General features: G+C 68.2%; 51 protein-coding genes, 1 tRNA gene and 4 pseudogenes (2 of these 56 only partly in view). 29 read left to right on the top strand and 27 right to left on the bottom strand.

Annotation, left to right across the window (positions count from 1 at the left end; translation table 11 throughout):
* Nucleotides 1-622, top strand: the 3' portion of a protein-coding gene (locus MBEBAB_RS00820) for a phytanoyl-CoA dioxygenase family protein (RefSeq protein WP_021696020.1). The gene continues 497 nt to the left of window position 1, outside the view; only the last 622 of its 1,119 coding nucleotides appear in the window; the start codon falls outside the window, past its left edge; it ends in the stop codon at nt 620-622.
* Here MBEBAB_RS00820 and metC read toward each other — a convergent pair.
* Nucleotides 603-1,784: a cystathionine beta-lyase gene (gene metC / locus MBEBAB_RS00825; RefSeq protein WP_021696021.1), complete on the bottom strand. Its 1,182-nt coding sequence runs from the start codon at nt 1,782-1,784 to the stop codon at nt 603-605. The two genes, MBEBAB_RS00820 and metC, sit on opposite strands and share 20 nt — an antisense overlap.
* Before the next feature lie 98 nt (nt 1,785-1,882).
* Here metC and MBEBAB_RS00830 point away from each other — a divergent pair, with 98 nt between their 5' ends.
* On the top strand, nt 1,883-2,902 hold the full coding sequence (locus tag MBEBAB_RS00830) for an amino acid ABC transporter substrate-binding protein (RefSeq protein ID WP_242397002.1): 1,020 nt from the start codon (nt 1,883-1,885) through the stop codon (nt 2,900-2,902).
* A gap of 89 nt (nt 2,903-2,991) precedes the next feature.
* Here the strand turns inward: MBEBAB_RS00830 and sseA are convergent, their stop codons facing one another.
* A complete protein-coding gene (gene sseA / locus MBEBAB_RS00835; protein ID WP_021696023.1) occupies nt 2,992-3,822 on the bottom strand; it encodes a 3-mercaptopyruvate sulfurtransferase in 831 nt (276 codons plus the stop codon).
* Nucleotides 3,823-3,836: 14 nt separating this feature from the next.
* Here sseA and MBEBAB_RS00840 point away from each other — a divergent pair, with 14 nt between their 5' ends.
* Nucleotides 3,837-5,393: a cryptochrome/photolyase family protein gene (locus tag MBEBAB_RS00840; RefSeq protein ID WP_021696024.1), complete on the top strand. Its 1,557-nt coding sequence runs from the start codon at nt 3,837-3,839 to the stop codon at nt 5,391-5,393.
* Between the two features lie 4 nt (nt 5,394-5,397).
* Here MBEBAB_RS00840 and MBEBAB_RS00845 read toward each other — a convergent pair whose 3' ends face one another.
* The 3 genes from MBEBAB_RS00845 to MBEBAB_RS00850 are packed head-to-tail and all read right to left on the bottom strand — an operon-like array spanning nt 5,398 to nt 8,081.
* The gene (locus MBEBAB_RS00845) at nt 5,398-6,615 is read right to left on the bottom strand and encodes an SAM-dependent methyltransferase (RefSeq protein WP_021696025.1); all 1,218 of its coding nucleotides are present in this window, start codon (nt 6,613-6,615) and stop codon (nt 5,398-5,400) included.
* A gap of 12 nt (nt 6,616-6,627) precedes the next feature.
* Complete coding sequence (locus tag MBEBAB_RS16990; protein WP_242397003.1) at nt 6,628-7,197, bottom strand: cryptochrome/photolyase family protein; 570 nt, start codon at nt 7,195-7,197, stop codon at nt 6,628-6,630.
* Complete coding sequence (locus MBEBAB_RS00850) at nt 7,110-8,081, bottom strand: deoxyribodipyrimidine photo-lyase (protein ID WP_242397004.1); 972 nt, start codon at nt 8,079-8,081, stop codon at nt 7,110-7,112. Before MBEBAB_RS00850 ends, MBEBAB_RS16990 begins: the two co-directional genes overlap by 88 nt.
* A 123-nt stretch (nt 8,082-8,204) precedes the next feature.
* Between MBEBAB_RS00850 and kdsA the strand changes: the two genes are divergently transcribed.
* Complete coding sequence (gene kdsA / locus MBEBAB_RS00855; RefSeq protein WP_021696027.1) at nt 8,205-9,068, top strand: 3-deoxy-8-phosphooctulonate synthase; 864 nt, start codon at nt 8,205-8,207, stop codon at nt 9,066-9,068.
* Nucleotides 9,069-9,074: 6 nt separating this feature from the next.
* A complete protein-coding gene (locus MBEBAB_RS00860) occupies nt 9,075-10,223 on the top strand; it encodes a DUF3089 domain-containing protein (RefSeq protein WP_052516695.1) in 1,149 nt (382 codons plus the stop codon).
* On the opposite strand, the gene recG is transcribed toward MBEBAB_RS00860, so the two are convergent.
* Nucleotides 10,169-12,232 carry an ATP-dependent DNA helicase RecG gene (recG, locus tag MBEBAB_RS00865; RefSeq protein ID WP_021696028.1) on the bottom strand — a complete coding sequence of 688 codons (2,064 nt, stop codon included), beginning with the start codon at nt 12,230-12,232 and terminating at the stop codon, nt 10,169-10,171. The two genes, MBEBAB_RS00860 and recG, sit on opposite strands and share 55 nt — an antisense overlap.
* Before the next feature lie 202 nt (nt 12,233-12,434).
* On the opposite strand from recG, the gene mfd reads away from it, so the two are divergent.
* Nucleotides 12,435-16,205: a transcription-repair coupling factor gene (gene mfd, locus MBEBAB_RS00870; RefSeq protein WP_242397005.1), complete on the top strand. Its 3,771-nt coding sequence runs from the start codon at nt 12,435-12,437 to the stop codon at nt 16,203-16,205.
* Nucleotides 16,206-16,208: 3 nt separating this feature from the next.
* Here the strand turns inward: mfd and MBEBAB_RS00875 are convergent, their stop codons facing one another.
* From MBEBAB_RS00875 to MBEBAB_RS00890, 4 genes are all read right to left on the bottom strand, one after another.
* Nucleotides 16,209-16,805 carry a hypothetical protein gene (locus MBEBAB_RS00875; RefSeq protein WP_148291386.1) on the bottom strand — a complete coding sequence of 199 codons (597 nt, stop codon included), beginning with the start codon at nt 16,803-16,805 and terminating at the stop codon, nt 16,209-16,211.
* Between the two features lie 178 nt (nt 16,806-16,983).
* Nucleotides 16,984-18,414, bottom strand: coding sequence for an alkaline phosphatase PhoX (locus tag MBEBAB_RS00880; protein ID WP_021696031.1), 1,431 nt, complete (start codon nt 18,412-18,414; stop codon nt 16,984-16,986).
* 36 nt (nt 18,415-18,450) lie between these two features.
* Nucleotides 18,451-19,056, bottom strand: a complete 606-nt coding sequence (locus MBEBAB_RS00885; protein WP_021696032.1) for a DUF998 domain-containing protein — start codon at nt 19,054-19,056, stop codon at nt 18,451-18,453.
* Nucleotides 19,053-20,282 carry an acyltransferase family protein gene (locus tag MBEBAB_RS00890; protein ID WP_021696033.1) on the bottom strand — a complete coding sequence of 410 codons (1,230 nt, stop codon included), beginning with the start codon at nt 20,280-20,282 and terminating at the stop codon, nt 19,053-19,055. Before MBEBAB_RS00890 ends, MBEBAB_RS00885 begins: the two co-directional genes overlap by 4 nt.
* A 130-nt stretch (nt 20,283-20,412) precedes the next feature.
* Between MBEBAB_RS00890 and MBEBAB_RS00895 the strand changes: the two genes are divergently transcribed.
* The 5 genes from MBEBAB_RS00895 to fabD all read left to right on the top strand — a co-directional run bounded on the left by MBEBAB_RS00895 (nt 20,413) and on the right by fabD (nt 24,156).
* On the top strand, nt 20,413-21,201 hold the full coding sequence (locus tag MBEBAB_RS00895; RefSeq protein WP_148291387.1) for a LytTR family DNA-binding domain-containing protein: 789 nt from the start codon (nt 20,413-20,415) through the stop codon (nt 21,199-21,201).
* A gap of 102 nt (nt 21,202-21,303) precedes the next feature.
* Nucleotides 21,304-21,768: a hypothetical protein gene (locus MBEBAB_RS00900; RefSeq protein WP_021696035.1), complete on the top strand. Its 465-nt coding sequence runs from the start codon at nt 21,304-21,306 to the stop codon at nt 21,766-21,768.
* Nucleotides 21,765-22,892, top strand: coding sequence for an FAD-containing oxidoreductase (locus MBEBAB_RS00905; protein ID WP_242397006.1), 1,128 nt, complete (start codon nt 21,765-21,767; stop codon nt 22,890-22,892). The genes MBEBAB_RS00900 and MBEBAB_RS00905 overlap by 4 nt, the downstream gene beginning before the upstream one ends.
* A gap of 44 nt (nt 22,893-22,936) precedes the next feature.
* A complete protein-coding gene (locus tag MBEBAB_RS16995) occupies nt 22,937-23,134 on the top strand; it encodes an oxidoreductase dimerization domain-containing protein (protein WP_242397007.1) in 198 nt (65 codons plus the stop codon).
* A gap of 65 nt (nt 23,135-23,199) precedes the next feature.
* Nucleotides 23,200-24,156 carry an ACP S-malonyltransferase gene (gene fabD / locus MBEBAB_RS00910; RefSeq protein WP_021696037.1) on the top strand — a complete coding sequence of 319 codons (957 nt, stop codon included), beginning with the start codon at nt 23,200-23,202 and terminating at the stop codon, nt 24,154-24,156.
* 6 nt (nt 24,157-24,162) lie between these two features.
* Here the strand turns inward: fabD and ligA are convergent, their stop codons facing one another.
* On the bottom strand, nt 24,163-26,481 hold the full coding sequence (gene ligA, locus MBEBAB_RS00915) for an NAD-dependent DNA ligase LigA (protein ID WP_021696038.1): 2,319 nt from the start codon (nt 26,479-26,481) through the stop codon (nt 24,163-24,165).
* Between the two features lie 139 nt (nt 26,482-26,620).
* On the opposite strand from ligA, the gene MBEBAB_RS00920 reads away from it, so the two are divergent.
* The 4 genes from MBEBAB_RS00920 (at nt 26,621) to MBEBAB_RS00935 (ending at nt 29,935) form a co-directional block, all read left to right on the top strand.
* Complete coding sequence (locus MBEBAB_RS00920) at nt 26,621-27,577, top strand: M28 family peptidase (protein ID WP_045318613.1); 957 nt, start codon at nt 26,621-26,623, stop codon at nt 27,575-27,577.
* Nucleotides 27,578-27,630: 53 nt separating this feature from the next.
* The gene (locus tag MBEBAB_RS00925; protein WP_148291388.1) at nt 27,631-28,218 is read left to right on the top strand and encodes a hypothetical protein; all 588 of its coding nucleotides are present in this window, start codon (nt 27,631-27,633) and stop codon (nt 28,216-28,218) included.
* A gap of 112 nt (nt 28,219-28,330) precedes the next feature.
* Nucleotides 28,331-28,900, top strand: a complete 570-nt coding sequence (locus MBEBAB_RS00930; RefSeq protein ID WP_021696041.1) for a LemA family protein — start codon at nt 28,331-28,333, stop codon at nt 28,898-28,900.
* A gap of 6 nt (nt 28,901-28,906) precedes the next feature.
* The gene (locus MBEBAB_RS00935) at nt 28,907-29,935 is read left to right on the top strand and encodes a M48 family metallopeptidase (protein WP_021696042.1); all 1,029 of its coding nucleotides are present in this window, start codon (nt 28,907-28,909) and stop codon (nt 29,933-29,935) included.
* On the opposite strand, the gene MBEBAB_RS00940 is transcribed toward MBEBAB_RS00935, so the two are convergent.
* Nucleotides 29,929-30,702, bottom strand: coding sequence for a pseudouridine synthase (locus tag MBEBAB_RS00940; protein WP_021696043.1), 774 nt, complete (start codon nt 30,700-30,702; stop codon nt 29,929-29,931). The two genes, MBEBAB_RS00935 and MBEBAB_RS00940, sit on opposite strands and share 7 nt — an antisense overlap.
* 333 nt (nt 30,703-31,035) lie before the next feature.
* Between MBEBAB_RS00940 and MBEBAB_RS00945 the strand changes: the two genes are divergently transcribed.
* Nucleotides 31,036-31,452 carry a hypothetical protein gene (locus tag MBEBAB_RS00945; RefSeq protein ID WP_045318627.1) on the top strand — a complete coding sequence of 139 codons (417 nt, stop codon included), beginning with the start codon at nt 31,036-31,038 and terminating at the stop codon, nt 31,450-31,452.
* A gap of 9 nt (nt 31,453-31,461) precedes the next feature.
* Here MBEBAB_RS00945 and MBEBAB_RS00950 read toward each other — a convergent pair whose 3' ends face one another.
* Complete coding sequence (locus MBEBAB_RS00950) at nt 31,462-32,082, bottom strand: DUF938 domain-containing protein (RefSeq protein ID WP_045318614.1); 621 nt, start codon at nt 32,080-32,082, stop codon at nt 31,462-31,464.
* Nucleotides 32,064-32,582: a hypothetical protein gene (locus MBEBAB_RS00955; protein WP_021696047.1), complete on the bottom strand. Its 519-nt coding sequence runs from the start codon at nt 32,580-32,582 to the stop codon at nt 32,064-32,066. Before MBEBAB_RS00955 ends, MBEBAB_RS00950 begins: the two co-directional genes overlap by 19 nt.
* A gap of 220 nt (nt 32,583-32,802) precedes the next feature.
* Between MBEBAB_RS00955 and MBEBAB_RS00960 the strand changes: the two genes are divergently transcribed.
* Together MBEBAB_RS00960 and MBEBAB_RS00965 are read left to right on the top strand one after the other, a co-directional pair.
* Nucleotides 32,803-34,650 carry a phosphoenolpyruvate carboxykinase (GTP) gene (locus MBEBAB_RS00960; protein WP_021696048.1) on the top strand — a complete coding sequence of 616 codons (1,848 nt, stop codon included), beginning with the start codon at nt 32,803-32,805 and terminating at the stop codon, nt 34,648-34,650.
* A gap of 35 nt (nt 34,651-34,685) precedes the next feature.
* A complete protein-coding gene (locus tag MBEBAB_RS00965; protein WP_021696049.1) occupies nt 34,686-35,693 on the top strand; it encodes an NAD(P)/FAD-dependent oxidoreductase in 1,008 nt (335 codons plus the stop codon).
* On the opposite strand, the gene MBEBAB_RS17000 is transcribed toward MBEBAB_RS00965, so the two are convergent.
* Together MBEBAB_RS17000 and MBEBAB_RS17005 are read right to left on the bottom strand one after the other, a co-directional pair.
* Entirely contained in the window at nt 35,690-35,983 is a 294-nt protein-coding gene (locus tag MBEBAB_RS17000; RefSeq protein WP_052516697.1) for an energy transducer TonB, read from the bottom strand. The two genes, MBEBAB_RS00965 and MBEBAB_RS17000, sit on opposite strands and share 4 nt — an antisense overlap.
* The gene (locus MBEBAB_RS17005) at nt 35,980-36,414 is read right to left on the bottom strand and encodes a hypothetical protein (protein WP_242397009.1); all 435 of its coding nucleotides are present in this window, start codon (nt 36,412-36,414) and stop codon (nt 35,980-35,982) included. The genes MBEBAB_RS17000 and MBEBAB_RS17005 overlap by 4 nt, the downstream gene beginning before the upstream one ends.
* A 199-nt stretch (nt 36,415-36,613) precedes the next feature.
* Between MBEBAB_RS17005 and MBEBAB_RS00975 the strand changes: the two genes are divergently transcribed.
* Together MBEBAB_RS00975 and spbR are read left to right on the top strand one after the other, a co-directional pair.
* The gene (locus MBEBAB_RS00975; RefSeq protein ID WP_021696051.1) at nt 36,614-37,417 is read left to right on the top strand and encodes a transglycosylase SLT domain-containing protein; all 804 of its coding nucleotides are present in this window, start codon (nt 36,614-36,616) and stop codon (nt 37,415-37,417) included.
* 95 nt (nt 37,418-37,512) lie between these two features.
* Nucleotides 37,513-38,652 carry a SpbR family protein gene (gene spbR / locus MBEBAB_RS00980; RefSeq protein ID WP_021696052.1) on the top strand — a complete coding sequence of 380 codons (1,140 nt, stop codon included), beginning with the start codon at nt 37,513-37,515 and terminating at the stop codon, nt 38,650-38,652.
* 3 nt (nt 38,653-38,655) lie between these two features.
* Here spbR and MBEBAB_RS00985 read toward each other — a convergent pair whose 3' ends face one another.
* Genes MBEBAB_RS00985 through MBEBAB_RS00995 form a run of 3 tightly spaced genes read right to left on the bottom strand, consistent with a single transcriptional unit; the run spans nt 38,656 to nt 41,125 of the window.
* Nucleotides 38,656-39,132 (bottom strand): Hpt domain-containing protein, encoded by a 477-nt coding sequence (locus tag MBEBAB_RS00985; protein WP_021696053.1) that lies wholly within the window; start codon nt 39,130-39,132, stop codon nt 38,656-38,658.
* Nucleotides 39,133-39,192: 60 nt separating this feature from the next.
* Nucleotides 39,193-39,966 carry an NAD kinase gene (locus MBEBAB_RS00990; RefSeq protein WP_370541138.1) on the bottom strand — a complete coding sequence of 258 codons (774 nt, stop codon included), beginning with the start codon at nt 39,964-39,966 and terminating at the stop codon, nt 39,193-39,195.
* 55 nt (nt 39,967-40,021) lie between these two features.
* Entirely contained in the window at nt 40,022-41,125 is a 1,104-nt protein-coding gene (locus MBEBAB_RS00995; protein ID WP_021696055.1) for a DUF2336 domain-containing protein, read from the bottom strand.
* A gap of 148 nt (nt 41,126-41,273) precedes the next feature.
* Between MBEBAB_RS00995 and MBEBAB_RS01000 the strand changes: the two genes are divergently transcribed.
* From MBEBAB_RS01000 to MBEBAB_RS01015, 4 genes are all read left to right on the top strand, one after another.
* Nucleotides 41,274-42,038: a class II aldolase/adducin family protein gene (locus MBEBAB_RS01000; RefSeq protein WP_021696056.1), complete on the top strand. Its 765-nt coding sequence runs from the start codon at nt 41,274-41,276 to the stop codon at nt 42,036-42,038.
* The gene (locus MBEBAB_RS01005; RefSeq protein WP_242397010.1) at nt 41,984-42,790 is read left to right on the top strand and encodes a hypothetical protein; all 807 of its coding nucleotides are present in this window, start codon (nt 41,984-41,986) and stop codon (nt 42,788-42,790) included. The genes MBEBAB_RS01000 and MBEBAB_RS01005 overlap by 55 nt, the downstream gene beginning before the upstream one ends.
* A gap of 119 nt (nt 42,791-42,909) precedes the next feature.
* Nucleotides 42,910-44,040, top strand: a complete 1,131-nt coding sequence (locus MBEBAB_RS01010) for an efflux RND transporter periplasmic adaptor subunit (RefSeq protein ID WP_021696058.1) — start codon at nt 42,910-42,912, stop codon at nt 44,038-44,040.
* Entirely contained in the window at nt 44,040-47,177 is a 3,138-nt protein-coding gene (locus MBEBAB_RS01015) for an efflux RND transporter permease subunit (protein ID WP_045318631.1), read from the top strand. The genes MBEBAB_RS01010 and MBEBAB_RS01015 overlap by 1 nt, the downstream gene beginning before the upstream one ends.
* Nucleotides 47,178-47,216: 39 nt before the next feature.
* Here MBEBAB_RS01015 and MBEBAB_RS18210 read toward each other — a convergent pair whose 3' ends face one another.
* From MBEBAB_RS18210 to MBEBAB_RS01045, 6 genes and pseudogenes are all read right to left on the bottom strand, one after another.
* The gene (locus MBEBAB_RS18210) at nt 47,217-47,447 is read right to left on the bottom strand and encodes a c-type cytochrome (RefSeq protein ID WP_306301970.1); all 231 of its coding nucleotides are present in this window, start codon (nt 47,445-47,447) and stop codon (nt 47,217-47,219) included.
* A 293-nt stretch (nt 47,448-47,740) separates the two neighbouring features.
* Nucleotides 47,741-47,816, bottom strand: a tRNA-Thr gene (locus tag MBEBAB_RS01025).
* A 51-nt stretch (nt 47,817-47,867) separates the two neighbouring features.
* A complete protein-coding gene (locus tag MBEBAB_RS01030) occupies nt 47,868-48,305 on the bottom strand; it encodes an HIT family protein (RefSeq protein ID WP_021696061.1) in 438 nt (145 codons plus the stop codon).
* A 32-nt stretch (nt 48,306-48,337) separates the two neighbouring features.
* Nucleotides 48,338-49,493: pseudogene (locus tag MBEBAB_RS01035) on the bottom strand (GNAT family N-acetyltransferase).
* A pseudogene (locus MBEBAB_RS01040) lies at nt 49,490-49,947 on the bottom strand (RidA family protein). The pseudogenes MBEBAB_RS01035 and MBEBAB_RS01040 overlap by 4 nt, the downstream one beginning before the upstream one ends.
* Nucleotides 49,944-51,239 carry a DNA polymerase IV gene (locus MBEBAB_RS01045; protein WP_021696063.1) on the bottom strand — a complete coding sequence of 432 codons (1,296 nt, stop codon included), beginning with the start codon at nt 51,237-51,239 and terminating at the stop codon, nt 49,944-49,946. The pseudogene MBEBAB_RS01040 and the gene MBEBAB_RS01045 overlap by 4 nt, the downstream one beginning before the upstream one ends.
* Nucleotides 51,240-51,369: 130 nt before the next feature.
* Here MBEBAB_RS01045 and MBEBAB_RS01050 point away from each other — a divergent pair, with 130 nt between their 5' ends.
* Nucleotides 51,370-51,735, top strand: a complete 366-nt coding sequence (locus MBEBAB_RS01050) for a response regulator (protein ID WP_045318632.1) — start codon at nt 51,370-51,372, stop codon at nt 51,733-51,735.
* A gap of 12 nt (nt 51,736-51,747) precedes the next feature.
* Nucleotides 51,748-53,109 carry a PleD family two-component system response regulator gene (locus MBEBAB_RS01055; RefSeq protein ID WP_021696065.1) on the top strand — a complete coding sequence of 454 codons (1,362 nt, stop codon included), beginning with the start codon at nt 51,748-51,750 and terminating at the stop codon, nt 53,107-53,109.
* Between the two features lie 4 nt (nt 53,110-53,113).
* On the opposite strand, the gene MBEBAB_RS01060 is transcribed toward MBEBAB_RS01055, so the two are convergent.
* Together MBEBAB_RS01060 and MBEBAB_RS01065 are read right to left on the bottom strand one after the other, a co-directional pair.
* Nucleotides 53,114-53,848, bottom strand: coding sequence for an arginyltransferase (locus MBEBAB_RS01060; RefSeq protein ID WP_045318615.1), 735 nt, complete (start codon nt 53,846-53,848; stop codon nt 53,114-53,116).
* A 106-nt stretch (nt 53,849-53,954) separates the two neighbouring features.
* Complete coding sequence (locus MBEBAB_RS01065; protein ID WP_021696067.1) at nt 53,955-54,854, bottom strand: flagellar motor protein MotB; 900 nt, start codon at nt 54,852-54,854, stop codon at nt 53,955-53,957.
* A 216-nt stretch (nt 54,855-55,070) separates the two neighbouring features.
* On the opposite strand from MBEBAB_RS01065, the pseudogene MBEBAB_RS17885 reads away from it, so the two are divergent.
* The 3 genes and pseudogenes from MBEBAB_RS17885 to MBEBAB_RS01075 all read left to right on the top strand — a co-directional run.
* Nucleotides 55,071-55,118: pseudogene (locus MBEBAB_RS17885) on the top strand (hypothetical protein); the annotation flags it as partial.
* 125 nt (nt 55,119-55,243) lie between these two features.
* Nucleotides 55,244-55,369: pseudogene (locus MBEBAB_RS17890) on the top strand (flavin reductase family protein); the annotation flags it as partial.
* A gap of 112 nt (nt 55,370-55,481) precedes the next feature.
* Nucleotides 55,482-55,932 carry the 5' portion of an NAD(P)-dependent oxidoreductase gene (locus MBEBAB_RS01075; protein WP_021696069.1) on the top strand. 419 nt of this gene lie beyond the right edge of the window, so 451 of the gene's 870 nt are visible here — the first part of the coding sequence; its start codon is at nt 55,482-55,484; its stop codon lies off the right edge, out of view.

Below are 55,932 nucleotides of genomic sequence, written 5' to 3' on the forward strand. Positions count from 1 at the left end.
GTCCAACTTCTCGTGGATCACCAGCTTCAGCGAGATGTACGAGGTGGCCGCCGATCCGCTGCTGCTGACCATCGTGCATCAGTACATGGGCGTGCCGCCGATCTTCGACGTGCCGGTGGCCTTCGTGAACTCCAACGTGCCGGTCAGCGCCAAGGACCTGTCGGACACGGCGCAGCTTTATCACCACGACATGTACCGGCTCGGGTTCGTGAAGCTGTTCATGTACCTGACCGACGTGGGCCCCAAGGACGGCCCCCACGCCATGATCCCGGGCACGCACCGCGAGCGTCCCGACGCCCTGTGGGCCGACGGCCGCCATACGGACGAGAAGGTGGCCCAGCATGGCCTGATGGATCAGGAAGCGCGCATCACCGGGCCGTCGGGAACGCTGTTCCTGGTGGACACCAGCGCGCTGCACAAAGGCGTCCATCCGGAAGAGAACTATCGCGTTCTGGCCCAGGTGCAGTACGCCAACTCCCTGTTCGGCCACCCGATCGCCGACGCGGAGCGTCCCTTCACCGCCGCGCGCAAATCCGAGAACCCGGATGTGCAGGCCGCCGGGGATCTGGTGAAGACCTACGCCGAAAAGGTCGGCGTGCGGTTCATGCAGGGTATGATCTAGAGCGCCACCCCGTCAGGGCCTGGTCCAGATCGGCCATCAGGTCGGCGGGGTCCTCCAGCCCGATGTGCAGGCGGATCAGCGGCCCCTTGAGCGCGGGCGCATGGCGGCGCAGGGTCATCTGGCTGGTTTCATGGGTCGCCAGACTTTCGAAACCGCCCCAGGAATAGCCGAGGCCGAACAGGGTGAGGGCGTCCAGAAGGGCTTCGGCATCCGCCTCGCTTCCGCCGTTGAAGACCACGCCCATCAGCCCCGCCGCGCCGGCATAGTCGCGCGCCCAGAGGTCGTGGCCGACCGAGCCGGGGAGGGGCGGGTAGAGCACGCGGGCGACCTCGGGGCGGTCCTGCAGCCACGCCGCCACCTGCAAGGCTGATCGTGCGTGTTCGTTCATGCGCAGCGGCAGGGTGCGCAGGCCGCGCAGGGCCAGCCAGGCCTCGTCGGGCGCGGTGTGCCAGCCCATGTCCTCGATGGTGTTGAAGATGGCCTTGCCGATGCGCGCGTCGGAGACGGCGACGGCGCCCATCAGCAGGTCGGAGTGGCCCGCCGCATATTTGCTGATCGCCTGGACGCTGACGTCCACGCCGTGCGCGAGGGGCCGGAAGGCGAGACCGGCGGCCCAGGTGTTGTCCATGACCGTCAGGACGCCCTTCTCACGCGCCGCGGCGGCGACGGCCGGGACGTCGATCATCTCGAAGGTCAGGGAGGCGGGGGATTCGATCAGCAGCAGCTTGGCCCCGTCCATGGCGCCGATGATCTGGTCCGTGGTGGCGTCGGCGGGATGATAGCGCGTGGTCACACCGCGGGCGGCCATGTGCCGGTCCAGAAAGCGGCGGCTGGGCCCGTAGGCGGCGTCGGTGGCGACCACCGTGTCGCCCGGGCGCGTCAGGGCCAGAAGGGGAATGGTGACGGCGGCCAGGCCCGTGGGCGTGAGCCAGGCGTCGATCGCGCCCTCCATCTCGGCGATCAGGGCGCGCAACTCATGCTGAACCGTCATGCCGTCGATGCCGTAGACCGGGCCCAGCGACGGATCTCGCAGGGTCGAGGCGCTGGGGTTCAGAAGGGTCGAGGCCCGCTCGATGGGCGGATTGACCGGGCGGCGGCCCTCCGTCGGCTTGCGGGTCGCCGAACGGATCAGGCGGGTGCGGTCGGAAGGGGATCGGCTCATGAATGCGCCCGTCTGGCTGTGAAAGGCGCCTCGCGGGTTGCGGAGGCATGCCAAAGGCTTCTAACACCTGATGCACGGTTCAGACGAAGGCGAGGATGATGATCGCGCGCGCAATCCGGGCGGGGCTGATGACGGGGCTGCTCATGCTGGCGGCCTGCGGCGACGGCGAGCCCGAGCGTGAGGCGGACCGCGCCCCCGACGCGCCCCTTCCGGCAGAAGAGGCCGCCGAGCCCAGCGAAACCCTGGCGGCGGTGCGCGCGCGCGGACGGTTGAACTGCGGCGTGCACGAGGGCCTGGTGGGCTTCGCCTACACCGACAATCGCGGGCAGTGGCGCGGGTTCGACGTGGATTTCTGCCGCGCCACGGCGGCGGCGGTGCTGGGCGATCCGGACGCGGTGCGGTTCGTGCCCCTGGCCATCGGGGACCGGTTCGAGGCCCTGGCGGACGGCCGCATCGACGTGCTGTGGCGCAACACCTCATGGACCATGGGCCGAGACGCGGGCGAGCGGATGGAGTTCGTGGGGGTCAATTATTATGACGGCCAGGGCTTCCTGGTGCGGCGCTCCCTGGCCCTGACCAGCGCGGCGGAGCTTGATGGAGCCCGCATATGCGTTCAGTCCAACTCCACGACCGCCCTGAATCTTCAGGACTATTTCGCGGTCCGGAACCTGCGCTATGAGCCCGTCATGGCCGCCAGCGAAGAGGAGGCGCGCGAAGCCTATGTGGCCGAGGACTGCGACGCCTTCACCGGCGACGTGTCGGCCCTGGCGGCGGCGCGGACCATGCTGGGCAATCCCCAGGCCCACGCCATCCTGCCGGACGTGATCTCCAAGGAGCCGCTGGGCCCCGTGGTTCGGCGTGGCGACGACCAGTGGGCCGACATCGTGCGCTGGACCCTGAACGCCCTGATCCTGGCCGAGGAACTGGGCGTGACGCAGGAGAATGTGGACCAACTGGCCGAGAACTCGCCGGACCCCAGGATCCAGCGGCTGCTGGGCGTCCAGGACGGGTTCGGATCCATGATGGGTCTGTCGGACGCCTGGCTCATGACGCCATCGCGGGGGTCGGGAACTATGGCGAGATCTTCGACCGCAATCTGGGCGCCCGCTCGTCCGTGAATCTGGCCCGGGGGCTGAATGCGCAGTGGAACGCCAGTCCGCGCGGTCTGATGTACGGGCTTCCGATCCGCTAGACGGCAGGCGGCGGTCTATTCTGCGTGAACGGGCACATCCGGCCGGGCGCCCCATTCGGCCCACGAACCGTCGTAGACCGCGCTGTCGCGTCCCAGCACCGCCAGCGCCAGGGTCAGGATCGCCGCCGTGACGCCTGATCCGCAGGTGGTGATGACCGACTGTCCGGGCGCCAGGCCCGCGCGGTGGAAGATGGCGGCGAGTTCGGCGGGCGTCCGCAGCGTGCCGTCGGGGCTCAAAACCTCGACGAAGGGAAGGTTGACCGCCTTCGGCATGTGACCGCTGCGAAGGCCCGGGCGCGGTTCGTCGGCCTCTCCACGAAAACGCGCCGCCGGGCGGGCGTCGATCACCTGTGTGGCGGGATCGTCCATGGCGCGCCGGACCTGCATCAGGCCGGCGACCCGGGCGGCCTGAAAGTCTGTGTTGAACACGGCGTGCGGCGTCGGGGTCCCGGGCCCGGTCTCGACCGGCCGCCCCTCGGCCATCCATTTCGGCAGGCCGCCGTCCAGAACCTGGACCCGCCGGGCGCCCATGGTCCGGAAGGTCCACCAGACCCGCGCCGCCGAGAACAGGCCGCGCTCATCATAGACGACGATGTGGTCTTGCTGATCGATGCCCATGGCGCCGACCGCCGCCGCGAACGCCTCGGACGAGGGCAGCATGTGGGGCAAGGGACTGGCGGTGTCCGCCACAGCGTCGAGGTCGAAGCGCACGGCGCCGGGGATGCGGGGTTCGTCGTCGCCCGGACGGCTCCCGTCCATGCGCCAGCTGGCGTCGATGATGCGAACATCGGGGGCATCCAGAAGAGCGGCCAGTTCGTCTGTAGAGAGGAGCGGATGATGGACCATGGGGGCAGATTAGCATGACGGCGGCGGTTGGGACGGGGGCCTTGCGGCTGGTGCTGGGGGATCAGCTCAGCGACGGGCTGGCGGGCCTGCGCGATCTGGATGCCGTCCGCGACGTGGTGCTGATGGCCGAGGTCGAGGGCGAGACCGGCTATGTGCGCCATCACAAGCAGAAGATCGCCCTGGTGCTGGCCGGAATGCGCGCCTTCGCCGCGCGGCTGGGCGAGCGGGGCGTGACGGTCCGCTATGTGCGGCTGGACGATCCGGACAACCGCCAATCAATCGTTGATGAACTGGCGCGGGCCGTCGAGGATCTGGACCCTGAGCGGGTCATTCTGACCGAGCCGGGGGAGTGGCGGCTGGCCGAGGCTTTTCGCGCCTTCGCCGCAGAGTGCGTCGCCCCGGTCGAGGTGCGCGAGGATGACCGCTTCATCTGCGGCCACGCGATGTTCCAGCGCTGGGCCGAGGGGCGGCGCCAGCTGCGGATGGAGTTCTTCTATCGGGAGATACGGCGGCGCACCGGCCTGCTGATGGACGGCGACCAGCCCGAGGGCGGCCGCTGGAACTTCGACGCCGAGAACCGCAAGCGCCTGCCCGCCTCCATCGACACGCCCTCGCGGCTGCGTTGTCCGCCGGACGAGGCCACGCGCGCGGTGATCGCCATGGTTCAGGCCCGGTTCGAGGACCATTTTGGTGACCTGGACGGCTTCGGCTGGCCCGTCACCCACGATCAGGCCGAGGCGGTGCTGGCGGATTTCCTGAAGCACATCCTGCCCGGCTTCGGCGACTGGCAGGACGCCATGGCGGAGGACGAGCCGTTTCTGTGGCATGGGCTGATCTCCACGGCCCTGAACATGGGCCTGCTCGACCCGCTGGCCGTCTGCCGCCGGGCCGAGGCCGAGTACCGTGCCGGGCGCGCGCCCCTGAACGCGGTGGAGGGATTCATCCGGCAGATCCTGGGGTGGCGGGAGTTCGTGCGGGGGATCTACTGGCTGAAGGCGCCGGAGTATCTGCGCCGCAACCATCTGGACGCGGACCGGGCGCTGCCGTGGTTCTTCTGGTCGGGCGAGACCGACATGGCCTGCGTAGCAGACGCGGTGACACAGGCGCGGAGCCACGCGTACGCCCACCACATCCAGCGTCTGATGGTCACCGGCAATCTGGCCATGCTGCTGGGGGTGCACCCGGACGCGGTGGACGACTGGTACATGGTGGTCTTCGCCGACGCCTATGAATGGGTCGAGATGCCCAACACGCGCGGCATGGCCACCTTCGCCGACGGCGGCATCGTGGGGTCAAAGCCCTATGCGGCCTCGGGGGCCTACATCGACCGCATGAGCGACTACTGCGGCGGCTGCGCCTTTGATGTGAAGGCCAGGTCCGGGCCGGGCGCCTGTCCGTTCAACCGGCTGTACTGGGGATTTCTGGAGCGGAACCGGGAGCGTCTGCGCGACAATCCCCGGCTGGCCATGCCGTACCGGACCCTGGACCGCTGGTCAGAGGATCAGCGCGCGGCGCTGGTGCGCGAAGCCGAGGAGGCGCGGGCTGAACTGGGGGCGGTGAAACCGGGCTGAGCGCTCAGTTCCGATTCAGGGCCAGCTGGATCACATTGATGCGGTCGGCGCGGAAGCCGGCCTCGCAATAGGCCAGGTAGAACCGCCAAAGCCGACGGAAGCGGTCATCGAAGCCCATGCGCTGGATCTGGTCCCACGCGCTCATGAACCGCTCATCCCAGCGCTTCAGGGTGTCGGCGTAGGAATGGCCGAACCGCTCGATCCCGCTCCACGCCAGACCCGCGCGCTCCACGATGGGCTGCAGCACCGCCTCGCTGGGCAGCATGCCGCCGGGGAAGACGTATTTCTGGATGAAGTCGGTGCGCTTGTCGTAGCCCGCGAACAGGGCGTCATCGATTGTGATGATCTGCAGGGCGGCCCGGCCTCCGGGCACCAGCACATCGTGGATCTTGCTGAAATAGGTCGGCCAGTACTCCTGGCCCACCGCCTCGAACATCTCGATGGAGGCGACCCGGTCGAACCGGCCCTGGACGTCGCGGTAGTCGATCAGCTGGATGTCGGCGCGCTCGGACAGCCCGGCTTCGGCCAGGCGGCGGGTCGCGTAGGCGTGTTGTTCCGTGGAGATGGTGATGCCGGTGACGTGGGCGCCGACTTCCCTGGCCGCGTACTCCGCGAAACCGCCCCAGCCGCAGCCGATCTCCAGCACCCGATGGCCCGCCTTCAGGTTCATGGCCTGCGCCAGGCGCGCGTATTTGCGGGTCTGGGCGGTCTCCAGAGTCTCGCCCGGCGTCTCGAAGACCGCCGAGGAGTAGGTCATGGTCCGGTCCAGCCAGGTCTCATAGAAGGCGTTGCCCAGGTCATAGTGGGCGTGGATGTTCTTGCGCGCGCCCTCGCGGCTGTTGCGGTTCAGCTTGTGTCTCGTCCAGTGCAGGGCCTGCATGATCACATTGCCGTCGAACAGCCGCTGGATGCCCTCGTAATTGCGCACGAGCACCTCGAGCAAGCCCGCCAGATGCGGGGTGTCCCACTCGTCCGCCATGTAACCCTCGGCGAATCCGATATCGCCGGAGGCCAGGACGCGTTTGGCGAAGCTGTAGTCCTTGACCACCAGGGTCGCCGAGGGCCCGGGCTTCTTGCCCTTCAGTTCATGCACCGCGCCGTTGGGCAATCGAACCGTCAGCCGCCCGATGGCCCAGTTGGCGGCCAGAACCTTCAGAAGGATGCCGAACCCGGTCGGCGTGCGCGCGGCGGTCGCGGCGATATCCGGCGTCACTGCGGTCATCAGAACCTCCCCTCAGGCCTTGTCCCGTGCGGACTTGACGTCCTCCAGAGCGTCCAGGGCGCGTTGTCGCGCCATGGCATGGTCCACGATCGGAGCCGGATAGTCACGCCCCAGCCGGATTCCCGCCGCGGCCAGCACCTCTTTCGGCGCGGTCCATGGCGCATGGATCCAGCGGTCGGAAAGCCCGGCCAATTCAGGAATCCAGCGTCGCACATAGCGTCCGTCCCCGTCGAATTTCTCGCCCTGGGTCACGGGATTGAAGATGCGGAAATAAGGCGCGGCGTCCGCACCCGATCCGGCGACCCATTGCCAGTTCTGAATGTTGTTTCCCATGTCGGCGTCCACAAGCGTGTCCCAGAACCAGGCCTCGCCCTCGCGCCAGTCGATCAGGAGGTCCTTGATCAGGAAGGAGGCGACGATCATCCGCACACGGTTGTGCATCCAGCCGGTGGCCCACAGCTGGCGCATGCCGGCGTCCACGATGGGATAACCGGTCATGCCGCGCTTCCAGGCCTCCAGACCCTCGGCGTCGTCGCGCCAGACCATGGAGTCGAACTCGGGCCGGAAGGCGCGCTCGGCCATGTAGGGGAACTGGTGCAGAAGATGAGTTGAGAACTCGCGCCAGCCGATTTCGCTGACGAATTTCTCGGCCTGTTTGGCCGGAACCCGGCCGTCCTCGGCCGCCTGACGCGCGGCGTGCACGGCCCGCCATGGGCTGATCTCGCCGAAATGCAGGTGAGGGGACAGGCGGCTGGTCCCGTCCTTCCCCGGAACGTCGCGACCGTCGCCGTAGGCCTTGAGCGGGCCGGCCAGAAAGCGGGACAGGGCCTCGCGCGCGCGGCCTCGCCGGGGGTCCAGTCGAAGTCTTCCGACCAGTCCGGCCGGGTCGGGTGCAGGCTCCAGTCGTCGACGGGTTCGGTTTTAAGGCCCTCGATCCCGTCCAGCGTGCGCGGTCCGTCGCGGGGGGCGGGCTCTTCGACGACCTGAAGCAGCGCCTTCAGGAAGGGGGTGAACACCTTGTAGGGCGCGTCCTGGCCCGTGCGCACCGACCCCGGCCGGGCCAGCATGGTCCCGTTGAAGCCGCGACAGGTCACGCCGTCCGCCTTCAGCCCCTGGGCGATCTCCGCATCCCGCTCCCAGGCGGCCGGCTCGAACAGGCGATTCATGTAGACGGTCTGCGCACCCGTCTCCTCGATCACCGACCGCAAGACCGACTCGGCGTCGCCGGACCGCAGCACGAGCGGGGCGCCGCGATCTTTCAGATCGGCGGCGAGGGCGCGCAGGGACTTGTCCAGCCACCATCTGGACGCCGCGCCCAGGGGGCGGCCGTCCAGTTGCTCATCGTGGATATACAGAGGGATCACCGGCGCCCCGGACTCCGCCGCCTCGGTCAGGGCGGAATTGTCGGCGATCCTCAGGTCGCGCCGAAACCAGACGATGACGGGGGCGGGCGTGTCGTTGGCCACTCAGGCGGTCTCCGTGGTAATCTTGCGTTTCGGTGGCGAGTGGGCCACCTGAACGCCGCATAGATACGTCGTGACCGGCGCTCGGACGCCGCGCCGACTGAAAACATACAAGGATTTGTCTTCGTGAAGCCCAACGCCGTGATCGAACTTTCGCAAGGCCTGTCGCGTCCGGTGCGCATAGGCGGGGGCGGGCGCATCGTCTTTATCGCCGGGCCTTGTCAGCTGGAAAGCCGTCAGCACGCCCTGGAGATGGCCTCAGCGCTGAAGGAGATCGGCGAGCGGCTGGATGTAGGGATCATCTACAAGACCAGTTTCGACAAGGCGAACCGCACCTCGGCCGATGCCGCGCGGGGCTTCGGGCTGGAAGGCTCGCTGCCCATCTTCGCCGAAATCCGCGAGACCCTGGGTCTGCCGGTGCTGACCGATGTTCATACCGAGGAGCATTGCCGCATCGCCGGCGAGGTGGTGGACGTGCTGCAGATTCCGGCGTTCCTGTCGCGCCAGACCGATCTGCTGATCGCCGCGGCGCAGACCGGCAAGGCCATCAACATCAAGAAGGGCCAGTTCCTGGCCCCGTGGGACATGAAGAACGTCATCGCCAAGGTGGTCGGTGCGGGCAATCCCAACGTGATGGCCTGCGAACGGGGCGCCAGCTTCGGCTACAACACCCTGGTGTCGGACATGCGCGCCCTGCCGATCCTGCGCGAGATCGGCTGTCCGGTGGTGTTCGACGCCACCCACAGCGTGCAGCAGCCGGGCGGGCAGGGCACTTCTTCGGGCGGCCAGCGCGAGTTCGTGCCGGTGCTGGCCCGGGCCGCCGTGGCGGTGGGCGTGGACGCGGTATTCATGGAGACGCACCAGGATCCCGACAACGCGCCGTCGGACGGCCCCAACATGGTGCCGCTGGACCAGTTCGAGGCGCTGGCCGCCGACCTGATCGCCTTCGACGACCTGGCCAAGCGCCAGGCGGCGCGCAGGGCGGCGTAGGCCGTCTTGGGCCAGCGCGCGTCCGGCTTGCTGATCCGCCGCATTATCGGCGGCGTGCTGATCGGGTTGGTGGCCCTGATCGTGGTCGCCATCCTGGTCTGGCGCGGCGACATCCTGCGGTCCGGCCTGGACCCGGAAGTGCCGTTCCAGACCTATGATCCGCCGCCCGCGCCGGACTATGCCGAGCGCTCGGCCTGGGCCCTGCTGGAGGAGACCGCGACGGGCGAGGCCGCGGTCTTCTTCGTGCATTCCACCACCTATGACGGCGGTGATCACTGGAACGCGCCCATCGACGAGCCTGGGGCTGAAGGATGGCTGAGGCGTTCGGTTCTGCCCAATCACGCCGCGCTGTTCGCCCGATCGGGGGCGGTGAGCGTTCCACTCTATCGTCAGGCCAGCCTCTACACCCGCCTGACCATCCGCGAGGACGCACGGGAGGCCCGGGCCTTCGCCTATCAGGACGTGCTCGCGGCTTTCGACGCCTGGCTGACCCGCAATCCGGACGGCCCAATCATCATCGCCGGCGTGGAGCAGGGCGGCGAACTGGCCGCCCGGCTGCTGCGCGAGCGGGTCGCTCCCCACGCAGGCCTGCGCGCGCGTCTGGTGGCGGCCTATCTGATGGACGCGGTGGTTCCCGCCGATGAATACGGACCGGACGCGGTTCTGCCCGCCTGCCGCGACCGGGCCGAGACAGGCTGCGTCTTCGCCTGGGTGCAGGTGCGCGAGATGGACGAGGAAGCCCTGAGGCGGCTGGATCGGCGCGCCATGGGCTGGACCGAGCAGGGGACGCTGGAGTTGTTGGGACACCGGCCTTACCTGTGCGTCAATCCGGTGCTGGGGGCGCCGACGGAGCGCCACGCCGAACAGCGCGAGCATCTGGGCGGCGCCAACGCCACGGACCTGGAGTGGGGGGTTCGCCCCGCCTTCCTGAACCGGCAGGTGTCGGCCCAGTGCCAGGGCGGCGTGCTGCGATACTCCCGTCCGGACTCCGACGCGTTCCGTCAGACGGGCTCATGGGCGGATCGCAGAAAAGCGGCGTCCTACAATCTGTTCTATGCCGATCTTGAGGCTGACGTGGAGCGTCGTCTGCGGGCCTGGGATCAGTCCGCCGCCGGTCGGTCGGCCCGCCAGTCGAACAGCGACTCCAGCACCTGAACCGCCCGGCCGCGCTCACCGGTCAGGTCCGGGTCGCGGTGCAGGATCAGGCGGGCGTCGTCGGACGCCGCCAGGATCAGGTCGCGGTGACGCATGGGATCGGCGAAGCGATAGGCGGGAAAGCCGCTCTGTTTCAGGCCCAGCGGATCGCCGCCGCCGCGCAGGCGGAAATCCTCCTCGGCGATCTCGAATCCGTCCTCGGAGCGGCGCAGCACGTCCAGCCGCTCGCGCGCCACCTCGCCCAGATCGCCGTACAGCAGGATGCAGGCGCTCTGTTTCGAGCCGCGCCCCACGCGTCCGCGAAGCTGGTGAAGCTGGGCCAGACCGAAGCGGTCGGCGTGTTCGATGACCATGATGGTGGCGTTCGGCACGTCGACGCCCACCTCCACCACCGTGGTGGCCACCAGCACCGGCACATGGCCTTCGGAAAAGGCGGTCATGACGCTTTCGCGGTCGGCGCCGTTCATCTGGCCGTGGGCGAGGCCCACGTTCAGGCCCAGATGGGCGCGCAGCTCCACGGCGCGGGCCTCGGCCGCCGCCAGATCGATAGCCTCGGATTCGGCCACCAGCGGACAGATCCAGTAGGCTTGGGCCCCCTCCGCCACCGCCGCCTTGAGCCGGTTCGCCACCTCGTCGATGCGCGCCAGCGGCAGGACAGCGGTTGTGACCGGCGTGCGGCCGGGGGGCTTCTCGCGCAGGCGCGACACGTCCAGATCACCGTACTGGGTCAGTTCCAGCGTGCGTGGAATGGGAGTGGCGGACATGGTCAGCAGGTGAACGCCGTCGCGGCCCTTGGCCTGCAGCCGCTGGCGTTCGTTGACCCCGAAGCGGTGCTGTTCGTCGATGACGGCCAGGGCCAGGTCGTGGAACTGGACCGCGTCCTGAAACAGGGCGTGGGTGCCGATGGCCACCGTGGCCTCGCCCGAGGCCAGTGCCGCCAGCTTGGGCCGCCGCTCCGCCGCCGTGTCGCGCCCGGTCAGCAGGACGGCGCGCACCCCGGCGTTCTCCAGCATGGGGGCCAGCCGCTGGTGATGCTGGCGGGCGAGGATTTCCGTGGGCGCCATCAGGGCGGACTGTCGGCCACTGGAGGCCGCGTCGGCCATGGCGATGGCGGCCACGGCCGTCTTGCCCGAGCCCACGTCGCCTTGCAGCAGCCGCCCCATCTGTTCGCCCGAGGCCAGGTCGGCGCGGATCTCCACGACCGCCTGCTTCTGGGCGCCGGTCAGCTCGAAGGGCAGGGCGGCCAGCACCTGTTCGGACGCCGGACCGGGCGTGATGACCGGGGCGCTCACCGTCTGTCGCGACTGGCGCCGCCGGGCCAGGGCCAGCTGGTGCGCCAGCAGCTCGTCATAGGCCAGGCGAAGGCGTGGCGGGGCGTCCGGCGACAGGTCGGCCTCGGTCTGGGGATTGTGCAGGGTCTCCAGCGCCGCGCGCCAGCCGGGCCAGCGCTTGCGCGCGATCCAGGCGGGGTCCTGCCACTCGGGCAGATCCGGCGCGGTCTTCAGCGCCTCCAGAGCCAGACGGCGCACAATGCGGCGCGCCAGCCCCTCGGTGGAGGGATAGACCGTTTCGGCGAGGGGGATGTCGCCCGCGGCCTCCGCCTTGACGACGTCCGGGTGGAGGATCTGGATCTCGTTGTTGAAAATCTCCACCTTGCCGCTGACGACGCGCCGCTCGCCGGAGGGGACAAGCCGTTCCAGATGCGGTCCGCCCCGGAACCAGATCAGGTGCACGAAGCCAGTCGGGTCCGAGGCCCGCACCTTCCACGGGGCGCCGATCTTGTGCGGGCGGATATGGCGGTCGATGACCACGTCCAGAATGGCCACCTCGCCCTCCATGGCCTGATCCGCCGTGGTGGCGCGGCGATGGATGAGGCCGGTGGGCGCCAGGAACAGCAGGTCGCGCACCAGCGGACCGGCCACCTTGCGGATCTGGGGCGCGACCTTGGCGCCCACGCCCTTCAGGGTGGTGACCTCGGCGAACAGGGGAAAGAGAATCTCGGGCCGCATTTCTGCAGCATAGCCGGTGGCGCAGGGTCATGTGGAACGCAAAACCAAGATCGTCCCAAGTCTGCGACTTGGACGTGAATCTTGGTTTCTTGAATGCAGAGGGCCTGATTCACGCATCCGCGGAAGCGCGCAGCGCTTCCACTCAATGCGATCAGGCCCTATGTGAACGCCCTTGTTTGTTTTGACGGAACGGAATGACCCCGTGGCCGAGGAAATCGCACGCCCGCAACCGCGTGAAGAGCGTCTGAAACGCCTGAGCTTCCGCGCCTGGCGGCGGGGCTTCCGTGAGGCGGACATGGTGCTGGGCCCGTTCGTGGACCGGATCGCCGTCGACTATTCGGATGCGCAGCTGGATGTGCTGGAGGCCCTGATGGCCAATGAGGATCAGCCGCTCTACGGCTGGATCATCGAGCGCGAGCCGCCCCCCCCCCGAGTTCGATACGCCGGTTCTGACGGACATTCGCGCCTTCATGGCCGAACATGTGGCCGTGGCGGTCCAGAAGGGCATCGGTTGATGGACGGTTCGATCATCGCCGTCGACGACCGCGAGCTGTCAGGCACGCCCGAAGGACTGGACGCGCGCCTGCTGGCCGAGCATCTGGCCGAGGCCGGCGGTGCGGCCCTGTTCGTGGCGCGGGACTATGCGCGGGCGGGCGCCTTTGTTCAGGCATTCCGCTTTTTCGCTCATGACGTTGAGGTTCTTGAGTATCCGGCGTGGGACTGCCTGCCTTACGACCGCATGAGCCCGACGCCTGCGGTCTCGGCCCAGCGGATGGCGGCCCTGACGCGACTGGCGCGGCGTGACCCCGGGGACAGGACGCCGCTGCTGATCGTCGCCACGGTCGGGTCGGTGACCCAGCGCACCCCGCCGCGCGAAGCCACCACGGCCGCCGCCTTCGAGACCCGGGTGGGCCGCGACCTGGATACGGCGGCGCTGGAAGCCTATTTCGCCGTCAACGGCTATGTGCGCGCCTCCACGGTGTCGGAGCGGGGCGAGTACGCCATCCGCGGCGGCGTCATCGACGTGTTCCCGCCCGGCTTCGACGAGCCCGTTCGTCTGGACATGTTCGGGCAGGAGCTGGAGTCCATCCGCTCGTTCGATCCGGGGACGCAGCGCTCGACGCAGCAACTGAAGTCGGTCGAGCTGTCGCCCGTGTCCGAGGTGCTGATGGACGCAGAGGCCGTGTCGCGGTTCCGCCAAGGCTATCTGAACCTGTTCGGCGCGGCGGGGGACGATCCGCTGTACGCCGCCGTCAGCGCGGGCGCACGGCGTCAGGGCGCCGAGCATTTCCTGCCGCTGTTCTATGAGCGGATGGAGACCTTTTTCGATTATCTGCCCGAAGGTTCGACCGTTTTTCTTGACCACCATGTGGAGGATGCACGGGGCGAGCGTCTGACGCTTGCGCGCGACGCCTATGAATCGCGGCGCGAGGCGTCGCAGGGGCGGGGCGGCTCTGCCTATCGCGCCCTGCCACTGGACAGGCTGTATCTGGAAGACGAGGACTGGCGGGCCGTTCTGGCCCCCCGGCCGGTGCGGCGGTTCAGCCCGTTCCAGCGCGACGGCGAGGAAGCGGGCGGCCGTCTGGGCCGCAACTTCGCAGCTGAGCGGGCGCAGGACAGCGTCAATCTGTTCGCCGCCGTGGCCGACCACGCCAAACGCCTGAAAGGGCAGGGCCAGCGCGTCCTGTTCGCCTCGTGGACCGAGGGGTCGTCGGACCGCCTGTCCGCCATGCTGACCGACCACGGGCTGGATCACATCGTCGCCGTGCGGGACTGGCGCGACGTGAAGGCGGCGCCCGAGGGGCTGTATCTGCGCGCGGTGCTGCCGGTGGACACCGGCTTCATCACCGACGATCTGGCGGTGATTTCCGAGACCGACATCCTGGGCGACCGGCTGGCGCGGCCGCGCCGCAAGCGTCGGGCGTCCAACTTCCTGGCGGAAGCCTCGGCCCTGACCACCGGCGATCTGGTGGTGCACCTGGATCACGGCATCGGCCGTTATGAGGGCCTGAAGACCCTCGAGATCCAGGACGCGCCGCACGACTGTCTGGAACTGCTCTATGCGGGCGAGTCGAAGCTGTATTTGCCGGTCGAGAACATCGACCTGCTGACCCGCTACGGGACCGATTCCGACGGGGTGCAGCTGGACCGGCTGGGCGGCGCCGGATGGCAGGCGCGCAAGGCCAAGGCCAAGGAACGCCTGCGCGACATGGCCGAGGGGCTGATCGCCCTGGCCGCCAAGCGCGCCCTGCGCACCACCGACGCTGTGACCCCGCCGCAGGGCCTGTTCGACGAGTTCTGCGCCCGCTTCCCCTATGAGGAGACGGACGATCAGCTGAACGCCATCGGCGACGTGCTTGAGGACCTGGGCAAGGGCCAGCCCATGGACCGGTTGATCTGCGGCGACGTGGGCTTCGGCAAGACCGAGGTGGCCCTGCGCGCCGCCTTCGTGGCGGCCATGAGCGGCCTGCAGGTGGCCGTGGTCTGTCCCACGACCCTGCTGTCGCGCCAGCACTACAAGACCTTCACCGACCGCTTCGCCGGCTGGCCGGTCACGGTGCGCCAGCTGTCGCGCATGGTGCCGGGCAAGGAGGCCAACGAGACGCGCGCGGGTCTGAAGGACGGCTCGGTCGAGATCATCGTGGGCACCCATGCGGTGCTGTCCGAACAGGTCGGGTTCAAGAACCTGGGTCTGGTGATCGTGGACGAGGAGCAGCACTTCGGCGTCAAGCATAAGGAGAAGCTCAAGAACCTGCGCGCGGACGTGCACCTGCTGACCCTGACCGCCACGCCCATTCCGCGCACCCTGCAGATGGCCCTGACCGGCATTCGCGAGATGTCGATCATCGCCACCCCGCCCGTCGACCGTCTGGCGGTGCGGACCTATGTGGCGCCGTGGGACCCGGTGATGGTGCGCGAGGCCCTGCTGCGCGAGAAATATCGCGGCGGTCAGGCCTATTACATCGCGCCGCGCCTGTCAGACCTGCCCGACATCGAGAAATTCCTGCGCGAGCACGTTCCCGAGGTGAAGTTCGTGGTGGGCCACGGCCAGCTGGCGCCGACCCAGCTTGAGGAGGTCATGGGCGCCTTCTACGACGGGTCCTATGATGTGCTGGTCTCCACCACCATCGTGGAATCGGGCCTCGACATTCCCACGGCCAACACCCTGATCGTGCACCGTGCCGACATGTTCGGCCTGGCCCAGCTGTACCAGATCCGGGGCCGGGTGGGCCGGGCCAAGGCGCGCGCCTTCGCCTATCTGACCACCGATCCGAAGAAGCCCATGAGCCTGTCGGCCGAGCGGCGGCTGCAGGTGCTGCAGTCGCTGGATAATCTGGGGGCAGGCTTCCAGCTGGCCAGCCACGATCTGGACCAGCGCGGCGGCGGCAATCTGCTGGGTGACGAACAGTCGGGCCACATCCGCGAGGTGGGCGTCGAGCTGTACCAGCAGATGCTGGAGGACGCGGTCGCCGAGCTGCGGGAGAAGGGCGAGCAGGCCCCCGACCGCGGCTGGTCGCCCCAGATCAATGTGGGCGCCGCCGTCCTTATTCCAGAGAGTTACGTGCCGGACCTGAACGTCCGTCTCAGCCTGTATCGCCGCCTGTCGGACGCCGAACAGTCCACGGACCGCGAAGCCCTGGCCGCCGAACTGATCGACCGGTTCGGCCCGCTGCCGGATGAGGCGGCGCAGCTGCTGCGGATCGTGGAGATCAAGGCCAACTGCCGCACGGCCAACATCGCCAAGATCGACATGGGCCCGCTGGGCGCCGTGCTGACCCTGCGCAACGACACCTTCCCCAATCCCATGGGTCTGGTGGGCGTCATCCAGAAGAACCCGGCCGCGTGGAAGATCCGCCCCGACCAGAAGATTGTGGTCAAGGGCGACTGGCCGTCGGCCGAAGACCGGCTGAAGGCCGCCGAGCGCATGACGGCGGCCCTGGCCAAGGTGGCGGGCGGTGAAGCCGTCAAATGACGATCAGCTTGGCTCAGCCCGGCTTCTGGTGAACCATCCCTGAGCCAATGCTCCGCCGAGGTCTTGGCAGGTGCCGACCCCGCGATGAATGCTGACGCTCTCGGGAGTTCGCATTTCGGCCTCTTCAACTCGCGCGAGCACAACGTCTGGGATGCTGGTTTCTAAGCACGTGATCTTGTTCATGAAGCCGTGATACTGAACTGGCAGGGCGTCATTTGTGATCATCGCTTGAATGTTCAAGTCGTAGGATACGCTGTCCTCGATAGATTCATCACGCGTGTCGAAAATGACCACCTCAACGTTTGATGCACTGCCCTGAGCCAAGATCGCGCTGCAGCCTAGAAACTGAGCTTCAGCTTCGTCATGCGTCATTAGCGTGGTGGAGACGTCCTGCTGGCCCAGTCGCGTCCGATCTTCCGGATCCAGACACGCATTGTCGGGAAGCGCGTGCACAAAAGCTACTGCCACGCCGTCGCGAAAACAGGTGCGCCCACCTCGCTGCCGCGTCACCTCAAACAATTCGAGCGTGTCGGGAAGGGAGGCGAATTCAAGCTGGCAAAAATCGGTGGGTCCTGAACTTGAACCCAATTCTGAGTCCAAGATTGAGGCCTCGGTCCTACCAGTCGTCTGGGGAGCATCACAGCCCGATAGCCAAGCCGTAAGCAGGACGAATGGTACAGTACGACGCAAATCCATGCGTGACCCTTCCGGCCCAGATTGACCGAAGCCTACACAGGGGTCAGGCATTTCTCAATTCGGCCACGAGACTCGTTCCAGACTAAATCCGGAAGGCGTCCCAGGGGCCGGTGATGGCGAGGGTCGCGCCGGGGGAATACAGGTTCACGAACATGACCCGGCCGTCCGGCGACCAGCAGGCGCCCGCGAACTCGGTGTTCGATCCGCCGGGCTCCTCGATGTCCAGGGCGTTGCGCGCGATCGCATAGATGCGGCCGTCGGGCGTCACGCCCTTCACATGCTGGATGCCGCTCTGCTTGTCCTCGCAGCCGATGACGTGGCCGTTGGGGGCGACGGTGATGTTGTCCACATAGTCCAGCACCGCCCGGTCGCCGGATTCCACGAACAGGGTCAGATGGCCGGGCTCGTCCGCCTCGCCGGACTGACCCTCGAAGCGGCTGGGGTCATAGCGCATGATCTGGCCGCATTCGGCCGGACCGCCTGAGGTGCAGGTGAAATAGAGGTGATCCTCGGCCCAGTGCAGGCCCTCGCCGCGCGCGAACACGGCCGCGCCCGCCGCATGGCCGCGCAGGTGCAGGTCGGCGTCGGGGCTCTCCACTTGGTCCATGTCGATCCAACGTACGGCCTTGCGTTCGCCCTGGGCCCAGTAGTGGCCATGCCAGTTGCGGGTGTCGCCGCGCTCGGCGTCGATCAGCACCAGGGCCTGCAGCCGTCCGCCCCGGTGCAGGTTGCGCCGGTCGTTGGGCAGGTAGCGGTAGAACAGGCTGTCGCGCACGTCCTCGGTCAGATAGGCCACCCCAGTGCGGGGATCGATGCACACCGCCTCGTGCCGGAACCGGCCCATGGCGCGGATGGGCAGGGGCTCCACGGCGCCGCGCTCTGCCGCCGGCACCTCGAACACCCAGCCGTGGTCCTGGGGCAGGCCGTCGGCGACGCCGTCCGTGGTCTCCTCGCACGACAGCCACGAGCCCCACGGCGTGACGCCGCCGGCGCAGTTGTTGTTGGTGCCTGCCAGGCTCAGGTGCTGGCGTTCGGTCTGGCCGGTGCGCAGGTTGTAGACGACGGTGGACGTGCCGCCCGCCACCGGGGCGCCGTCGGCCTGACGGCCGTAGATGCGGTCCCAGTTGAAGTCGTCGTCCTGATCGGGGCGGGCGAAGGCGCCGAGGTCGGCCTCCTCGTGGTCCAGTTCATGGTTGCGGACCAGGGCGACCCGGTCGTTGTCGAGCGCGAAACAGCCCATGCCGTCGAACTTGTCCGGGGTCACCAGACCGTCGTCCATGCGCTGGCCCACGCGCGAGATCACGCGATAGGAGAAGCCCTCCGGCAAATCCAGCAGGCCTTCCGGGTCCGGACGCATGGGGCCGTAACCGAACACTTCGTTGCGGGACGGCCCGTCGACGAATCCTCGAGCGGCGGGAACCTGCCCCTGGGCCACGGCCTGCGCGCGGGCGGCGTAGGCGGACAGGGCGGCGGCGGTGGCGGAGGCCATGAAGGCGCGGCGAGACTGGATCATGCCCGGCTCCTAGCAACCCCGGGTCACGGTTTCATGTCAGCGGGCGGACGAACGCCACAGCCGCATCGCCACGGCGACGATGACGGTCATGAACGCGGTCTCCAGCATGCGCTGGGCTGCACCGTGCCACGGGAATTCGGGGGCGATCAGGGGAAGGCTCAGGGCGGCGACCCCGGCGCAGATCATGACCAGCGGGAACAGCCGCGACCAGCCGTCCAGACCGCGCAGGCCCAGCGCCAGCATGAACAGGCCCAACACGCCGCTCAGATAGCCGAGACCGCCAAACAGATCGTGCAGTTGCTGGGCCACGCTGGGGTCGTTGCGCGCACACTCGAAGTCACACGCATAGACGCCGGCTCCCAGAAGCCCGAGCCCATTGATGGCCAGCAGGATTACGCCTGCCGTGCGCATCGCCGAGAAGGGCAGGGCCCTCAGAAACAGCAGCCAGAAAGCGATCAGCAGCACGCTGGTGGCGATGAACAGCGCACTGATCGTCGGCCCGTGTGGCGCGCCCGTCGCGCCCATCTCGCTGATGTGCTGGTGGAGGGAACTGTAGCCCGGGTAGCCGAGGGGGCCGATCAGGATGACGCCCGCCATCACCGCCACATAGGCGATCCCCAGCATTGCGGTCAGACGGTTCATCGCTCTGTCTCCGGTGCTCGTGCAGGCCGAATCCCTAGCACAAGGCCGAGCCAGCCGATGCGTCGGGCGACCTCATAGGTGAGCCAGCAGCCCAGCACCGTGATCCCGATGATGAGGCCGGCCTCGGCGATCAAGGGCAGGCCCAGTTTGGCCAGATGATGCCCGGCCACGACAATGATCGTCTGGTGCGCGATGTAGAATGGGAACACGCCGATGGTCAGATAGCGCAACAGAGGCCCGCCGCGCGTCAGGTATCGCGCGCCATAGCCAAGGATGGCGGCGATGAAGCTCCATTGCTGGATTGCATAGACTATCCGCATGATCCGGCGCAGGGCGTCGGTGGGAACCGTCGCAGAGGCTTCGGGGAAGCTGAGCACATAGGCGGTCCACCCGATCCAGCCGATCAGGCCCAGGATCAAGGCCGGCAGACGAATGCGGATGAAGCCCTGCTTCAGTGTCTCGGACCGCGCGATCAGGAAGCCGAACAGGAAGGCCGAGAAGGACAGGGCGTGGTTGTACCAGTCGTCGGTCAGGGCGTGGGTGATCGGGAAGATCGGGGCCAGCCACCAACGGATCGCCGCCAGGAACAGGATCGGCCAGATCAGCAGGCCCCAGCCGGACAGCGCCTTCTCCAGGACGCCGCCCAGCCGCTTGAGGGCGCCGCGCGTCACCGCCAGCAACCCGGCCAGGATCAGCGAATAGACCAGCAGATAGGCCACGAACCACATGTGGTTCCAGGTGGGCGTGATCAGGCAGCCGTCGCCGTCGCACCAGTTCCCCGAGGCGGTCGCATACCGGATCCAGAAGTCGGCGGTATAGGCATTGTGATAGGGGTCGGCGCCGGGAAGATAGCCGCGCACGGCTTCCACGATCTCGTAATAGCTCTGGGGCGGCACCACCACGAACATGGCGAAGACCAACGGTGGCAGAAGGCGCAGGACGCGCGAGCCCGCCAGCCGCCCCGGCGCGGCGCCCTTCCGCTCCAGCCCATCGAACAGGAACCGCGTCGCCGCGCCGGACACCAGAAACAGCAGGGTCAGCCGCCAGGGATTGGTCAGCAGCATGGCGGGGATCAGCCCGTCCACTTGGTGACTGCTCTTCACGTGCCAGCCCCAGGGCACGTAGAACATCCCGACGTGATACAGAATCAACAGCAGGAAGGCGCCGACCCGGATCCAGTCCAGGTCGTGCCGGCGAGAGGGTGTCGATGCGAGGTCGGCGGTCATGTTGAGGTCCGTTCGTGGTGATCGCGCCGCCGGTGTGGCGCGGGCCGGCGCGCCGCCTCAAGCGGCCGGTGACGCGCGGCTGGGCGGCGGTGACGGACGGACGGGCGCGGTGACGAACGGCGGGTCTGGCGTGACAGGCGGCGAGGCCCGGACAGCCTTCTGGGGCGCGGCCGCCGTCATTGCAGCGGTCGGCCTGGCCGTTGCCGTGGTCAACGCCCTGACCGTCAACGCCGACCGGCCCGATTTCGCGACCTGGGAGCCGTGGAGCTGGGAGCTGACCAGCATCGCCATGGCCCTGTCGCTGATGTGGCTGCCCTGGCTGGCCGTGCGTCGCGCGTGGCCCGGCGGGACGCCGTGGCCTCGTCTGATCCTGATCCACGGGGCGGGGGCGGTGATCTATTCCGCCTTGCATGTGACGGGCTTCGTGATGATGCGCGAGGCGATCTATGCGCTGCACGGATGGACCTACGATTTCGGCCCGATCGCCGAGGGGTTTCCGTATGAACTGCGCAAGGACGTCCTGACCTATCTGGGTTTCGCCGCCACCTTCTGGATATCCCTGCGGCTGCAGCAGCCCCAGGCGCCTGATCAGTCATCGCTGGTGTTCGACATCCGCGACGGCGCGCGCATCATCCGGGCCAAGGCTCATGAGGTCGTTGCGGTGACGGCTGCAGGCAACTATGCCGAGTTCATCCTGACCGACGGCCGTCGTCCGCTGATGCGCACGACCCTGGCCAAGCTGGAGGCCGAGCTCGCGCCGCTGGGACTGATCCGCACGCACCGCTCATGGCTGATCAATCCGGCGCATCTGACGGCGTTGGAGCCGGACGGCTCCGGCGACTGGACCGTCGAGCTGGGGGCGATCCGCGCACCGCTCTCACGGCGCTATCCGGCGGCTCTGGAACGACTGAGGGGCTGATGTCGCAATCCCCCGTTCGGGCGTATGGTGGAGGAAGTGTGCGTCCTCTTCCCTGAAGCCGAGCGGCACGACTGAACGTCGGCCGCAATCCGGAGCGCCGACATGATCCTCTACCTTCTCGCCTTCCTGATCGGGGTCGTTGCCGGGCTTCGCACCATGACCGCGGCGGCGGCGGTCAGTTGGGCCGCCTGGACGGGCGCCTTGCCGCTGGCCGGGACGCCGCTGGCGTTTCTGGGAGCGACGGTGACGCCGTGGATCCTCACTGTTATGGCGCTGGGCGAACTGGTGGTCGACCAGCTGCCGAAGACCTCCAACCGCAAGATTCCGATCCAGTTCGGGGCGCGCCTGCTGATCGGCGGGGTCGCGGGCGCCGCCATCGGGGCGGCCATGGACAATATGCTGACCGGTGCGGGGCTGGGCCTGATGGGCGCCCTGATCGGCACCTATTGCGGCGCCGAGGCGCGGGCGCGCTTGGCCGCCGCCTTCGGGAGGGACCGGCCCGCCGCCCTGATCGAGGACGCCGTGGCCGTGACGGGGGCGGTCCTCATCGTGGCGGCCCTGCCATGAGCGAGACGTTCGACGCCATCATCATCGGGGCGGGGCAGGCGGGGCCGCCGCTGGCGGGGCGTCTGACCGGGGCCGGCCTGTCGGTCGCGGTCATCGAGCGCCACCTGATCGGCGGCACCTGCGTCAACACCGGCTGCATTCCCACCAAGACTCTGGTGGCCAGCGCCCGCACCGCCCATGTGGTCCGCCGTGCAGCCGACTTCGGCGTGACGACCGGCCCGATCGGCGTCGACATGGGCGCGGTCAAGGCGCGCAAGGATGCGGTCAGCGGTGAGTCGCGTTCGGGCGTGGAGTCGTGGCTGGACGGCATGGTGGGCTGCACCGTCATTCGCGGGCACGCCCGGTTTGTCGGCCCCCATGAAGTCGAGGTGGACGGTCGCCGCCTGGCCGCGCCGCGCATCTTCATCAATGTGGGCGGCCGCGCCCTGATCCCCGACATGCCGGGGGTGAAGGACGTGCCGGTTCTGACCAACACCGGCATCCTGGGGCTGGACAGCGTGCCCGAGCATCTGGTGGTGGTGGGCGGCAGCTATATCGGGCTCGAGTTCGCCCAGATGTATCGCCGCTTCGGGGCCCGGGTGATCGTGGTCGAGAAGGGGCCCCGCCTGATCGCCCGCGAGGACGAGGACGTCAGCGCCGCCGTGCGCGAGATTCTGGAGGACGAGGGGATCGCCGTGCGGGTGGGCGCCGAATGCATTCGCTTCGCGCCGCACGCCGACGGCGTCGCCGTCGGGATCAGTTGTGAGGAGGGCGCGCCCGAAGTGGTCGGCTCCCACGTCCTGTTGGCCGTCGGGCGACGGCCCAACACCGACGACCTGGGGCTGGAGGTCGCCGGGATCGAGATGGACGCGCGGGGCTACATCCGCGTGGATGATCAGCTGCGCACCAGCGTCGACGGTGTCTGGGCCATGGGGGACTGCAACGGGCGCGGGGCCTTCACCCACACGGCCTACAACGACTTCGAGATCGTGGCGGCGAACCTGCTGGACGGCGTGGACCGCAAGGTGACCGACCGTATCGACACTTACGCCCTGTTCATCGATCCGCCGCTGGGCCGGGTGGGCATGGGCGAGGCCCAGGCGCGGGAGAAGGGGCATCGAGTCCGGGTCGCAAACGGCCCATGAGCCGCGTCGGACGTGCGCGGGAGAAAGGCGAGACGGCGGGCTTCATGAAGATGGTTGTGGATGCTGACACCGACGCGGTGCTGGGCGCGGCCATTCTGGGCGTGGGGGGTGACGAGGCGGTGCACGCCGTGCTGGACCTGATGCACATGGGCGGTACGGCGGCGGACATGCGCCGCGTCATGCACATTCACCCCACAGTGGCGGAGCTGATCCCCACCGTGATGGGCGAGCTCGGGGGCTGAGCCGCGCTTGCCACCATCCGGCCCATGGCCTACCCCTCGCGCCCGGAATCACACGGAGACATGTCATGACCGCAGGACCCCTTCTGGCCCTTCTTTTCCCCGGTCAGGGCAGCCAGAGCGTGGGCATGGGCGCGCAGCTGGCCGACGCCTTTCCTGCCGCCCGCGAGGTGTTCCAGGAAGTTGACGACGCCCTGGGCCAGAAGCTCAGCATGATCATGCGCGAGGGCCCCGAGGACCAGTTGACCCTGACCGAGAACGCCCAGCCGGCCCTCATGGCCGTGTCGCTGGCGGTGATCCGGGCGCTGAAGGTGGAATTCGGGGTGGACGTGTCGCGCGCGGCCTTCGTGGCCGGGCATTCGCTGGGCGAGTATTCGGCCCTGGCGGCGGCGGGCGCCCTGTCGGTGGCCGACACCGCGCGTCTGCTGAAGCTGCGCGGCCAGTCGATGCAGAAGGCCGTGCCGGTGGGCAAGGGCGCCATGGCCTCGCTGATCGGGCCGAAGTCGGATCTGGCCCTGGCGGAAGAAGCGGCCAAGGCCGGTTCGGCGCTGGGTGTATGCGTGGTGGCCAACGACAACAACAACGGCAATGTGGTGATTTCCGGCGAAAAAGCCGCCGTGGACCGGGCCATCGAGAAGGCCAAGGAGCTGGGCGCGCGCGCCATTCCGCTGAACGTCTCGGCGCCGTTCCACTGCCCCCTGATGCAGCCGGCCGCCGAGGCCATGGCCGACGCCCTGGCCGATGCCAGGATCATCGACCCCTCCGTGCCGGTGGTCGCCAACGTCACCGCCAGCCCCGAAACCGACCCGGAAGTCATCCGCCGTCTTCTGGTGGAGCAGGTCACCGGCCGCGTGCGCTGGCGCGAATCCATGGAGTGGATGGCCGGCGAAGGCGGCGTGCTGCGGTTCGCCGAGGTCGGGTCGGGCAAGGTCCTGACCGGCATGGCCAAGCGCATCGCGCCGGACGCCGAGAGCGTCGCCCTGAACGGGCCGGAAGAGCTGGAAGCGTTCGCCCGGTCCCTGTGAAGAGCCTCAACTGATCAGGGTCAACCACGCATCCTCGGTCAGAACCGTCACGCCGTGCTTCTCGGCGTCCTTGAGCTTTGAGCCCGCGCCGGGGCCTGCGACCACATAGTCGGTCTTCTTCGACACGGAGCCTGAGACCTTGGCGCCGAGGCTTTCGGCCCGGGCCTTGGCCTCGTCGCGGGTGAAGCGTTCCAGCGATCCGGTGAAGACCACCGTCTTGCCCGAGACGGGGGAGTCCTGGGTCGGGCGTTCGACCGGTTCGATCTCGGTCAGCTCGGCTTCCAGCGCCGCGACCACGGCGAGGTTGTGCGGCTCGTGGAAGAAGCGGGCCAGTTCGCGTGCGGCGACGGGGCCGACACCGGAGACGCCCGCGATCTGGTTGAGGATATCGGAGGGGCCCTGCTCGCGAGCGACGCGGGCCCATTCGACGACGGCGGGCCACTCACTGGCCAGTTCGGCCAGGCCGCGGCGGGCGGGCGCCGCCATGCCGGGGAAGGCGAGGGCGATCTTCTGGTCCAGCGGCGCGTCGGGCCAGGGATCGTCGGCGGGGGGCCGCGCCTCGGCCATCAGGGTCAGAACCCGGGGCGAGATGGCGTGGGTTTCGGACAGGCGGGTCCAGGCCTCGCTGGGTACGCCCTTGGCGGCGGCCAGGCAGGCGGCCTTGAGCGCGTCCCAGGTCTCCCAGGCGCGGGCCAAAACCAGCGAGGTCTGTTCCCCGATATCGCGAATGCCGAGGCCGAAGAGGAAACGGTCCAGGGCGATGATGCGGCGGGCGTCGATGCCGGAGACCAGATTGGCCACGCTGGTTTCACCGTAGCCGTCTTCCTCGCGCAGGGCGTCCAGCTTTTCGGCGTCGCGGGCGAGGCGGAAGATGTCGGCGGGTTCGTTGATCCAGCCGCGGCCGTGGAAGGCAGTAAGCTGTTTTTCACCAAGACCTTCAATGTCGAAGGCGCGACGGCTGACAAAATGCTTGAGGCGTTCGATAATCTGGGCCTCGCACACCAGACCACCGGTGCAGCGCCGCTTGACCTCGTCGCCCTCCCGCACGGCCTCAGAGCCGCAGACGGGGCAGTGGTCTGGAAAATCGAAGTTTTTCGACGCCTTGGGGCGTTTTTCTAAGACCACGCCGAGGATCTGCGGGATCACGTCGCCGGCGCGCTGAAGGATCACCGTGTCACCGATGCGGACGTCCAGCCGGGCGATCTCGTCTTCATTGTGCAGGGTGGCGTTGCGCACCACCACGCCGCCGACCGTGACCGGGTGGAGGCGGGCGACGGGGGTGAGGGAGCCGGTGCGGCCCACCTGGATGTCGATGGCCTCCAGCACTGTGGTGGCCTGCTGCGCCGGAAACTTGTGGGCCACGGCCCAGCGCGGGCTTCGGGCCACGAAGCCGAGGCGCTTCTGCCAGTCCAGCCGGTCGACCTTGTAGACCACGCCGTCGATGTCATAGCCCAGCGTGGCGCGGTCGGTCTCCAGCCCCCGATACAACGCCATCAGCGCCTCGGCGCCCTCGACGCGCGTCGAGCGGTCGTTGACGCGGAATCCCCAGGCCTTGAGCCGTTGCAGGGCGTCCCACTGGGTCTCGGCGAAATCGTCGGAAAACTCGCCCCATGCATAGGCGAAGAAGTGCAGCGGGCGCTGGGCGGTGATGGCCGGGTCTTTCTGGCGCAGCGAGCCTGCGGCGAAATTGCGCGGGTTGGCGTAGGTGCGCTTTCCGTCGGCCTCGGCGGCGGCGTTGAAGGCGTCGAAGGCCTCGGTGGGGGCATAGACCTCGCCCCGAATCTCGATGCGGTCGGGCCAGCCGGCGCCGGACAGACGGTGCGGAATCTCCGCGATGGTGCGCAGATTGGCGGTGACGTCCTCGCCGGTCCTGCCGTCGCCGCGGGTGGCGCCGGTGGTCAGCTCGCCGTCCACATAAAGCAGACTGGCGGAGAGACCGTCGATCTTGGGCTCGGCGGTGAAGGCGACGGCTTCATCGGCGGGCAGCTTCAGGAACCGGGCCACACGGGCGGCGAAGTCGCGCACCTCGCCCTCATCGAAGGCGTTGTCCAGGGACAGCATGGGCACGCCGTGGCGCACCGGCGCGAACTGGGTCGAGGCCGCGGCGCCCACGCGCAGGGACGGCGAATCAGGACTGACCAGATGGGGGAAACGCGCCTCAATGGCGGCGTTGCGAACCTTAAGCGCGTCATAGTCCGCGTCGCTGATCTCGGGCGCATCCTGGCCGTGATAGAGCAGGTCGTGGTGCGCAAGGGCCTCGGCCAGACGCTGCAGCTCGTCCGCCGCTTCGGCTTCGGTCAGGTTCTCGACGGGGGTGTCAGGCATCGGGGATTCGTCCGCTGATTGTGCCGCAATCTAGGACCCTTGCCAGGCGGCGTCATCGGCCGAGGCGCAATGACAGTTCGTTTAGCTGACGACGCGTCCAGGAAGCGCTAGAGCGGATTGAAACCTCACGGAGTTCCCTATGCGCCTTCCCGTCCTTTCGGCCGCTGTCGCCGCCCTGATTCTGGCCGCCTGCGAAACGGGGCCGGCGCCGGTCACATCCGCCCCGGTCGTCGAAACCGCCATCCCGGCGGAGTCACGGCAACTGCTGGAGGACCTGCGCATCCTGTCCCACGACGACATGGAGGGCCGCGACACGGGCTCGCCGGGCGGGCAGCGGGCGCGTGACTATATCGTGTCACGGCTGGAGGCGCTGGGCGTCGAGGCGCCGCTGACCGGACGGCTGCAGGCCTGGAGCGCGCCGAACCGCAGCCGCATCGGTGCGGCCAGCTACGATGGGGTCAATGTTGTGGGCCTGATTCGCGGGACCGCGCGGCCGGACCGCTACGTCGTGGTGACGGCCCACTACGACCACATGGGGACCTATCAAGGTCGGCTGTACAACGGGGCCGACGACAACGCCTCGGGCGTGGCGTCCATGCTGGAGCTGGCCGCACGGCTGAAGGCGGCGCCGCCCCGCCATTCGGTGCTGTTCGTGGCGCTGGACGGGGAGGAGCGTGGCCTGATCGGGGCCGACCAGTTCATCCAGCGCCCGCCCGTGCCGCTGGAGTCCATCGCCCTGAACGTCAATCTGGACATGACCGCGCGTGTGGACGACGGCTATCTGTGGGCCACGGGGACCTGGCAGTATCCGCAGCTGCGTCCGATGCTGGATCCGATCCAGCCGGTCGGCAGCGTGCGGCTTGTCATGGGCAAGGATACGCCCAGCGATACCGGCGCGGACAACTGGGTCAACAGCTCGGACCACGCCGTATTCCACCGGGAGCGCATCCCGTTCGTCTATTTCGGCGTGGACTATCACCCCGACTATCACGAACCGACCGACGACTATGAGCGGGTCGTGCCGGCGCGCTTCATCGCGGCGACAGAACTGATCGTTCAGGGCTTCCGCGCCCTGGATGAGGGCCTGGCGCGCTAGACGGCGGCGGCGGGGGATGCTTCCCTCGCGCGGTCATGATCGAGGGGGATGTGATGCGCAGATGGATCATCGTGGGCGCCGCGGCGCTGGCCGTCGCGGCCTGTGAGCGGCAGGCGGCCGAACCGCCGGTGGACGCCGAGCCGGTGGAGGCCGAGGCGACGGATCAGGCGGGCCGCCTGAGCGGTTTCAGCCACGAGGTCAGCCAGGATGTGTCGGGCTATTACATGCCTGCGACGCCTGTCGAGATCGGGACTTGGCGGCTGACCAACATCATCATCCTGCCGCAAAGCGACATGGAGGCCTGGGAGGGCGGCGAGCAGGGCGATGTCTATGGCCCGATCATGATCGAATTCGACGACACGGCCAGCCCGACCGGGATGAACGAGTTGGGCCAAGAGTATCACACGGTCTCGGCGCGCGTGCTGCCTGAGGCCTACGAGATCACCGACACGCGGGTGCGCTTCCGGGGCCGGTCGCCGGACGTGGGGATCGTCACCCTGGACGCCGAACTGGATGGGGACGCCCTGGGTCTGGCGCGCCGCAACCTGGGCTCCAGCGAGGGTCCGGTCCTGACCGGAACAATGACCGTCGGCGATCGCACCTTCGAGGGACAGTCGTTCCGTTGGTGGATGGGCGACTGAGCGGGGTCCGCCCCACTGGTCTGAATCTGACAATCCCGTTTCTGACCCCGATTTCACTTGGGTCCGCGCCGTCATTCGCGCGATAAGAGCGGCCTAGGATAAGGAGGGCTTCATGGTCACCTGGATTATCATCGGCGTCGTTGTCGTCGTACTGCTGTTTCTCGTCGTCGGCGCCTACAACAAGCTGGTGGCGCTGGATCAGGCCGCCGATCAGTCTTTCGCGGACATCGACGTGCAACTGCGTCAGCGTCAGGATCTGATCCCCAATCTGGTCGAGGCGGTGAAGGGATATGCGAGCCACGAACGCGGCACGCTTGAGGCCGTGACCCAGGCCCGCGCCGCCGCCCAGTCGGCCGGCAGCGTCAATGAGAAGGTCCAGGCCGAGAACATGCTGACCGCCGCCCTCGGGCGTCTGTTCGCGGTGGCCGAGGCCTATCCGGACCTGAAGGCCAGCACCAACTTCCTGCAGCTCCAGAACGAGCTGTCGGACATCGAGAACAAGCTGGCCGCCGCCCGCCGCTTCTTCAACAATGCGGTGGCCGAGTTCAACGCGGTGCGTCGTCAGTTCCCGACCATTCTCTTCGCCGCTGTGGTTGGCTTCGCCTCGGACAAGCCCTTCTTCGATCTGGGCGAGTCGGACCGCGCGGCCATGAACGCCGCGCCGCCCCAGGTGAAGTTCTAAGCCCTCATGGCGTTTTACGGTCAGGCCGTCGGGCTCAAGACCCACATCTGGGCCAACAACACCCGGTCGATCCTGCTGCTGGCGGGGTTCCCCGTGCTGCTGGTGGTGATCCTGTACGGGCTCCAGTTGGTACTGATGGGGTTCGGAGTCATCCCGAGCTCCGGCGGCGAGCTGGGTGACGACATGGCCCTGGCCGCCAGCATGCTGGGCTGGACCGTGCCCACGGCCCTGGGGATCGCCGCGATCTGGTTCGCCATCTCCTATTTCGGCAGCCAGGCCATGATCGACGCCATGACCGGGGCGAAGAAGGTCGAGCGGCGCGACGAGCCGGAGCTCTACAACCTGCTGGAAAATCTCTCCATCTCGCGCGGCATGCGTACGCCGACCCTGCGCATCATCGAGCGGCCTGAACTGAACGCCTACGCTTCGGGCCTGCATGAGGGCCGCTATTCCGTCACCGTCACGCGCGGCCTCATGGGCGCCCTGGACCGGGACGAGATGGAAGCCGTGCTGGCCCACGAACTGACCCACGTCATCAACAAGGACGTGCGCACCATGGTGATCGCCTCGATCTTCGCGGGCATCATCAGCGTCATGGCCGAGCTGGTGTTCCGGGGCCTGTTCTATTCGCGGGGCGGGCGCGGCGGAAACAACAAGAACGCGGGGCCCTTGATCCTGATCGGCCTGGCCATCGCCGTGATCGGCTTCGTGCTGGCGGCGGTGATCCGCATGATGCTGTCGCGCACCCGCGAATATGTGGCTGACGCGGGCGCCGCCGAACTGACCAAGAACCCGGACGCCATGATCTCCGCCCTGCGCAAGGTGTCAGGCCAGTCCAAGCTCGAGGCGCCCGACGAACTGCGCGGCATGTTCCTGGATAATCAGGAGAAGGGCGCCGGCTTCGCAGGCCTGTTCGCCACCCATCCGCCGATCGAGAAGCGCATCGACGCCCTGGTGCGGTTCGCGGGCGGGCGGGATCTGCCGCCGGTTGAGCCGCGAACGGCGCCGTCCACCTCGGTTCCGCCGACCTACTGAGCCGCGCCTGAGCCGCTGATCAGCGCCGAGCGCTCATCCGCCGTCAGCATGCGCCATTTCCCCTCTGGCAGGTCGCCCAGGGCCAGCGGGCCGATGCGGACGCGGTGCAGGTCGGTGACGCGCAACTCCACCAGATCGCACATGCGCCGAATCTGGCGGTTTCGGCCCTCGGTCAGGATGAAGCGCATCGTCTGGCCCTGCACCACCGTGACGCGGGCGGGCTTCAGCTGACGATCGTCCAGCTCCAGGCCGTGACGCAGCAGGCTCAGCTTGCGCTCGGTGATCGGGCCCCGGACGGTGACCAGATACTCCTTGTCCAGCTCGGACTGCGGCCCGATGACCGCCTTGGCCACGACGCCGTCGGTGGACAGCAGCAGCAGGCCTCGCGAATCCTCGTCCAGCCGCCCGATGGGGGGCAGGGACGCATCCTTGGCCGGGACTTGACCCGCGCCCATGCGGTTGGCGCCGGTCAGCAGGCGTACAGCCGGGATCTTGCCCGGCTCAGGCTGGCCCGAGACGTAGCCGACGGGCTTGTGCAGGACGATGGTGACGCCGGAGGCCAGTTCGGCCTCGGCGGCGTCGCTGAGGATCAGGGTCTGGCCCGGTTCGATCTTGCGGCCGGGGTCGGTGACCACCTCGCCGTCGATGCGCACCAGACCCTGGCCGATCAGGCCCTCGGCCTCGCGGCGCGAGCAGACGCCGGTCTGGCCCAGCCACTTGTTGATGCGGACGGGTTCGTCGCCGTCGTAGGTGCGGGTGAAGGCCATGGTCGGTCCGTGAAGCGGGAAGGCCCCTTTTGGCGGCGCGCAGTCTTCACGGCAAGGCTGTGCGGTTGACCCTAAGGGCCAAAGACCTATATCAGAAGCTATCCACATGACGGATCGCCTTGGCCCGCCCCGCGCTTGACGCGGCGGCGGCTCAACCCGTCATTTTCGTGTCTTTGACGCGAAAGCGTGAGGAAATGGACGGCGTCGTGCTGTCCGTCGACTTGAGATCAACCTTTCAGGAGAAGCATGAACGCTCAACGCAACGCCGGTAAATCTGGAAAACCCCGCGGCGGATTTCGCCGTGCACCCATTCGCGCCCGTGTGGGCCTGGCCATGCGCCGCTCGATGGACTTCGGCCCGCTGGGCGACGTCGAACAGCTGATGCAGTACGAAGGCATCTCCATGGCCCCCATCTCCACCGGCGACGCGAGCATGTCCGTCGGCGGCGTGACGGTGCTGCCGACCGCCAAGATGAGCGACATCGAGGACGGCTCCATGGCCGGCCTGATCATCCCGGGCGGCGCCCCGGATTCCGCCGCCGAGGAAAAGGTGGCCAACATGATCACCACGGCGCGCGCCAACGGCATGACGGTTCTGGCTTTCGGTGAAGGCGTCGCCCAGGCGGCCCGCGCCATGGACATCGACCCGGCCACCCTGGCCGATGCGCCGGGCGCGGTCATCGACAGCGAGGGCGCGACCCCGCTGATGACCCGCGAGCAACTGAGCCTGGTGGCCCAGACGCTGGGTTAAGTCTTTAGGCTAGACCTTGCGGAACAGCAGGCTGAGATTGTTGGCCGGCATCTCGACCCGCAGGGTCAGACGCAGGCCGTGATCCCGCGCCAGCTGCGAAACGTCTTCGAGAGCCCGCAATCCCCATTCGGGGTTGCGGGCTTTCAGATTCTGGTCGAAGTCCGCGTTTGACGGGGCCAGCGGAATGTCGGCCTCGCGGTAAGGGCCGTACAGATAAAGCAGGCCGCCAGGGACCAACACCTCGGCCGCCCCGCCCATCAGGCCCTCGGTTGCGCCCCACGGGCTGATATGGACCATATTGATGCAGACGACGGCGTGGAACGGACCGCTCGGCCACGTGGCCGGATCGGCGGCGTTCACGGGTTCCGCCGCCCGGAGATTGTCCAGTCCCGATGCCTTGCGCCACGTCTCGATCCCGTCGCGCCCCTCGGCGGACGGATCGCTGGGCGTCCAGTCCAGATCGGGCAGAGCGCGCGCGATGGCGGCGGCGTGCTGGCCCACGCCGGAGGCGATCTCGAGCACCCGTCCGCGTCCGGGCAGATGCGCCTTGAGAACCTGAAGGATGGGCCCGGTGTTTCGATCAGCGGCCGGGGAGGTCGGCGGGGCTATTGTCACCGCGACCCGTTCCACCGCTCAAGGAAGGCGACCTGTTCAGCCGTGGCGGCCGCCCGATCGGCCGCACGGGGCGCTGCGTCCGCAATGCCGTTCCGACAGACAGCATTTATGGTGAAGGCGGCCAGAGTGTGCGGGATGATGCCCGAGGAGGATTCTGGCCCGGTCGTCTCCACCAGCGTTTCACCCTGAAAGGTCCGGGTTTCCAGCACCGCGACGGTGCTGTCTCCGCAGACGTAACGCATCCGTCTCAGGGTCCAGCGTTCAGGGTCGGAGTCCATGGAAGCGGGCTGGTGCAGCATCATCTCCCAATGCTCGTTGATGTAATGTTCTTCGCTCTCGGGCGGCCCAGGGGCGTCGTTCTCGCTGATCCAGCCAATGACGGGCTGGCCCCCCGGATCATAAGGCACGCTCAGCATCATGGCCCATGGGCCAGTCGGATCTTCAGCCGGCTGTGCATTCGAGGCCCAGGCGACGAGCATGGCGGCTGTAGCGATGATGGCCGGCGTGATGCGCATGATGTCGTGCCTTCCTTGAACTCTGCGACTGTCGCTGGCGTGGCCGCTTAAGGCAAGATCATGCCCTTCGTTGTCAGCTCCCGGCGCCCGACGGGTCGAAATGTGCGCCGGTTGACGCCGCGTCAGAAGGGGTGTTTCTGCCATCGCGTAACACGGCGTGATCGTCGTGAGGCCACGGCGGCGACAGATCGCCGGGCCCGGAAGCTCAGGGAGACGTGCGTTGGACATCGAGATGATTCCGGGGCTTGAGGCCGTCCCGACGACACACCTAGGCCTGGTTCAATGGGTGGCCGAGATCGCCGCCCTGACCAGACCGGACCGGGTGCACTGGTGCGACGGGTCCCAGGCCGAGGCCGACGCCATCGCCGCCGATCTGGTCGCGCGCGGCACCCTGCGTCCTCTGAATTCCGAAACAAGGCCCGGCTGCTACTACGCCGCCTCGGACCCCAAGGATGTGGCGCGGGTCGAGAGCCGGACCTTCATCTGCTCGCAGGACGAGGCCGACGCCGGACCGACCAACAACTGGTCCGACCCGGTCGGTATGCGCGAGCGCCTGAACGGCCTGTTCGATGGCTGCATGGCGGGCCGCACCATGTATGTGGTCCCGTTCTGCATGGGGCCGCTTGGGTCGAAGATCAGCGCCCTGGGCGTGGAGATCACCGACAGCGGCTATGTGGCCCTGTCCATGCGGATCATGACACGCATGGGCCAGGCGGCGCTGGACCAGTTGGGCGAAGACGGGACCTTTGTGCCCGCCGTCCATACGCTGGGCGCGCCGCTGGCGCCTGGAGAGGAAGATGCGCCCTGGCCCTGCAACGACGAGAAGTGGATCGTGCATTTCCCCGAAACGCGGGAGATCTGGTCCTACGGCTCGGGCTATGGCGGCAACGCCCTGCTGGGCAAGAAGTGCTACGCCCTGCGCATCGCCTCGGTGATGGCCCGCGACGAGGGCTGGCTGGCCGAGCACATGCTGATCCTGAAGCTGACCGACCCCAAGGGGCGCGTGCACTATGTGGCCGCCGCCTTCCCCAGCGCATGCGGCAAGACCAATCTGGCCATGCTGCAGCCGACCCTGGACGGCTGGAAGGCCGAGACGGTGGGCGACGACATCGCCTGGATGCGCTTCGGCGACGACGGGCGGCTGTATGCGGTGAACCCGGAGGCCGGCTTCTTCGGCGTGGCGCCGGGCACCAGCCGCAACACCAACCAGAACGCGCTTGCGACCCTGACGAAGAACACCGTCTTCACCAATGTGGCCCTGACGGCCGACAACGATGTGTGGTGGGAAGGTCTGACCAAGGATGCGCCCGAGGGCCTGACCGACTGGAAGGGGCGGCCCTACGATCCGTCGTCCGGCGAACCGGCCGCGCACCCGAACTCGCGTTTCGCCGCCCCGGCTGAACAATGCCCGACCATTGCGCCCGAGTGGGAAGACCCGGCGGGCGTGCCGATCTCGGCCATCCTGTTCGGCGGCCGTCGGGCCAACGCGGTGCCGCTGGTGACCGAGGCCTTCGACTGGGAGCACGGCGTGTTCATGGGCTCCACCGTGGCGTCCGAAGGGACGGCGGCGGCGGAGAACCGGGTCGGCGAGCTGCGCCGCGATCCCTTCGCCATGCTGCCGTTCTGCGGTTACAACATGGGCGACTATTTCGCCCACTGGCTGGCGCTGGGCGAGAAGGCCGATGCGGCGAAGCTGCCGCGCATCTTCTTCGTCAACTGGTTCCGCAAGGATCAGGACGGCCGCTTCATCTGGCCGGGCTTCGGCGACAATGTGCGGGTGCTGAAGTGGATCACCCAGCGGCTGGAAGGCGAGGCCGAGGCGGTCGACACGCCTGTGGGCCATGTGCCCACAGCGGAGTCGCTGGATCTCACCGGCGTCGATCTGACGGAAGCGCAACTGGAGACCCTGCTGGACGTAGACCCCGAGGTCTGGAGCGAGGAGGCGGCCCTGATACCGGCCTTCTTCGAAAAGTTCGGCGACCGTCTGCCGAAGGCGCTGTGGCGACAGCACGAGGCCCTGATCAAACGGCTGGATCGCGCGCGGGCGGCGCGGATGGCGGCCGAATAGCTTGAAAAAGGACGCGCGTCGGTCGATGACGGCGCGTGTCATCATCCAGCGAAATTCTCATCATCGGCGCGGGCGTTCTGGGCCTGACCACCGCAGTTGAACTGACCCGGCGCGGACGGCGTGTGACCGTGGTCGATCCCGGCGGCGACAACGCCTCGTCGGTCGCGGCGGGCATGATCGCGCCCGCCATGGAAAGCGCCCTGGAGAACACGACGCGCGAGCGGGCCGAGATGTTGCGCGCCGCCCGTGACCTGTGGCCGGATTTCGCGGAGCGCCAGAGCCTCATGATCTCAGCCGAGGGCTCGGAGTGGCGCGGACCCGACGCCGCGGCGGTGGCCGAACGGCTGTTGGGAACGGGGTTTGCGGCCAGGGCGGAGAACGGCGTCGTCAGGACGCCGGAAGACTGGCGCATCGAGGCGGAACCCGCCCTGACGGCGCTCAGGGCTGCGCCGGGCGTCACCCTGGTTCAGGGTCGGGCGGCGCGTCTCGAGACGGAGCATGGATTCTGGCGTGTGGTGCTGGAGACCGGGCATGTGCTGTCGGCCGGCGCCGTCATTCTGGCGATGGGCGCCCATGCGGCCCCGGCCGGGCTGCCCCCCGAAGCCGCCCGTCTGCTCGGCCTGATTCGTCCTATCCGGGGCCAGCTGGAGCAACTCTTCGGACTCACCGTCGAATGCATGAGGCGGGGCCCGGGGGCCTATGTCGCGCCCATGGGCGGCGGCGTGATGGTGGGGGCCAGCATGGATTTCGATCGCCGCGACCTGACGCCCGACGCGGTCCAGGCCCGACAGATGCTGCAGGCCGCCGCGCGTTTCTTTGACCTGACGTCCATCGGCACGCGGCGGACCCGCGTGGGCGTCCGCGGCGCCTCGCCCGACGGCCTGCCCATGGCGGGGGCGCTGGGGGAGGGGTTGTTCGCCGCCCTGGCGCCGCGCCGCAACGGCTGGTTGCTGGCGCCGGCGGTGGCCCAGACGGTGACGGCGGCCGTCCAGGGCGAGCCGAAGACGGCCTTTGCGGCCGCCTTCGATCCCGTGCGGTTCTAGTTGAGCTGGAAGGTCAGGGGGATGGTGACCACGGCGCCTTCCACCGCCTGGCCGTTCACGGTGCGGGGGCTGAGGCGGAAGTGTCGCGACAGCTGCATGGCCGCCCGTCCGAAGCCGTGTCCGCCCGGCGTTTCAGACATCACCGAACAGCCGGTCAGACTGCCCCGCGCCGTGACCGAGCACTGCAGGGTGGCTGAGCCCTCGGTTCCGTCACGCATGGCGCGGTCCGGATAGGCCCGCGCCATCTGATCGGACGTTGGTCTGGCGATCCAGCGGGGGTTGGTGATCACGGGCGGTCCAACCGAGGGCGCGGCGGGCTGCGCTTGAGGTTCGACAACCGCACCAGGCGTCGGCGCGACGACGATAGGATCAAAATCGCCGACCGAGGGCGTGTCGAGGGGTGGGATCGCCAGGATTTCCCTCGCTGAACAGGGTTCGGCGCCGGGCGGTGGATGGCCGTCGGGGGCGGCTGGGTCTGGGCGACCTCAGGTTCGGGCGGCCGCGGGCGCTGCATGATCTCGATGATCGTGGTCGGGGGCTCTGGCGTAGCTTCGGGCGCCCGCAGCTCGAATCTTTGCTGGTACAGCCACACGCCGGCGGCGCCGTGCACCAGAAGCGAGGCGCCCACCGCCAGCCAGACCCAGCGGGGAACCGGCCGCTTGCGGTTGTTGAAATCCAGCGGATGAACCGAACCGGCTCCGCCTGCGAGCTTCATCATCATGACGTCCACTCCCTTGTTCACAAAGGCCGGACCGCCGAGACCGACGTCCGACGAACGAAGTGTCGCGCCTGGGTTGTGGCGACTTTACGGCGGCGCTTGATCAGCAGACCGTGATGGCTGCGAGAGCCATCTGTGGATGGTAGGTGTTCGTTAACGAAGTTTAGGGTTTCGTTAACCAACGTAAACGACCGTCAACCTTATGAGCATCGCAGCGATTCCCTCATCCGGCGGCGTGGAGGCGGCCATTCGGCGCGCCTCCAGCGCGACCGGCGTGGATTTCGACTTCCTGATGCGTACGGCCCGGCGTGAAAGCGCGCTGAACCCCCAGGCCCAAGCACGCACATCCACGGCGGCGGGCCTGTTCCAGTTCATCGAACAGACCTGGCTGGCGACCCTGAAGCAGAACGGGCATCGGCATGGATACGGCCAGTACGCCGATCTGATCCATCGCGGTTCGGACGGGCGCTGGCGGGTGCAGGGCTCGGCCCGCAACGTGGTCATGGATCTTCGTTTCGACGCGCACGCCGCTTCTGTGATGGCGGCGGAGCTGACCGCGTCCAACGCGGCCTATCTGCGCGGACGCACGGGCCGTGAGCCGGGCGGCGGCGACCTCTATGCGGCGCATTTCCTGGGCCCGGCGGGCGCCGCGACCCTGATGGAGGCCATGGCCACGCGGCCCGGCGCTTCGGCGGCGGCGCTGTTCCCCCAGGCGGCGGCGGCGAACCGATCGATCTTCTACCGCAGCGGCCGCCCGGCGACGGTGGCCGAGGTTCACGCGAATCTGCAGCGCACGGCGGGCGATCATCCCGCTGTGGGCGTGCCGCAACCCTCAGCGCCGTCCCCGCCGCCGTTGAGCGACCAGGACCGCATGCTGGCTGCGCGCATGGACCGGCTCGCCCAGGACCAGAGCCTGCTGAACATGCTGCTGGGAACCCAGGGCGAAGGGGAGGCGACCACATTCCTGAAGGCGTTCGCGCCGCCGGAGGAATCGCGGCAGAGTTGATTGAGCGACGCTCGAAATGACGTTCCCAGCGTCAGGGTAAACGCGACCTTAAGGATAACGGCGACATTCTCGCGGCCTGATTTCCGGAAGCTCCCATGACCACCTCACGCGCCCGCCTGACCGACCTGGACCTTCACCGCCTGATCAAGAGCGGGGATGACGACGAACGGGCGACGGCGGCGCACAAGCTGTGCCGCACGATCGACCGCGCCGACCTCAGTTCTGCGGATCGGGAGGCGGCCGAGAAGATTCTGCGTGTGCTGGCCGGCGACGTGGCCGAAATGGTCCGTCGGGCCCTGGCGGTGACGCTGAAATCGTCAGACCTGTTGCCCCGTGATGTGGCGCGCCGCCTGGCGCGGGACGTGGACACCGTGGCCATGCCCATCATCGGTTTTTCTCCCGCCTTCACCGATGAGGACCTGATCGAGATCGTGCGCAGCGGCTCCTCCGCGCGGCAGGTGGCGGTGGCGTCACGGCCCAAGGTGTCCCGCGACGTGGCCGATGTCATCGCGTCTGATGCAGGGGAGCTGGCCGTTCGCGCCCTGGCGGCCAACGACAACGCCGACCTGTCGGAACGGAGCATGGGACGCGCTCTGGAAAGGTTCAGCCAGTCACCCGAGCTCGTGGCGGCCATGGCCTACCGGCCGGTGCTGCCCATGGCGATCACCGAGAAACTGATCGGCCTGGCCAGCGAGGCTGTGCGGGAACATCTGGTCACCCGTCATGCCTTGGCGCCCGAGACCGCCATTCAACTGGCCCAGTACACGCGTGAGCGGGCCACGGTTGACCTGATTGACCAGGCCGGAGCCAGCACCGACTTGCCGACCTTCGTGGCCACCCTGAACGCGCGCAAGGCGCTGAACGCCTCGTTGCTGCTGCGCGGTCTGGCGCGAGGGCAGATGGCCTTCTTCGAGCAGGGACTGTCGGAATTGGCAGGCGTGGCGCATGACCGGGCCTGGCTGATGATCCACGACGCCGGCCCTCTGGGCCTGAAGGCGATCTATGACCGGGCCGGGCTGCCCCCGCGTCTGTTCCAGGCGTTCCGGGCCGGGGTGGACACCTGGCGCGGCATGCAGGCGGAAGGCGTCGCGCTCAGCGGCGACCGGTTCCAGCAGCGCATGCTCGAACGCTTCCTCACCCAGCGGCCCAATACGCCGCGGGAGGATCTGACCTATCTGCTGGAGCGTCTGGACCGGGCGCCGGAGCCGGAGATGCTGGCCGCCAACGCGGCTTGAGGTCTACGCCTTGAAGGCGGCGACCTGGCCTTCCAGCTCTTCCGCGAGGGTGCGGCCGACCGGATGGTCGTCGGTCTGGATCTTGTCGCGCACGACCGCCTTGATGGCCTGGATATGGGCTTGCAGCAGAGGCAGCGGCGCCTCCATGCGCTGTTCGGCGTTGTCCAGCAGGCGGCACATGGAGCCGGCCAGGCGCGTCACCAGCGGATATTGATAGGTGCCGCCCAGACCCTTGAGGTCGTGAGCGCGGAAATAGAGCCCTTCGGCCGTGGCGGTCGTATAGCCCTCGGCCTGGATGGCGGCCCAGGCCGCGTCCATCTTGTCGAGTTCGTCCTGCAGCCAGGCGCCGAACTGGTCCGCCATGGCCGCCAGCGCTTCCTCCGCCTTGGCGATGGCGCCGGCGTCAATACCGCCGAACCCGCCGCCCACTTTCTGGCGGAGAGTGTTGGGGGGCTGGATGACCTGTGCGGACTTGTTCACGGCGAGACTCCAAGAGCAGTTCACCGCCAGTCTGGACCTCCAGGTTTAAGAAGGGGTGACTCAGGCGGTAAATTGTTCGGCCAGAACCCGTTCCTCGAACGAACGATCGGCGTCGAACAGCATGGTCAGGGCGATGTCCCGCCTTTCGCGCACCTCGACCTTGCGCACCCGTCGAACCTCGAAATTGTCCGCCACGGCGCTGACCGGACGCTTGTCCGCCTCGAGCACGTCAAAGCAGACTTCGGAACTGTGCGGCAGCAGGGCGCCCCGCCAGCGTCGGGGCCGGAAGGCGCTGATGGGAGTCAGGGCCAGGACCTTGGCGTCCAGCGGAATGATCGGGCCATGGGCGGAAAGATTGTAGGCCGTCGAACCGGCCGGGGTCGACACCAGCACGCCGTCGCAGATGAGTTCCTCAAGTCGGACCCGCTCATCGACCAGAATGCGCAGCTTGGCGCTCTGGCGTGTCTGGCGCAGCAGCGAGACCTCGTTGATGGCCAGACCGACCTGAACCTGGGCGTCGCTGGTCCAGGCCCGCATCTCCAGCGGATGAATGACGGTGGCGATGGCTCTGGTCAGGCGCTCGATCAGGGCGTCTTCGCCATAATCGTTCATGAGAAAGCCGACCGAACCCCGGTTCATGCCGAACACGGGAGTGCGTCGGTCGATGTGGGTGTGCAGCATCTCCAGCATGAAACCGTCGCCGCCCAGCGCCACGATCACGTCGGCGTCCTCCTCCGTGACGGAGGGATAGCGCCGGGCCAGGGCGTCGCGAGACGCCAGGGCCTCAGGCCGGTCACTGGCGACGAAGGCGATGCGCGGGGAGGGTGGAAGAATGCTCACAGCCCAGTGCAAGCGGACGCGGAGCCGGAAGTCAAACGCGCTCTGCCGATCAGGCGGCGCGATTGGCGCGGAAAGCCCGCGCAGCGCTTTCGCCCGAACGCTCCAGCAGCCTCGGCTTGCGCAACTCCCCGGCCGGCAAGCCGCCGCTGAGTTTGCGGATTTCGTCCAGCATCGCCGGGAAGACGGCCCGGTCGATCCCTACGGCGGCGCAGGCCAGCCTGAGCGGCTCCGGCGTGTCCGCCCGGACGGCGTCGCGAACCTGGGCCACGGCGAAACCGCCCATGATCGACAGGGCGTGCTCGAACAGGCTCAATCGCCCCTCCCGGATCGCGCGGATCAGATAGCCGGGCCGGAGCTGGCCCGAGGCGTCCATCTTGGCCACGAGCCGTCGTTCCATCTCGTCGCGGGCGGGATTGTCGTCCAGATCCGGGGGCGCGGCCTCACCCTTGCGGGCGTATGCGGCGCGCACCGCCTCGTCGATGGCGTCGCTGAGCGCCGGCGCGTCCACGCGGAAGCGGTCCTGGATGGCTTGCCGCAGGGCCTGGCCGACCCAGCCGTAAAGTTCCTGAGCCAGCTGGTCATTCATGGCCGGGTGCCGCACCAGGGGGGCGCGGAGAGCCGCGATGCGCTGTGACGCCTCCACCAGGCGGCGGACGGCGGCCTCGCTGACTTCCGCGGTCCGGTTCGCGGCCAGGGCGGTCATCACGGCGGGCTCGCCGCCTTCGATGATGGCGTCGGCGATGCGGCCGCTGATGCGCGGTCGGCGAGCAACCTCGATCTGGTGCTCGATGGTGCACTCCACCAGGATCTTCAGCAGCTCCTGATCCCTCAGAAGCGGGCTGGAGGCGATCACGGGGCGTGCGATTGCGATTTCGTCCAGGGCCAGGGTGTTGATCAGGGCCGGCGGCGCCCAGTCCGCCTTCGCAAGGCATTCCGAAAGGGTGCGGCGGATGTCCCGCTCGGCCCTGGCCGCCAGGGTCAGGAAGATCTCACTCAGCAGGGCGTGTGACGGGTCACCGGGGCGGGGCGGGTTGGCCTCGCACAGGGCGGCCACGCCGCGCAGCAGACGCTGCTGATCCGCGGTGTCGCGGCTTCGGGCCAGCGCCAGAAGGTCTGCGGGAGCGGGTTTGACGCTGGACAGTGCAGGGGCCACGGCACGCCTTTCGGGATTCGGCGGCGGACCGCCACGGGTCAGCTTTGCCGTCCGGGGAGTGAAAACGGGGTTAACGCACCGCTAACCTTGACGCTCGCGTCGTGTGGCGCGACGGTGCCTGGTCAGAGGGTTGCTTTGGGAGACGGTCATGGCCGACGGCGCATCGCCTTCGCTGAAATCCAAGGTTTCAGAGGCCGAGTGGCGAACGCGGGTTGAGCTGGCGGCGCTATACCGGCTGGTCGCCTTGCACGGGTGGGACGACATGATCTTCACCCATGTCTCGGCCCGTGTCCCCGGGCCCGAGCACCACTTCCTGATCAACCCCTATGGCTACTACTTCGACGAGATGACCGCCTCGCTGCTGGTCAAGGTCGATCTGGACGGCAACGTGGTTCAGGAGACCACGAACTTCATCAATCCGGCGGGATTCACCATTCACTCGGCGGTCCATGCGGCGCGCGAGGACGCAAAATTCGTCATCCACCTCCACACCGACGCCGGCGTGGCGGTGGCGGCGCAGAAGGAGGGCTTGCTGCCCCTCAGCCAGAACGCCTGCCTGCTTCAGCATCAGGTGGCCTATCACGGCTATGAGGGTCTTGCCCTGAACCATGACGAACGCGAACGTCTGGTGGCCGATCTTGGCGACAAATCTCTGATGTTGTTGCGCAATCACGGCACCCTGGCGGTGGGTGAGACGGCGGCTGCGGCCTGGGTGGGAATCTTCTTCCTGGAGCGGGCCTGCCGTCAGCAGATCGGCGCTCTCAGCGCGGGCCGGGACGGCGTTCTGCTCGCCCCGGACGCGGCTCAGGCCGAAACGAAGGAACAGGGCCAGGCGATCAGCTTCATCTCTTCGCTGGCGTGGCCCGGCGCCCTGCGCCAGCTGGACCGGCGCTCACCGGGATACGACGCCTGATCAGGGTCGTCAGCGGGGCGGCGGCCGCGCTGGCGGCCCTGGCGCCGCAGGTCGCCCACGCGGGCGCCTGGCCGACGCCCAAGGGCGAGACCCAGGTCATGGTCAAGGTCGAGAGCATGCGGGCTGAAGACGGCTTCGACCTGTCCGGCGCGCGCATGCCGTTGCCCGCCGAACAGGTCGATCGGGTGCTGGGCCTGTTCGTGGAATACGGCCTGACGGACCGGATCACCTTGCAGGCCAAAGGGGACTGGCAGGACGGGGAGGACGCCTTCGTCGATTATCAGGGGCGCGGGCCTGTCGAGCTGGGCGTTCGGGTCAATGTCTGGCGCGGCGACTGGACTGTGCTCAGCGTCTATGCGGGTCACGCCTGGGGCGGCGATGCGCGCAACGCCGTCTATGCGCCGCCGGGCGCCGGGAACAGCGATTGGGACCTGCGTGTGCTGGCGGGGCGATCCTTCGCCTGGCGCGGCGCCTTCGTCGAGCTGCAGGCGGCGCGGCGGCTGCGGGACGGGCTGCCGGACGAGACGCGCCTGGACCTGACCGCCGGAGCCGAGCTGGCTCCGGGCTGGAGTGTGCTCAATCAGGTGTTCGCAGGTCGCAGCGAACAGGGCAGCGAGTGGGCGAATCTTGAAACCTCCGTGGTGCGCACCTCCGGCGTCTGGAGCCTTCAGGCCGGGTGGCGCCAGACCGTGGCGGGCCGCAACGTCCCGGAGTCCCGCGGGCCCATACTGGCGGTCTGGCGTCGGTTCTGACAAAACGCATCCGAACGCGACGGATTCCGTAACTTCATCACGTTACTGCAATCGGGCTTGCCTCCACGGGTCAGGCCGATAAGGGCTTGCCTTCTCCCTAACGCGCCGGACCGGTTATTGTGCTGAAACGACATTTCTTTCTGTTCGCGGCTGTCGCGGCTGTCGCCCTCATGGTGGTGGCGGTCGTCCTGCGCATGGCCTTCGCGGGCGAGGACGGCGGCGGGCCGGGCGGCCCCGGGGGACGCGGAGCCCAGGAGGTCGCCGAGATTCGCGTGATCGACCGGGCCTTCAGCGACAGTTTCGAGGTTCTGGGCGTGGCGCGTGGCCGCCGTTCCGTGGACATCACCTCCAGCACCACTGAACTGATTACCCGGGTCTTCTTCTCCGACGGTCAAAGGGTGGCCGCCGGCGCGCCGCTGGTGGAGCTGCGCGCCGACGAGCAGGACGCCGGCATCATCGAGGCCGAGGCGCGGTTGCGTCAGGCGCGGCGGGACATGGAGCGCTGGGAAAGCCTGGCCGAGCGGGGCATCGCGCCGCGCGTGACCGCCGAACAGGCCCGTACCGACTTCGAAACCGCCGAGGCCGCCCTGGAGGGCGCCCAGGCCCGCCGCGGCGAGCGCATGATTCGCGCGCCCTTCGCGGGCGTTCTGGGCCTCACCACCGTGACCCCAGGAACGCTGGTCAACCCGGGGACGGTGATCGCCACCCTGGATGACATCTCGGTTGTGCGCGTGGATTTCCAGGTGCCCGAGCGATATCTGCCCATGCTGCGGCCCGGCGTGGCCATCACGGCGCGGGCCGAGGCCTATCCGGGGCGCGAGTTTTCGGGACGAATCGCCGATCTGGACACCCGCATCGACCCCCAGACCCGCGCCCTCACCGCGCGGGCGGAGTTCCCCAATCCCGACCTGTCCATCCGACCGGGCATGAGCATGCGTGTTTCGGTGGCCCAGGGCGAACGCTCGGCGCCGGCGGTCCCGGAGGCGGCCGTGCAGTATGAGGGTTCCGGCGCCTTCGTTTATCGCATCGCTTCGGACGGCGAGCGCAGCACCGCCCAGCGCATCGAGGTGCAGGCGGGGGTCGTCGAGGCCGGCATGGTCGAGATCATCCAGGGCCTGGACGTTGGCGACCGGGTGATCAGCTCGGGTCTCAACCGCATTCAGCCCGGCGCCGCGGTTCAGGTCGCCCAGACCGCGGGCGCTCCAGCTGCGTCCCAGGACGGCGCCGTCACCCGGACGTCCGCGCCATGATGCTGTCCGACGTCGCCGTCCGTCGCCCGGTTTTCGCCGCTGTTGCGGCCATCGTGCTGTGCGTCATCGGCGCGGCGGCGTTCTTCTTCCTGCCGGTGCGCGAACTGCCGGACGTGGATCCGCCCATCGTCTCGGTCAGCACCAACTATCCCGGCGCCTCGGCCGAAGTGATCGAGAGCCGGATCACCGAGCCGATCGAACAGCGCATCGCGGGCATCCAGGGCATCGAGCGCGTCACCTCGTCCAGCCGCGACGGCCGCTCGCGGGTCTCCATCGAGTTCTCGCTGGACCGCAACATCGACGACGCTGCCAATGACGTGCGCGACCGCATCTCGCGCGTTCTGGGCAATCTGCCGGACCAGGCCGATCCGCCGGAGGTGGCCAAGGCTGACACCGACGGCCAGCCCATCATGATCCTGTTCCTGCGCTCGGAGACCATGAACCGGCTGGAGCTGACCGATTACGCGGACCGCTATCTGGTGGACCGGTTCTCGGTGGTCCCTGGCGTCGCTGCGGTTCAGATCTACGGCGACCAGGAATACAGCATGCGCATCTGGCTGGACGCCGCCGCCCTGGGGGCGCGGGGTCTGACCGTGACGGACGTGGAATCCGCCCTGACGCGCCAGAACATCGAGCTTCCCGCCGGCACGCTGGAATCCGTGGACAAGGACTATACGGTCCGCGTGGCGCGCAACTATGCGACCCCCGCTGACTTCGCCAATTTGCCGGTCAGCGCCTCGGGGTCGGGCGACGGCGCCTATGTCACCCGCCTGGGCGACATCGCCCGGGTCGAAGAGGCGCCCGCCGAGGATCGCCGCCTGTTCCGGGGCAACGGTCTGGATCAGATCGGCCTGGCCATCACCCGTCAGTCCCAGGCCAACGACCTCGAGATTTCCGAGGGCGTGCAGGCCCTTCTTGAAGAAGTCCAGCCCGCCCTGCCCGAGGGCAGCGAACTGGTCGTTGGCTCCGACAACTCGGTCTTCACCAAGCACGCCATCGACGAGGTGTGGATCACCATCGGCATCGCCCTGGGTCTGGTGGCGCTGGTCAACTTCGTCTTCCTTGGGACGATGCGGGCCGCGCTCATCCCGTCGGTGGTCGCGCCCATCTGTCTGCTGTCCACCTTTATCATTCTGGCGCCGTTCGGGTTCTCCCTGAACCTTCTGACCCTGCTGGCCCTGGTGCTGGCCATCGGCCTGGTGGTGGATGACGCCATCGTCGTGACCGAGAACATCCAGCGCCGGATCGACCATGGCGAGCCGCCGCTGGTCGGCGCCGAGCGCGGTGCGCGACAGGTGTTCTTCGCCGTGGTCGCCACCACCGTGGTGCTGATTGCGGTGTTCGCGCCCCTGATGTTCCTGCCCGGCTACGTGGGCCGCCTGTTCGTGGAGCTGGCGGTGGCCATCACCGCCGCCATCTTCTTCTCCGCCTTCCTGGCGCTGAGTCTGTCGCCGATGATGGCGTCCAAGATCCTGCGCCCGGCGTCGGGGCAGGGCTGGCTGGCGCGCAGGGTCGATGCAGGCATGGATGCGCTGAAGCGGTCCTATCAGGCGTCGCTTGAAGGCCTTCTGGGCGCCCGTCACGCCGTCGCGGGCGTGGCCGTCCTGATCGTTCTGGTCATGGTCGGCGCCGCGGCCATGTTCATGAGCCTGCCCAACGAACTGGTGCCGAACGAGGATCGCGGCCGTGTCATGGTGCGGGTCCAGGGCCCCGAGGGCGCCGGTTTCAACTACACCCGCGACATCATGTTGGGCCTCGAACCACGACTGGCGGAGTATCACCAGTCCGGTGAGGCGGAATCCTACATGGTCTCGGCGCCTGGCTGGGGGTCGGGCTTCAACGGGGGCAACGCCATCCTCGCCCTTGCCGACTGGGGCGACCGCGACCGGTCGGCCGAGCAGATCGCCCAGGAGCTGAACCAGTCGCTGCGCAACGAGACCGGCGCCCAGGTCAATGCGTCCACGCCCGGCTCCTTCCGCGGCGGCGGCGGCAACTCCGTGGAGTTCATCATCGTCGGCGCCGAGTACGAGCGGCTGTTCGAGTGGATCCAGCCGATCATGAACGCCTCGCTGGACAATCCGGGTCTGTCGCGCCCGCGCCTGAACTATGAACCCAACGCCCCGCGCCTGCTGGTGGACGTGGACCCGCAGCAGGCCGCCGCGCTGGGCGTGTCGTCGCAGAACATCGGCCGGACGCTGGAGACCATGTTCGGGTCGCGGCGGGCAACCACCTATCTCCGGGGCGGTCAGGAGTACGATGTGATCCTGCAGACGGATCGGGAGAACCGCTCCAACGTGGATGATCTGCGTACACTCTATGTCTCGACCGGATCGGGCCAACTGGTGCCGCTGTCCTCGGTGGTGCGCACCGAGACGTCGGGCGACACGCCGGACCGCCGCCGTCTGGACCGCCAGCGTGAAATCACCCTCAGCGCCGACCTCAACCCCGGCTACACCATCACTGACGCGGTGGAATGGTTCGAGGAACAGGCCGCCCAGCAGCCGCAGGGCGTGGCCACCGTCCGCTGGGGCGGGGCGGCGCGGGATCAGGCCGAGGCGGGGGGCGCCGTGGCCCTGGCCTTCGGTCTGGCCCTGATTCTGGTGTTCCTGGTGCTGGCCGCCCAGTTCGAGAGCTGGATCACCCCGGCGGTGATCATGCTGACGGTGCCTCTGGCCGCAGCCGGCGGGCTGTTCGGTCTGGTCATGGCGGGCTCGAGCCTGAACATCTACTCCCAGATCGGCCTGATCATCCTGATCGGGGTGGCGGCCAAGAACGGCATCCTGATCGTGGAATTCGCCAACCAGCTGCGCGATCAGGGCCGTACGGTCAAGGAAGCCATCGTGGAAGCGTCGGCCCTGCGCCTGCGCCCGATCATCATGACCTCCATCGCCACGGCCTTCGGCGCCCTGCCGCTGGTGCTGTGGCAGGGGGCCGGCGCCGCCAGCCGCCAGACCATCGGCGTGGTGATCTTCTCCGGCGCCCTGTTCGCCACCCTGCTGACCCTGTTCGTGGTGCCGGTGATCTACGGCGCCCTGGCGCGCTTCACCCGCTCGCCGGAGTACACCGCCCGCAAGATCGAGGAGTGGGAAGCCCAGGAGATCGCCGCCAACGACGGGCTGAAGCACGCTGCGGAGTGATCCCCGCGCTGTCCCGGCACGCGCCGGGATGAGCGGATATCAGGCCTCGGGGGCGTAGCCGGTCTCGACCTTCAGCCAGCCGATCAGATCCCGGCGGTCCGTCTCGTCGCGGACCCCGGCGAAGGCCATCTTGTTGCCGGGCAGGAAGCCGCGCGGATCGTTCAGCCAGGCGTCCAGTTGCTCCGCCGTCCAGGTGAAGTCCGCCTCGCGCAGAGCGGGGGAGTAGTTGTAGCCTCCACCGACCCCGCCTGCCGCCCGAACACGCCCCACAGGTTCGGTCCCGTCAGGTTCGGCCCGCCCTCGGGCAGGGTGTGGCACGACCGGCACCGGGCGAAGACTCGCCGGCCGTTCTCCGTGTCGGCTTCGCTATAGGGGCCGGGCAGGGACGCCAAGATCACTGCGCGCTCCTCGTCGCTCAGCACACGGGGTTCGGGGGGCGGCGCCGCGGCTGGTGTGGCCGCCGTGTCCGAGGCAGGGCTGTCCGATTGCCCGCAGGCCGTCATCACAAACGCGGCGGAGACCGCCAGCCAGCCACAGGGCTTCATCGCGAACCTCGAAGGTGATGGTGCCGGTTGCAGGAATCGAACCCGCGACCTTCGGTTTACAAAACCGCTGCTCTACCAGCTGAGCTAAACCGGCGCTTCGGCGTGGGGTTATGAGGGGTGCGGCCCGTGACCGCAAGCCGTCCGATCAATCCAGTTCCGCCGCGATCCTGTCGGCCAGTCCACGCAAGGCGTCCGCCTCCGCCATGGGGGCATGGCCGTGGCCCTTGAGGGCGCGGTCGGCCCAGCGGGGGACGATGTGGACATGCAGATGAAAGATGGTCTGGCCGCCCGCTTCGCCGTTGAACTGGCTGATGGTGATCCCGTCGGGTTTCAGCGCCTTGTCGACAGCCTTTGACAGCCGCCGCACCGCCTCGGTGATCCTCGCGAGCACGTCGGGTTCGATCTCCAGCACGTTACGGGCGGTGGAGGTCTTCGAGATCACCAGCACATGGCCCTCGGACTGCGGAAACACGTCCATGAAGGCCAGAACGTGCTCGTCCTCCCAGACCTTCACCGCCGGGATGTCGCCCCGCAGGATTTTCGCAAAGATGTTGTCCGGGTCATAGGCGCCGTGAAGGCTCATGGGCGTGCTCCTGTGGTTTGGCTGAGCATAGGTCAGGTGGACCGGAACGGCGAGTATTCCGCCGTCATGGCCTCGATCTCGGCGGCGACGGCCGGGCGTTCCTGATCCAGATAGTTGGCCACCGGCTCGCGCAGCAGAGGGTCGGCGATGTGGTGGGCCGAATAGACCGGCGTGGGCAGATAGCCGCGGGCCATCTTGTGCTCGCCCTGGGCCCCCGCCTCGACCCGGGACAGGCCCCGCGCGATGGCGAACTCGATGGCCTGATAGTAGCACAGCTCGAAATGCAGGAACGGCCGGTCCTCCAGCGTTCCCCACTGGCGGCCGTACAGGCGTCGCGGCCGATGAAGTTCAGCGCCCCGGCGATGGGCCGTTCGCCGTCGAAGGCCATGACCAGGGCGATGCGGTCGCTCATGCGCTCGCCGATCAGGCTGAAGAAGGCCCGGTTCAGATAGGGCCGGCCCCATTTCCGGTCGCCGGTGTCCAGATAGAACGCATGGAAGGCGTCCCAGTGGGCCTCTGTGATGTCGCCGCCGGTCAGCACGCGGATGTCCAGACCCGTCTGCGCCTCCCGCCGCTCGCGCCGGATGGTCTTGCGCCGGGAGGAGGAGAGGGCGGCCAGGAAATCATCGAACCCGGCGTAGCGTCGTTGCGCCAGACGTACTGCATGTCCTGCCGCAGCAGCAGGCCCTGTTCGCCCATCAGCCGCCATTGACCGACGTCCGGAAAATTCACGTGCAGGGAGGAAGCGCCGGTGCGGTCGCACAAAGTACGCGCCCCTTGCAGCAGGGCGGCGCCCACCGTGGCCGCGTCGGTCTCCGGCGCGTTCAGCAGGCGCGGCCCTGTCACCGGGGTGAAGGGAACCGCCGACAGCAGCTTGGGATAGTAGCGACCACCCGCACGCTCATAGGCGTCGGCCCAGGCGTGGTCGAAGACGTACTCGCCCTGGCTGTGGCCTTTCAGATAGAGCGGCATGACGCCCAGCACGGCGTCGTCGGGCCCATGCAGGGACAGATGGCGCGGGCCCCAGCCCTGCGCCTCCACCGCACAGCCCGCGTCCTCACAGGCGTCAAGGAAGTCATAGCCCACGAACGGGTCGCCAGTGGGCGCCGCGCAGACGTCCCAGGCGTCGCGTCCGATCTGATGGATGCGGCCGTGGACCTTGAGGATGAAGTCGGCGTCGGTGCTCACCGCACCTCGACGACGGCGTCCACCTCGACGGCGAAGCCAGCGGCAGGCGATAGACGCCCACGGCCGAGCGGGCGTGACGGCCAGCATCGCCGAACATGTCCACCATCAGGTCGGAACAGCCGTTGATGACCTTGGGAATCTCGATGAAGTCGCCCGCCGCCTGGACGAAGCCGCCCAGCTTGACGATGCGGACCACCCGCTCCAGGTCGTCGTCGCAGGCGGCCTTGATCTGGGCCACCAGATTGATGCCGCACAGGCGTGCGCCGGCCACCGCGGTCTCCAGGTCCACGTCGTCGCCGACGGTGCCCTTTATCCCGCCGTCAGCGTCGTTCGACAGCTGGCCCGAGATGTGGACCAGATTGCCGGCGCGCACGAAGGGCACATAGTTGGCCACGGCGGCGGCGGGCTTGGGCAGGTCGATGCCGAGGTCTTTGAGGCGGGCTTCGATGGTCATGAGGGCTCCTGAGGCTTTGCACGGGATTTAGACGTCCCGCCGCCCGGCTTCAACGCCCGCCCGGCCACCACGGCTCCCGCGCCGTACTTTTCCCTCAGGGCGTCGATGGTGGTTTCGGTCTTCAGGGCGCGGGTCTGGTCGTCGGCGAACAGTCCGGCGGGGGCGTCCTCGGCGTCCACGATGTCGGCCATGCCGATGCCGATCAGCCGCCACGGACGGCCGATCTCGGGCTTCAGCAGTTCGCGGCCTACGGCGAACAGGCCCCGCGCGGTCTGGATCGGGTCGGGCACTGTGCGCCGCCGTGTGTAGAGGCGGAAGTCGGTGGCGCGCAGCTTCAGCACGATCACCCGGCTGGCCACCCCGTCGCGCCGCGCCTTGGCCGCCAGCTTCTCGCACAGGGGCCACAGCTCGGCCTCCAGGTCCTCCAGCGCGGCCAGGTCATCGTTGAAGGTGGTCTCGGCGCTCATGCCCTTGCGGTCATGGTCCGGGTTCACCGGGCGGGCGTCGCGGGCGTGGGCCAGATCGTGCAGGCGAAGGCCGGATTCCCCGTAGCGCCGCACCAGATCCTTGACCTCCGCGCGGGCCAGGTCGCCGACGGTGGCGTAGCCGTCGCTGCGCAGGCTTTTCGAGAACACCTTGCCCACACCGGGCAGGATGGTGACCGGCTTGTCGGCCAGCAGGCTTTTCGCTTCGGCCGCGCCGATGACAGAGAACCCGCGCGGCTTGTCCAGTTCCGACGCGATCTTGGCCAGGAACCGGTTGGGCGCCAGGCCGATGGAGACGGTCAGACCGGTCTCACTCTCGATCTGCTTCTGCAGCCGGATCAACTGGAACGCGGGCGGGCCGCCGTTCAGCCGTTCGGTGCCTGACAGATCGGCCCAGGCCTCATCCAGCGACAGGGTCTGGATCAGGGGCGTCAGTTTGGCGAGCGCGCCCAGAATGCGGCCGCTCTCGTGCTTGTACCTGGCGAAGTCGGGCTTGATCACCACCGCGTCAGGGCAGGCCTTCAGCGCCTTGAACATGGGCATGGCCGAGCCCACGCCGTACAGCCGCGCCACATAGCAGGCGGTGGACACCACGCCCCGCTTGCCGCCGCCCACGATCACCGGCTTGTCGCGCAGCTCGGGCCGGTCGCGCTTCTCCACCGAGGCGTAGAAGGCGTCGCAGTCCAGGTGGGCGATGGTCAGGCGGTCCAGTTCGTCGTGAACGACCACGCGCGGCGACCCGCACGCCGGACAGCGCGAGACGATTCGTTCGCCGGTCCATAGACAGTCGCGGCAGATGGCCTTCATCGCCGGTGTTCGCCCTTCACGCCAACTTAAGGATGACCGGTCATGATGATGCCTGAATAAGACGCGGCCGGTCCTTACGCATACAGGGGCTGGCGAAGCGTGTCGGCAGGGAACAGACCGGTCGGTGATGATGTCCAAGAAAGTCCTCATCGTCGAGGATAACGAGCTGAACATGAAGCTCTTTCATGACCTGCTCGATTCCCAGGGCTACGAGACCCTGCAGACCCGCGAAGGTCTGCAGGCTCTGGCTCTCGCACGCGAGCATCGCCCCGACCTGATCCTGATGGACATCCAGTTGCCGGAGATTTCCGGCCTTGAGGTCACCAAGTGGCTCAAGGAAGACGAGGATCTGGCCCATATCCCCGTGGTGGCGGTCACCGCCTTCGCAATGAAAGGCGATGAGGAGCGCATCCGCGAGGGGGGGTGTGAAGCGTATATCTCCAAGCCCATCTCGGTGATGGGGTTTCTGGATACCGTGAGACGGTATGTGGCGTAACGAGGCAGGCCTATGACCGCGCGCATTCTGGTGGTCGACGACGTCGAGGCGAACGTCCGCGTGCTCGAGGCCAAGCTGACGATCGAATACTATGACGTCCTGAAATGCTCCGATGGGCCGACCGCGCTCGAAATCGCGGCCCGAGACCAGCCCGACATCATCCTGCTGGACGTCATGATGCCCGGCATGGACGGATTCGAGACCTGCCGCAGGCTGAAGGCCGACCCCGTCACCCGCCACATCCCCGTGGTCATGGTCACGGCCCTCGACGGCCGGGAGGACCGCATCAAGGGATTGGAGGCCGGGGCCGACGACTTCGTCACCAAGCCCATCGACGACGTGGTGCTGTTCGCCCGCGTCCGCTCCCTGAGCCGGCTCAAGCTCGTCATGGACGAACTGCGCGAGCGCGAGGAATCCGGGCGCCGTCTGGGCCTCGAGGAGGGCTCGGCGCGGATGCGCGGCATCGGCGGGCGCGTCCTGATCGTCGACGACAACGAGCGTCAGGCGAAAAAGATCTTCGATCAGCTCAAGGAAGAACACCGCCCGGTGATCGAATCCGACGCCGGCAACGCCCTGATGGCGTCGCGCGGGCCCGTCGACCTGATGATCATCAATGCGGCGGCCGAGAGCTTCGACGGCCTGCGTCTGGCCGCCCACATCCGCTCGGCCGAGGCCAGTCGACACCTGCCCCTGCTGATCATCATCGAGCCGGAGGACCGGACGCGTCTGGTCAAGGCGCTGGAGCTGGGCGTCAACGACGTGCTGACCCGGCCCGTGGACGCCCAGGAGCTGGCCGCGCGCGCGCGCACCCAGATCCGGCGCAAGCGCTACACCGACTTCCTGCGCGACAAGCTGGATCACAGCCTGGAGATGGCGGTCACCGATCCGCTGACCGGGCTTCACAACCGGCGCTACATGACCACCCAGCTGCAGGCCTTGGCCACCCGCGCCTCGCGCGGCGGCGAGCCGGCGGCGGTGATGGTTCTGGACATCGATCACTTCAAGGCGGTCAACGACGGCTTCGGCCATGACGCGGGCGATGAGGTGTTGCGGGAGTTCGCCGTGCGCCTGGCCACCAATGTGCGGGCCATCGACCTGCCGTGCCGCTACGGGGGCGAGGAGTTCGTGGTGGTCATGCCCGGCGCCTCGCTGGCCGCCGCCGAGCGGGTGGCCGACCGCATCCGCCGCGACATCGGCGGCGCCCCGTTCCGCATCATGGGCGGGCGCGAGCTGCTGACGGTCACCATTTCAGCGGGCGTAGCGGCGACGGACGGTCCCTATGACACGCCCGAAGCCCTGCTGAAGCGCGCCGACGAAGCGCTCTACGAGGCCAAGGCTTCCGGCCGCGACCGCGTCATCGCCAAGGCCGCCTGAGGCTTCAGACCACCAGGGTCCAGCCGAGAGGGCGCAGGACCTCCATGGGGCGGAAGCGGCCCTTGTAATCCATCTTGGCGGAGCCCTGCACCCAGTAGCCCAGATAGACATAGGGCGCCGCGATCAGCTCCGCCTGACGCAGGTGGTCCAGCACGGCGAAGACGCCGAGACTGCGCCGCTCCAGCCTGGGATCGAAGAAGCTGTAGACCATGGACAGTCCGTCCGAGAGCAGATCGGTCAGGCACACGGCCACCAACTCGCCCGGGCCGCCGTCGTCGGAGGGCAGACGGTATTCGATCAGGTGGGTCCGCACGGCTGTGTCCTCGACCATGGCCACATAGTCCTGCCAGGTCATGTCGGTCATGCCGCCGCCGGGGTGGCGCGTGGTGAGGTAGCGGCGCAGCAGGTCGAACTGCTCCATGGTGGCCTCGGCCTCGACCAGGGCGCGGCTGAGGTCGGCGTTGCGGTTCAGCACCTTGCGCTGGGACCGGCTGAAGACGAAGTCGGCCACCGGCAGGCGCACCGAGACGCAGGCGTCGCAGGTCTCGCAGGCGGGGCGGTAGGCGATGTTCTGGCTGCGGCGGAAGCCGGCGCTGGTCAGTTGGTCGTTGACGTCGGCGCCCTCGGAGAAGGGCAGGTTGGCGAACACCTTCCGCTCCACCTGCCCGGGCAGGTAGGGACAAGGCGCGGTGGCGGTCATGAAGAACCGCAGCTGCCGTGTCGGAATGTGTCGGGTCACGCTCCCATAACCTGCATGAAATCAGGCCGATACTCAGACCTGGATGGATTTGGGGCCAAATCGCCGCCCGCCGCAAGCGCGTTCGCGCGAGAGGCGGGGCGGCGGGTCACAGACTGGTGTCCGCGGGCAACACCGGCGCCTCGCGCAGCAGCACGATGGCGATGCGGCGGTTGCCGGCCAGGGTGGGGTCGTCGGGATAGAGCGGGTCGGAGCCCGCCTTGCCCGAGACCTGATAGACCCGGTCCGGATCGACCCCTGCGCCCTGAAGGATCTGGCGCGAGGCGTCGGCGCGGGACGAGGACAGGGACCAGTCGCCCGGGGCGCTGGCCCGGCGCTGGCCGTCCGCTGCGCTGGTGTGGCCGGTGACGGTGACGCGGTTGGGCAGCTGGTTGATGACCCGGGACACGGCGCGCAGCAGCACCCGGGCCCGCTCGTTGGGCTGGGCCGAGTTGTTGTCGAACATGGACCGGCCTTCCTGATCCACCAGCTGGATGCGCAGCCCCTCGGGAGTCTGGTCGATGATCAGGTGGCGCGACAGCTCGGCCAGCTCGGGCATGTCCTGCATGGCCTGGCGCAGGGAGGCGGCGGCGCTGGCGAACTCCTGGGCCTCGCGGCGGGCGATCTCCTCGCGCAGTTCGTTTTCGGTGGCGGCGGCCAGGTTGCTGCTCTGGCCAGCGTCCTCGGTCTGGTCGGGGGCTTCGGGGGCCAGCTGTTCGATGACCGAGCGGGAGCCGGAGCCCTGGGCTCCGTCGTCGCCCAGGGCGGTGCCGCCCAGAATGCCGCCCGAACCACTGGTGGTGGACGAGACGCTGGCGGGGGCGAAGTACTCGGCGATGCCGCGCTTCTGCTCCGGGTCCGTGGTGTTGATGAGCCACATCAACAGGAAGAAGGCCATCATGGCGGTGACGAAGTCGGCGTAGGCCACCTTCCACGCGCCGCCATGGTGGCCGTGGCCGCCGCTCTTCTTGACCTTCTTGATGAGGATCGGACGATCGCTCATGGACATGGAACGCACCCCGCAATGGTGAGTCGATCCTGCCTGAATGAGGTTAAGGCGGGGTTTCCCGAAACGGGACGGTTGCCACCGCCGCCCGCGCCGCCTAGGTCCGGGTGAGCCGACCGTGGAGCCTGCGTGACCATCGATCCCCAGACCGACGCCGACACGCCCGAGCCCGTGGCCTATCGCCGGGCGCTGGGCGGCTTCGCCACCGGCGTGTGCGTGGTGACGGCGGACACCGCCGACGGCCCGCTGGGCATCACCATCAACAGTTTCACCTCGGTGTCGCTGGAGCCCCGTCTGGTGCTGTGGTGCCTGGACGAGGGGTCGCAGCGCGCCAGGCGTTCGCCGGGGCCGAGCGGTTCAGCATCCATGTGCTGGGCGCCGAAGACCGGCGCATGGCGGCCCGGTTCGCGCGGGGCGACTGTATGCTGGCCGAGGAGGAATACGACCGGGTGGGCGAGGGCGCGCCGCGCCTGAAGCACGCGATCACCCGGCTGGACTGCCGCACCTGGCAGCGCCTGCCCATGGGAGACCACGTCACCATCGTGGGCGAGGTGGAGAGCTTCCAGGTGGACGGGGGCGACGCCTGGTCTTCTTCCGGGGTCATTACGGACGCATGGGGGAGAACAGCCTGTGAAGATCGCATTCGCCGGACTGGGGGTCATGGGCGGGCCCATGGCCGGGCATCTGGTCAAGGCCGGGCACGCGGTGACCGGCTTCAACCGCTCGCCGGACAAGGCGCGGGCCTGGGCCGACAGGACGGGCGGGGCCCTTGCGGCCACCGTGGCCGAGGCGGCGGCGGGGGCCGAACTGTTGATGCTGTGCGTGGGCAATGACGACGACGTGCGTCAGGTCACAGCCGAGGCCCTGCCGCATCTGGCGGAGGGCGCGGTGATCGTGGACCACACCACCACCTCGGCCACGGTGGCCCGCGAGATGGCGGCGCTGGCGGGCGAGGGCGGACGGGCCTTCATCGACGCCCCGGTGTCGGGCGGACAGGCGGGCGCCGAGAGCGGCCAGCTGACGATCATGGCCGGCGGCGACGCGGCGGCCTTCGCCCGGGTCGAGCCGGTGCTGGCGGCCT

It is taken from the genome of Brevundimonas abyssalis TAR-001 (assembly GCF_000466985.1).
GTDB lineage: Bacteria > Pseudomonadota > Alphaproteobacteria > Caulobacterales > Caulobacteraceae > Brevundimonas > Brevundimonas abyssalis.

Bases quoted from the DNA above. Each gene is read 5' to 3' on its own strand.
- MBEBAB_RS17005 (WP_242397009.1), bottom strand. From the start codon at position 36,414: ATGATGATGAAGCTCGCAGGCGGAGCCGGTTCGGTTCATCCGCTGGAT.
- MBEBAB_RS00940 (WP_021696043.1), bottom strand. From the start codon at position 30,702: ATGGCCTTCACCCGCACCTACGACGGCGACGAACCCGTCCGCATCAAC.
- fabD (WP_021696037.1), top strand. From the start codon at position 23,200: ATGACCGCAGGACCCCTTCTGGCCCTTCTTTTCCCCGGTCAGGGCAGC.
- MBEBAB_RS00890 (WP_021696033.1), bottom strand. From the start codon at position 20,282: ATGACCGCCGACCTCGCATCGACACCCTCTCGCCGGCACGACCTGGAC.
- MBEBAB_RS00920 (WP_045318613.1), top strand. From the start codon at position 26,621: ATGCGCCTTCCCGTCCTTTCGGCCGCTGTCGCCGCCCTGATTCTGGCC.
- MBEBAB_RS00840 (WP_021696024.1), top strand. From the start codon at position 3,837: ATGACGGCGGCGGTTGGGACGGGGGCCTTGCGGCTGGTGCTGGGGGAT.
- MBEBAB_RS16990 (WP_242397003.1), bottom strand. From the start codon at position 7,197: ATGGCCGAGCGCGCCTTCCGGCCCGAGTTCGACTCCATGGTCTGGCGC.
- MBEBAB_RS01015 (WP_045318631.1), top strand. From the start codon at position 44,040: ATGCTGTCCGACGTCGCCGTCCGTCGCCCGGTTTTCGCCGCTGTTGCG.
- MBEBAB_RS00905 (WP_242397006.1), top strand. From the start codon at position 21,765: ATGAGCGAGACGTTCGACGCCATCATCATCGGGGCGGGGCAGGCGGGG.
- MBEBAB_RS00930 (WP_021696041.1), top strand. From the start codon at position 28,331: ATGGTCACCTGGATTATCATCGGCGTCGTTGTCGTCGTACTGCTGTTT.
- MBEBAB_RS01000 (WP_021696056.1), top strand. From the start codon at position 41,274: ATGGCCGACGGCGCATCGCCTTCGCTGAAATCCAAGGTTTCAGAGGCC.
- sseA (WP_021696023.1), bottom strand. From the start codon at position 3,822: ATGGTCCATCATCCGCTCCTCTCTACAGACGAACTGGCCGCTCTTCTG.
- MBEBAB_RS00975 (WP_021696051.1), top strand. From the start codon at position 36,614: ATGAGCATCGCAGCGATTCCCTCATCCGGCGGCGTGGAGGCGGCCATT.
- MBEBAB_RS00925 (WP_148291388.1), top strand. From the start codon at position 27,631: ATGCGCAGATGGATCATCGTGGGCGCCGCGGCGCTGGCCGTCGCGGCC.
- MBEBAB_RS01030 (WP_021696061.1), bottom strand. From the start codon at position 48,305: ATGAGCCTTCACGGCGCCTATGACCCGGACAACATCTTTGCGAAAATC.
- MBEBAB_RS01050 (WP_045318632.1), top strand. From the start codon at position 51,370: ATGTCCAAGAAAGTCCTCATCGTCGAGGATAACGAGCTGAACATGAAG.
- MBEBAB_RS01065 (WP_021696067.1), bottom strand. From the start codon at position 54,854: ATGTCCATGAGCGATCGTCCGATCCTCATCAAGAAGGTCAAGAAGAGC.
- metC (WP_021696021.1), bottom strand. From the start codon at position 1,784: ATGAGCCGATCCCCTTCCGACCGCACCCGCCTGATCCGTTCGGCGACC.
- MBEBAB_RS00845 (WP_021696025.1), bottom strand. From the start codon at position 6,615: ATGACCGCAGTGACGCCGGATATCGCCGCGACCGCCGCGCGCACGCCG.
- MBEBAB_RS01055 (WP_021696065.1), top strand. From the start codon at position 51,748: ATGACCGCGCGCATTCTGGTGGTCGACGACGTCGAGGCGAACGTCCGC.
- MBEBAB_RS00945 (WP_045318627.1), top strand. From the start codon at position 31,036: ATGCGCCGCTCGATGGACTTCGGCCCGCTGGGCGACGTCGAACAGCTG.
- spbR (WP_021696052.1), top strand. From the start codon at position 37,513: ATGACCACCTCACGCGCCCGCCTGACCGACCTGGACCTTCACCGCCTG.
- recG (WP_021696028.1), bottom strand. From the start codon at position 12,232: ATGCGGCCCGAGATTCTCTTTCCCCTGTTCGCCGAGGTCACCACCCTG.
- MBEBAB_RS00830 (WP_242397002.1), top strand. From the start codon at position 1,883: ATGATCGCGCGCGCAATCCGGGCGGGGCTGATGACGGGGCTGCTCATG.
- MBEBAB_RS00880 (WP_021696031.1), bottom strand. From the start codon at position 18,414: ATGATCCAGTCTCGCCGCGCCTTCATGGCCTCCGCCACCGCCGCCGCC.
- MBEBAB_RS16995 (WP_242397007.1), top strand. From the start codon at position 22,937: ATGAAGATGGTTGTGGATGCTGACACCGACGCGGTGCTGGGCGCGGCC.
- MBEBAB_RS00955 (WP_021696047.1), bottom strand. From the start codon at position 32,582: ATGCGCATCACGCCGGCCATCATCGCTACAGCCGCCATGCTCGTCGCC.
- MBEBAB_RS01045 (WP_021696063.1), bottom strand. From the start codon at position 51,239: ATGAAGGCCATCTGCCGCGACTGTCTATGGACCGGCGAACGAATCGTC.
- MBEBAB_RS00935 (WP_021696042.1), top strand. From the start codon at position 28,907: ATGGCGTTTTACGGTCAGGCCGTCGGGCTCAAGACCCACATCTGGGCC.
- MBEBAB_RS00885 (WP_021696032.1), bottom strand. From the start codon at position 19,056: ATGAACCGTCTGACCGCAATGCTGGGGATCGCCTATGTGGCGGTGATG.
- ligA (WP_021696038.1), bottom strand. From the start codon at position 26,481: ATGCCTGACACCCCCGTCGAGAACCTGACCGAAGCCGAAGCGGCGGAC.
- MBEBAB_RS00900 (WP_021696035.1), top strand. From the start codon at position 21,304: ATGATCCTCTACCTTCTCGCCTTCCTGATCGGGGTCGTTGCCGGGCTT.